General features: G+C 38.7%; 53 protein-coding genes and 2 pseudogenes (1 of these 55 running past the window's edge). 38 read left to right on the top strand and 17 right to left on the bottom strand.

Features of this window, described 5'->3' with window-relative positions:
- The 5 genes and pseudogenes from zmpC to tnpA form a co-directional block, all read left to right on the top strand.
- The coding region (gene zmpC, locus K4Z77_RS03540; protein ID WP_224218460.1) for a zinc metalloprotease C at positions 1-4,686 on the top strand (4,686 nt) is incomplete at its 5' end.
- A gap of 102 nt (positions 4,687-4,788) precedes the next feature.
- A complete protein-coding gene (locus K4Z77_RS03545; protein WP_261049206.1) occupies positions 4,789-4,917 on the top strand; it encodes a hypothetical protein in 129 nt (42 codons plus the stop codon).
- A 66-nt stretch (positions 4,918-4,983) separates the two neighbouring features.
- Positions 4,984-5,838, top strand: coding sequence for a VOC family protein (locus tag K4Z77_RS03550; RefSeq protein WP_224218461.1), 855 nt, complete (start codon positions 4,984-4,986; stop codon positions 5,836-5,838).
- A 149-nt stretch (positions 5,839-5,987) separates the two neighbouring features.
- Positions 5,988-6,245, top strand: coding sequence for a metal-sensitive transcriptional regulator (locus K4Z77_RS03555; protein WP_000185159.1), 258 nt, complete (start codon positions 5,988-5,990; stop codon positions 6,243-6,245).
- A gap of 291 nt (positions 6,246-6,536) precedes the next feature.
- Positions 6,537-6,923: pseudogene (gene tnpA, locus K4Z77_RS03560) on the top strand (IS200/IS605 family transposase); the annotation flags it as partial.
- A gap of 482 nt (positions 6,924-7,405) precedes the next feature.
- Here tnpA and K4Z77_RS03565 read toward each other — a convergent pair.
- The 3 genes from K4Z77_RS03565 to K4Z77_RS03575 are packed head-to-tail and all read right to left on the bottom strand — an operon-like array spanning position 7,406 to position 9,673.
- Positions 7,406-7,702: a rhodanese-like domain-containing protein gene (locus tag K4Z77_RS03565; protein ID WP_173267441.1), complete on the bottom strand. Its 297-nt coding sequence runs from the start codon at positions 7,700-7,702 to the stop codon at positions 7,406-7,408.
- A complete protein-coding gene (locus tag K4Z77_RS03570; protein ID WP_224218462.1) occupies positions 7,692-9,347 on the bottom strand; it encodes an FAD-dependent oxidoreductase in 1,656 nt (551 codons plus the stop codon). The genes K4Z77_RS03565 and K4Z77_RS03570 overlap by 11 nt, the downstream gene beginning before the upstream one ends.
- Before the next feature lie 20 nt (positions 9,348-9,367).
- Entirely contained in the window at positions 9,368-9,673 is a 306-nt protein-coding gene (locus K4Z77_RS03575; protein ID WP_094753874.1) for a rhodanese-like domain-containing protein, read from the bottom strand.
- Positions 9,674-9,858: 185 nt separating this feature from the next.
- Between K4Z77_RS03575 and K4Z77_RS03580 the strand changes: the two genes are divergently transcribed.
- The 9 genes and pseudogenes from K4Z77_RS03580 (at position 9,859) to rpsD (ending at position 19,592) form a co-directional block, all read left to right on the top strand.
- Positions 9,859-10,623, top strand: coding sequence for a nucleoside phosphorylase (locus tag K4Z77_RS03580; protein ID WP_224218463.1), 765 nt, complete (start codon positions 9,859-9,861; stop codon positions 10,621-10,623).
- A 33-nt stretch (positions 10,624-10,656) separates the two neighbouring features.
- Entirely contained in the window at positions 10,657-12,036 is a 1,380-nt protein-coding gene (locus K4Z77_RS03585) for a TrkH family potassium uptake protein (RefSeq protein ID WP_224218464.1), read from the top strand.
- 13 nt (positions 12,037-12,049) lie between these two features.
- Complete coding sequence (locus K4Z77_RS03590; RefSeq protein WP_049492687.1) at positions 12,050-12,715, top strand: potassium channel family protein; 666 nt, start codon at positions 12,050-12,052, stop codon at positions 12,713-12,715.
- Between the two features lie 356 nt (positions 12,716-13,071).
- Positions 13,072-14,088, top strand: coding sequence for a glycosyltransferase family 2 protein (locus K4Z77_RS03595; protein ID WP_224218465.1), 1,017 nt, complete (start codon positions 13,072-13,074; stop codon positions 14,086-14,088).
- Positions 14,089-14,203: 115 nt separating this feature from the next.
- Positions 14,204-14,269, top strand: a pseudogene (locus K4Z77_RS09780) (YSIRK-type signal peptide-containing protein); the annotation flags it as partial.
- 108 nt (positions 14,270-14,377) lie between these two features.
- Entirely contained in the window at positions 14,378-16,915 is a 2,538-nt protein-coding gene (locus K4Z77_RS03600) for an SSURE domain-containing protein (RefSeq protein ID WP_474104198.1), read from the top strand.
- 123 nt (positions 16,916-17,038) lie between these two features.
- A complete protein-coding gene (locus tag K4Z77_RS03605; protein ID WP_049524000.1) occupies positions 17,039-17,734 on the top strand; it encodes a response regulator transcription factor in 696 nt (231 codons plus the stop codon).
- A complete protein-coding gene (locus K4Z77_RS03610) occupies positions 17,734-18,786 on the top strand; it encodes a HAMP domain-containing sensor histidine kinase (RefSeq protein ID WP_224218467.1) in 1,053 nt (350 codons plus the stop codon). Before K4Z77_RS03605 ends, K4Z77_RS03610 begins: the two co-directional genes overlap by 1 nt.
- Positions 18,787-18,980: 194 nt before the next feature.
- Entirely contained in the window at positions 18,981-19,592 is a 612-nt protein-coding gene (gene rpsD / locus K4Z77_RS03615; protein ID WP_000092756.1) for a 30S ribosomal protein S4, read from the top strand.
- A gap of 156 nt (positions 19,593-19,748) precedes the next feature.
- On the opposite strand, the gene K4Z77_RS03620 is transcribed toward rpsD, so the two are convergent.
- The 3 genes from K4Z77_RS03620 to K4Z77_RS03630 all read right to left on the bottom strand — a co-directional run bounded on the left by K4Z77_RS03620 (position 19,749) and on the right by K4Z77_RS03630 (position 23,048).
- Entirely contained in the window at positions 19,749-20,912 is a 1,164-nt protein-coding gene (locus K4Z77_RS03620; protein ID WP_224218468.1) for a tyrosine-type recombinase/integrase, read from the bottom strand.
- Positions 20,913-21,084: 172 nt separating this feature from the next.
- Entirely contained in the window at positions 21,085-22,053 is a 969-nt protein-coding gene (locus tag K4Z77_RS03625; RefSeq protein WP_224218469.1) for an Abi family protein, read from the bottom strand.
- Positions 22,054-22,376: 323 nt separating this feature from the next.
- Positions 22,377-23,048 carry a helix-turn-helix domain-containing protein gene (locus K4Z77_RS03630; protein ID WP_224218470.1) on the bottom strand — a complete coding sequence of 224 codons (672 nt, stop codon included), beginning with the start codon at positions 23,046-23,048 and terminating at the stop codon, positions 22,377-22,379.
- Positions 23,049-23,221: 173 nt separating this feature from the next.
- Here K4Z77_RS03630 and K4Z77_RS03635 point away from each other — a divergent pair, with 173 nt between their 5' ends.
- The 19 genes from K4Z77_RS03635 to K4Z77_RS03725 all read left to right on the top strand — a co-directional run bounded on the left by K4Z77_RS03635 (position 23,222) and on the right by K4Z77_RS03725 (position 39,679).
- Positions 23,222-23,410 (top strand): DNA-binding protein, encoded by a 189-nt coding sequence (locus K4Z77_RS03635; protein WP_084862322.1) that lies wholly within the window; start codon positions 23,222-23,224, stop codon positions 23,408-23,410.
- A gap of 396 nt (positions 23,411-23,806) precedes the next feature.
- The gene (locus K4Z77_RS03640) at positions 23,807-24,007 is read left to right on the top strand and encodes a hypothetical protein (protein ID WP_061408156.1); all 201 of its coding nucleotides are present in this window, start codon (positions 23,807-23,809) and stop codon (positions 24,005-24,007) included.
- 1 nt (position 24,008) lies between these two features.
- On the top strand, positions 24,009-24,212 hold the full coding sequence (locus tag K4Z77_RS03645) for a preprotein translocase subunit YajC (RefSeq protein ID WP_224218471.1): 204 nt from the start codon (positions 24,009-24,011) through the stop codon (positions 24,210-24,212).
- A gap of 13 nt (positions 24,213-24,225) precedes the next feature.
- Positions 24,226-24,492: a DNA-binding protein gene (locus K4Z77_RS03650; protein WP_173249764.1), complete on the top strand. Its 267-nt coding sequence runs from the start codon at positions 24,226-24,228 to the stop codon at positions 24,490-24,492.
- An 8-nt stretch (positions 24,493-24,500) separates the two neighbouring features.
- Positions 24,501-25,016 (top strand): hypothetical protein, encoded by a 516-nt coding sequence (locus tag K4Z77_RS03655; RefSeq protein WP_224218472.1) that lies wholly within the window; start codon positions 24,501-24,503, stop codon positions 25,014-25,016.
- On the top strand, positions 25,009-26,502 hold the full coding sequence (locus K4Z77_RS03660; RefSeq protein WP_224218473.1) for a virulence-associated E family protein: 1,494 nt from the start codon (positions 25,009-25,011) through the stop codon (positions 26,500-26,502). Before K4Z77_RS03655 ends, K4Z77_RS03660 begins: the two co-directional genes overlap by 8 nt.
- Before the next feature lie 363 nt (positions 26,503-26,865).
- The gene (locus tag K4Z77_RS03665; RefSeq protein ID WP_224218474.1) at positions 26,866-27,039 is read left to right on the top strand and encodes a hypothetical protein; all 174 of its coding nucleotides are present in this window, start codon (positions 26,866-26,868) and stop codon (positions 27,037-27,039) included.
- Positions 27,040-27,143: 104 nt separating this feature from the next.
- Positions 27,144-27,314, top strand: coding sequence for a hypothetical protein (locus K4Z77_RS03670; RefSeq protein WP_224218475.1), 171 nt, complete (start codon positions 27,144-27,146; stop codon positions 27,312-27,314).
- 100 nt (positions 27,315-27,414) lie between these two features.
- Positions 27,415-28,041 (top strand): hypothetical protein, encoded by a 627-nt coding sequence (locus K4Z77_RS03675; RefSeq protein WP_224218476.1) that lies wholly within the window; start codon positions 27,415-27,417, stop codon positions 28,039-28,041.
- A 79-nt stretch (positions 28,042-28,120) separates the two neighbouring features.
- A complete protein-coding gene (locus K4Z77_RS03680; protein ID WP_224218477.1) occupies positions 28,121-28,495 on the top strand; it encodes a replication protein in 375 nt (124 codons plus the stop codon).
- Positions 28,488-28,727, top strand: coding sequence for a hypothetical protein (locus tag K4Z77_RS03685; protein ID WP_224218478.1), 240 nt, complete (start codon positions 28,488-28,490; stop codon positions 28,725-28,727). Before K4Z77_RS03680 ends, K4Z77_RS03685 begins: the two co-directional genes overlap by 8 nt.
- Before the next feature lie 46 nt (positions 28,728-28,773).
- The gene (locus tag K4Z77_RS03690; RefSeq protein WP_224218479.1) at positions 28,774-29,193 is read left to right on the top strand and encodes a DUF1492 domain-containing protein; all 420 of its coding nucleotides are present in this window, start codon (positions 28,774-28,776) and stop codon (positions 29,191-29,193) included.
- 146 nt (positions 29,194-29,339) lie between these two features.
- A complete protein-coding gene (locus K4Z77_RS03695) occupies positions 29,340-29,516 on the top strand; it encodes a hypothetical protein (RefSeq protein WP_224218480.1) in 177 nt (58 codons plus the stop codon).
- Entirely contained in the window at positions 29,513-29,794 is a 282-nt protein-coding gene (locus tag K4Z77_RS03700; RefSeq protein WP_224218481.1) for a hypothetical protein, read from the top strand. The genes K4Z77_RS03695 and K4Z77_RS03700 overlap by 4 nt, the downstream gene beginning before the upstream one ends.
- 832 nt (positions 29,795-30,626) lie before the next feature.
- Positions 30,627-31,433 carry a coiled-coil domain-containing protein gene (locus K4Z77_RS03705; RefSeq protein WP_224218482.1) on the top strand — a complete coding sequence of 269 codons (807 nt, stop codon included), beginning with the start codon at positions 30,627-30,629 and terminating at the stop codon, positions 31,431-31,433.
- A gap of 21 nt (positions 31,434-31,454) precedes the next feature.
- The gene (locus K4Z77_RS03710; RefSeq protein WP_224218483.1) at positions 31,455-32,702 is read left to right on the top strand and encodes a toxic anion resistance protein; all 1,248 of its coding nucleotides are present in this window, start codon (positions 31,455-31,457) and stop codon (positions 32,700-32,702) included.
- 322 nt (positions 32,703-33,024) lie between these two features.
- Entirely contained in the window at positions 33,025-36,393 is a 3,369-nt protein-coding gene (locus K4Z77_RS03715) for a type I restriction endonuclease subunit R (protein WP_224218484.1), read from the top strand.
- A 158-nt stretch (positions 36,394-36,551) separates the two neighbouring features.
- Positions 36,552-37,769 carry a restriction endonuclease subunit S gene (locus tag K4Z77_RS03720; protein WP_224218485.1) on the top strand — a complete coding sequence of 406 codons (1,218 nt, stop codon included), beginning with the start codon at positions 36,552-36,554 and terminating at the stop codon, positions 37,767-37,769.
- A gap of 308 nt (positions 37,770-38,077) precedes the next feature.
- Positions 38,078-39,679, top strand: a complete 1,602-nt coding sequence (locus K4Z77_RS03725) for a type I restriction-modification system subunit M (RefSeq protein WP_224218486.1) — start codon at positions 38,078-38,080, stop codon at positions 39,677-39,679.
- A 114-nt stretch (positions 39,680-39,793) separates the two neighbouring features.
- Here K4Z77_RS03725 and K4Z77_RS03730 read toward each other — a convergent pair whose 3' ends face one another.
- The 7 genes from K4Z77_RS03730 to K4Z77_RS03760 all read right to left on the bottom strand — a co-directional run bounded on the left by K4Z77_RS03730 (position 39,794) and on the right by K4Z77_RS03760 (position 46,814).
- Positions 39,794-41,278 carry an RNA-binding domain-containing protein gene (locus K4Z77_RS03730; RefSeq protein ID WP_101782251.1) on the bottom strand — a complete coding sequence of 495 codons (1,485 nt, stop codon included), beginning with the start codon at positions 41,276-41,278 and terminating at the stop codon, positions 39,794-39,796.
- Between the two features lie 553 nt (positions 41,279-41,831).
- On the bottom strand, positions 41,832-43,097 hold the full coding sequence (locus tag K4Z77_RS03735; protein WP_224218487.1) for a tyrosine-type recombinase/integrase: 1,266 nt from the start codon (positions 43,095-43,097) through the stop codon (positions 41,832-41,834).
- A gap of 92 nt (positions 43,098-43,189) precedes the next feature.
- On the bottom strand, positions 43,190-43,438 hold the full coding sequence (locus K4Z77_RS03740) for a MerR family transcriptional regulator (protein WP_001083626.1): 249 nt from the start codon (positions 43,436-43,438) through the stop codon (positions 43,190-43,192).
- 5 nt (positions 43,439-43,443) lie between these two features.
- A complete protein-coding gene (locus tag K4Z77_RS03745; RefSeq protein WP_224218488.1) occupies positions 43,444-44,640 on the bottom strand; it encodes a Rep family protein in 1,197 nt (398 codons plus the stop codon).
- Between the two features lie 189 nt (positions 44,641-44,829).
- On the bottom strand, positions 44,830-45,162 hold the full coding sequence (locus tag K4Z77_RS03750; RefSeq protein ID WP_004236945.1) for a hypothetical protein: 333 nt from the start codon (positions 45,160-45,162) through the stop codon (positions 44,830-44,832).
- 206 nt (positions 45,163-45,368) lie between these two features.
- Positions 45,369-46,478 carry a helicase HerA domain-containing protein gene (locus tag K4Z77_RS03755; protein WP_000154971.1) on the bottom strand — a complete coding sequence of 370 codons (1,110 nt, stop codon included), beginning with the start codon at positions 46,476-46,478 and terminating at the stop codon, positions 45,369-45,371.
- A 12-nt stretch (positions 46,479-46,490) separates the two neighbouring features.
- Positions 46,491-46,814, bottom strand: a complete 324-nt coding sequence (locus tag K4Z77_RS03760) for a hypothetical protein (RefSeq protein ID WP_224218489.1) — start codon at positions 46,812-46,814, stop codon at positions 46,491-46,493.
- Between the two features lie 686 nt (positions 46,815-47,500).
- Between K4Z77_RS03760 and K4Z77_RS03765 the strand changes: the two genes are divergently transcribed.
- The 3 genes from K4Z77_RS03765 to K4Z77_RS03775 are packed head-to-tail and all read left to right on the top strand — an operon-like array spanning position 47,501 to position 51,194.
- Entirely contained in the window at positions 47,501-50,119 is a 2,619-nt protein-coding gene (locus K4Z77_RS03765) for a CAP domain-containing protein (protein ID WP_224218490.1), read from the top strand.
- 55 nt (positions 50,120-50,174) lie between these two features.
- Positions 50,175-50,774 (top strand): hypothetical protein, encoded by a 600-nt coding sequence (locus K4Z77_RS03770; protein ID WP_125420749.1) that lies wholly within the window; start codon positions 50,175-50,177, stop codon positions 50,772-50,774.
- A 33-nt stretch (positions 50,775-50,807) separates the two neighbouring features.
- The gene (locus tag K4Z77_RS03775) at positions 50,808-51,194 is read left to right on the top strand and encodes a hypothetical protein (protein ID WP_224218491.1); all 387 of its coding nucleotides are present in this window, start codon (positions 50,808-50,810) and stop codon (positions 51,192-51,194) included.
- Between the two features lie 385 nt (positions 51,195-51,579).
- On the opposite strand, the gene K4Z77_RS03780 is transcribed toward K4Z77_RS03775, so the two are convergent.
- The 3 genes from K4Z77_RS03780 to K4Z77_RS03790 form a co-directional block, all read right to left on the bottom strand.
- Positions 51,580-52,845 (bottom strand): tyrosine-type recombinase/integrase, encoded by a 1,266-nt coding sequence (locus K4Z77_RS03780; protein WP_224218492.1) that lies wholly within the window; start codon positions 52,843-52,845, stop codon positions 51,580-51,582.
- Positions 52,846-52,930: 85 nt separating this feature from the next.
- Positions 52,931-53,185 carry a MerR family transcriptional regulator gene (locus K4Z77_RS03785; RefSeq protein ID WP_004269920.1) on the bottom strand — a complete coding sequence of 85 codons (255 nt, stop codon included), beginning with the start codon at positions 53,183-53,185 and terminating at the stop codon, positions 52,931-52,933.
- 21 nt (positions 53,186-53,206) lie between these two features.
- Entirely contained in the window at positions 53,207-54,337 is a 1,131-nt protein-coding gene (locus tag K4Z77_RS03790) for a replication initiation factor domain-containing protein (protein WP_224218493.1), read from the bottom strand.
- 74 nt (positions 54,338-54,411) lie between these two features.
- On the opposite strand from K4Z77_RS03790, the gene K4Z77_RS03795 reads away from it, so the two are divergent.
- Positions 54,412-55,488, top strand: a complete 1,077-nt coding sequence (locus K4Z77_RS03795; RefSeq protein WP_224218494.1) for a hypothetical protein — start codon at positions 54,412-54,414, stop codon at positions 55,486-55,488.
- A 72-nt stretch (positions 55,489-55,560) separates the two neighbouring features.
- Here the strand turns inward: K4Z77_RS03795 and K4Z77_RS03800 are convergent, their stop codons facing one another.
- Entirely contained in the window at positions 55,561-55,890 is a 330-nt protein-coding gene (locus K4Z77_RS03800; RefSeq protein WP_224218495.1) for a helix-turn-helix domain-containing protein, read from the bottom strand.
- A 152-nt stretch (positions 55,891-56,042) separates the two neighbouring features.
- Here K4Z77_RS03800 and K4Z77_RS03805 point away from each other — a divergent pair, with 152 nt between their 5' ends.
- Positions 56,043-57,671, top strand: the 5' portion of a protein-coding gene (locus K4Z77_RS03805) for an SEC10/PgrA surface exclusion domain-containing protein (RefSeq protein ID WP_224218496.1). Its footprint extends 1,089 nt past the window's final position; 1,629 of the gene's 2,718 nt are visible here — the first part of the coding sequence; it begins with the start codon at positions 56,043-56,045; its stop codon lies off the right edge, out of view.

The raw sequence follows: 57,671 nt of genomic DNA on the forward strand, positions 1-57,671 counted from the left end.
CATGAGGGCGAAGCTACAGTCCGTGAAGAATCTCCAGCTTACACAGAACCGTTAGCAACGAAAGGCACGCAAGAACCGGGTCATGAGGGCGAAGCGGTAGTGCAACCGGAGTTGCCAGAGAACACTGATCCAGTAGCGACAAAAGGCACGCAAGAACCGGGTCATGAGGGCGAAGCCGCAGTGCAATCGGAGTTGCCCGAGAACACTGATCCAGTAGCGACAAAAGGCACGCAAGAGCCCGGTCACGAAGGTGAAGCCGCAGTCCGCGAAGAAACACCAGAGTATACTAAACCACTAGAAACCAAAGGTACGCAAGAACCCGGACATGAAGGTGAAGCAGCAGTAACAGAAGAACTTCCGGCTTTAGAAGTTACTACAAGAAATAGAACGGAAACAGAAAATATTCCTTATACAACAGAAGAAATTCAAGATCCAACACTTCTGAAAAATCGTCGTGAAACTGAACGACAAGGTCAAGCAGGAACACGTACAATTCAATATGAGGATTATATCGTAGATGGTAATGTCGTAGAAACTAAAGAACTATCACGAACTGAAGTACCTCCGGTAAAACAAATCGTTAAAGTAGGAACACTAGTCAAAGTTAAACCTACAGTAGAAATTGCCAACTTAACAAAAGCTGAGAACAAAAAATCGATAACTGTAAGTTATAACTTAACAGACTCTACATCAGCGTATGTCTCTGCCAAAGCGCAAATTTTCCAAGGTGATCAGCTGATTAAAGAGGTGGATATAGAAAATCCTGCCAAAAAGCAGGTGATATCAGGTTTAAACTACTACACACCTTACACACTAAAAACACGTTTAACTTATAATCTAGGCGAAAACGATGAACAAAGCACAGAAACATCAACTCAAGCTTTCCAATTAGATTATAAGAAAATAGAAATTAAAGATATTGATTCAGTGGAACTATACGGCAAAGAAAATGACCGTTATCGTAGATATTTAAGTCTAAGTGAAGCACCGACTGATACGGCTAAATACTTTGTAAAAGTGAAATCAGATCGCTTCAAAGAAATGTACCTACCTGTAAAATCTATTACAGAAAATACGGATGGAACGTATAAAGTGACGGCAGCTGTTGATCAACTTGTAGAAGAAGGTACAGAAGGTTACAAAGATGACTATACATTCAATGTAGCAAAATCTAAAGCGGAGCAACCAGGAGTTTATACATCGTTCAAACAACTTGTAACAGCGATACAAAGCAACTTAGCAGGTGTATATAAATTAGCTGCGGATATGACAGCCGATGAAGTAGGACTACCAGAAAATCAAACAAGTTACATAAAAGGAGAATTTACAGGAACGTTAGTAGGAACAGAAGGAAGCAAAGCATATGCTATATATGACCTGAAAAAACCACTGTTCGACATATTAAAAAATGCAACTGTAAAAGATTTAGATCTTAAAAATACACAAGTGGATAGCAAAGAGAATGCCGCAGTAGTAGCAAAAACAGCGGATAATGCTACTATCAGCAATGTAGCTGTAGAAGGAAAAGTATCAGGTAGAAAATCAGTTGCAGGATTAGTAGTAGATGCAACAAATACAAGAATAGAAAACAGCTCATTCAGCGGAAAACTAATCGCCAATCACGCGGATAACAATGCGAATTACGCAGGAGGAATCGTCGGTAAATTAACTGGTGGAAATGCCAAAGTTGATAAATCGAAAGTTGATGCAGTCATCTCTACGGCTGCTCGTAACAATAACCAAACAGCAGGAGGAATCGCAGGTAAATTAGAAAATGGAGCGTTAGTAACACGTTCTGTAACAACAGGTAAAATCTTAAATGGTCGAGGATATTCGAGAATCGGAGGAATAGTTGGGTCTACATATCCAAGAGGTCGTGTGGACAATGTAGTAAGTAATATGAATGTCGGTGACGGGTATGCTACTACAGGAGACCAATTCGGTAGTGCAGACGTGAAGAATGCTATTACCTATGTTGAAAATAAAAAACAAGATAACTTCGTTCGAAAAGTAACTAAAGAAGAAGCGGATGCTAAGATTGCTTCTTATGGAATAACAGTAACTCTTGATGATACTGGGCAAGACCTAAAAGCAAACTCAAAAGAAGTTGACTATACAACATTGAGTAAAGCACAAGTTGAAAGAAAAGTAGCTTATAACAACATAGAAAAATTAATGCCATTTTACAATAAAGAGCTAGTTGTTCATTATGGTAACAAAGTAGCAACAACGGATAAACTTTATACTACAGAACTACTAGACGTAGTGCCAATGAACGGAAATGAAGTAGTAACGGATATTAATAATAAGAAAAATTCAATCAATAGAGTTATGTTACACTACAAAGACAACACGGTAGAATACTTAGATGTAACATTCAAAGAAAACTTCACAAACGGTCAAGTAGTCGAATACAATGTCGCAGACAAAGGATACATATTCACACCAGAAGCATTTGTATCAGATTATACAGCGATAACGAATAGTGTACTAAGTGAATTGCAGAATGTAACATTCAGCTCAGAAGCGACTAAGAAAGTACTAGGAGCGGCAGACGATGCAGCATTAGATAACTTATACTTAGATAGAGAATTTGAGGAAGTTAAAACTAATATAGCAGAGCACTTAAGAAAAGTATTAGCGATGGATAAATCCATCAACACTACGGGAGATGGTGTAGTTGAGTATGTAAGTGAGAAAATCAAACATAACAAAGAAGCCTTCATACTGGGACTTACTTACATGAACCGTTGGTACAATATTAATTATGATAGTCTGAATACAAAGGATTTATCAGTGTACAAATTTGACTTTAACGGAAATAATGAAGCTTCAACGCTAGACACTATCATCGCATTAGGAAATAGCGGACTAGAAAACCTACGAGGACCAAATACGACAGGGCTATATGCGAGCACACTTGCACCACTTAAGGGAGAAGATTCAGTCTTTGACTTCGTAGAAGCCTATAGAAAACTATTCTTACCAAACAAAACCAATAATCAGTGGTTGAAAGACAATACAAAAGCCTACATAGTAGAGGCGACATCAGATATAGAAGAAGTTCGTGAAAAACAAGTATCACCAACGGCTGATAAGAAATACTCAATAGGAGTATATGATAGAATATCAGCACCAAGTTGGGGATATAAGAGTATGTTGCTGCCACTATTAACGATGAAAGAAGAAAGTCTGTATGCAATATCTACGCTATCAACATTAGCCTTCGGTAGCTATGAACGTTATCGAGACAGAGGAGCGGACGGAGTTATCCTATCAGGAGAAGCCCTACGACAATATGTTAGAGGAAAAGTAGATCAATCTGCGAAATGGCAAAGAGATCATTATGACATTTGGTATAAAGTTCTAGCACCAGAATTTAAAGAAAGATTATACCGTGCAGTGCCGGTAACAGATGCATTTGAGGTAAAAGATACAAATGGTAGAGGCTACTGGGCAACATTATCAGACAAAAACATAGACTCTATCTATAGTTTCTTCGGGCCAGCAGGTAAATACCATACGCCAAGAAAGAATGCAGGAGCTTACGCAACAGGAGTAGAGGCCTACTTTGTAAGTGATAGATTGTTAGACCAATATGGAACATCGGTTTATAGTCATGAGATGGTGCACAACTCAGACGGAAGAGTCTACTTCGAAGGAAACGAGCGACGTGAAGGACTGGGAGCAGAACTATATGCACTAGGACTACTTCAATCAGCGGACAGTGTAGATAAAGATGCAATAGTATTAAATACAATCTTCAAAGGAGATAAAGACTCAAGAACTCGTCTACACACATACGATCCAACGGCAAGATTCACTTCTGAAGAAGAAATTCAACACTACTTACACGGAATGTATGATGTGCTATACACGCTTGATGCGATGGAAGCCAAGGCAGTATTAATTCAATCTGACACGGTTAAGAAACAATGGTTTAGAAAAATAGAGAACTACTATGTGCGTGATGATAGATATAACAAGGATACACACGCAGGAAATAAAGTTCGTCCATTAACCGATGAAGAAGTAGCAAGATTAACAACGTTAGACTCATTAATCGAAAATGACATCATCAATAGACGTGCTTATCAAAATGAAGCTCAATACGGAAGAAACGGATATTACACAATAAGTATGTTCTCGCCTATCTATGCAGGACTAAGCAATCCAAACGGTGCGCCAGGAGATGTCATGTTTAGAAAAACAGCATTTGAATTATATGCGGAAAAAGGATATCACAAAGGATTCCTGCCGTATGTTTCTAACCAATACGGAGCAGATGCACTTGCAGAAGGAAGTAAAACATACTCAAGTTGGTACAAACGAGATGTTGCTTTAGTTACAGATAGTTTAGTATTGAGAAAAGTATTTGATAATCACTATACAAACTGGGTGGACTTCAAAAAAGATATGTTCAATCAACGTATCAATAAACAGGCGAACTTGAAGCCAATTACTATTCAATATGAACTCGATAAACCGAACAGCACAAAAGAAGTAACCATTTCATCAGCACAAGAAATGCAAGCTTTAATTGATGCGGCAGTAGCGCACGATGTGAAAAATCTTAAACGTGCAACAGAAAATGTTCCGTCAAGTTGGGTTCACTTACTGAAACAGAAAATCTATAATGCCTACCTACGTAGCACAGATGATTTCAGAGAATCTATTTATAAATAAGATTGTAGAGTTTTATTGTTGAATAGTGTTTCTTGCAAGAATGAGGAGTCAGATGACCAATCTACTCCTTTTTCTTATGGAGTGATATTGAGATTTGATTAAATGCAGATTGCAGGAATCATCTTCCGCTTACTAACGACTAATGGCGACAAGATGTATCTCAATCCCACAGAAAATGTTGATTTGATGAATGATTTTGCTAGAGAAGAGGCTTCAAGTTATCTGGCTTGACTTTCTTGATGGAAATTATATAATAGATGTAATGATAAGCATTACAACATGAAAAGAGGACCATTTATGACCTATGAATACAAGAGCCACATTTATTTAGCAGAGGCAGTTTTGAATGTAAAGGATTTGACAAGTCAAACAGCCTTTTATCAGCAGATTATTGGTTTAGAAATCTTATCTCAAACGGAGACAGAGGTCGTTCTAGGTCTTGGAGGAAAAGCCTTGGTACACTTGATTCAAGCACAAGAGAGTGGTGAAGCAAGGGAACATTATGGACTTTACCATCTGGCTATTCTCTTGCCGACACGAAAGGCTTTGGCTGATATCTTGAAACACCTGACAGATTTACAGATTCCTCTTGTGGGCGGTGCAGACCATGGTTATAGTGAGGCCCTTTACTTGGAGGATTTAGAGGGAAATGGCATTGAACTCTATCGAGATAAGCCGGTTTCCACATGGGATATTCGAGAAGATGGACGCATTATCGGTGTGACGGAGGCTTTTGCGGCGCAGGACATTTATGAGTTGGGGGAAAGAGTCGAGCCCTTTATCCTAGCAGATGGTACGAGAATGGGGCATATTCATCTTTCCGTCAAGGATAGTCGAAAGTCCAGCCAGTTTTATCAGAAGGTGTTAGAGCTAGAGGATAAATTCAGTGTGCCTAGCGCTAGTTGGATTGCAGCTGGGGATTACCATCATCATTTGGCAGTCAACGAATGGGGAGGAAAAGGCCTAGTTCCGCGTAAGCAAGGCTTGCCAGGCTTAACCTATTATGTTATTGAAGTCGCACATAAAGAAGAACTGTTAGCGATTGCCCAACGAGCACAAGAAGTTGATGCACCAATCAAGTGGTTGACATCGAGCCAGTTGGAAATCACAGACCCAGATGGAATTGTGACTCGTGTTCGCTTAGATAGATAAAACTAGGAATTTCTATCAAGTTATCAGCATAGCTAGTTTACCTTTTGAAAAGTCTGTGGTAACAGAACTGCGTGAGACGGATGGGCGAGAATTTTGACAAAGGAGCTGATTAGAGATATAATGAAGAAAAATCGAGCAAGGAAAAAGAAATGACAAACTCAAAGTATATTACTCGTTTGAAACGTTCAGAGGGTCAGTTGCGTGGGATTCAAAAGATGATTGAAGAAGATCGTGACTGTGCTGATATTGTTACGCAACTAACAGCCGTGAAATCTAGTGTAGAGCGCGTGATTGAGATGATAATTACCGAAAACCTTACTGAATGTATCAATCAGCCGCTAGATGATCCTGAAGCTCAAAAGGAACGCCTAGAAAAGGCTATCCGATACTTGATTAAACGGAAATAAATGAATGTTTTGAGACGATATTTGCAAAGGTCTATCTACTATTAGAATAGTTTAATGTGAATCAAGAGAGGCTGGAAAAAGTCTTTGAAATCAGAAAAACGCATAGTATCCAGTTTTGAAAGCCTTGATACTATGCGTTTTATTATGTGACTATTGGTCCGTCTCGCTCCGCTAGGTGCGAGACAAAAAAACCACCCGCTATGCGGGTGCGCGTCGAAGGTTATACCAAAAAACTCCGAACGCGATACAATAAAGGTGTTCAAGCCAATTGTAAAGCGAAAGGAGAAAAATATGGCACAAAAGGCTCATAGTTTATCGCATACAAAGTGGCACTGTAAGTATCACATTGTGTTCACCCCTAAGTATAGACGAAAAGTCATCTATAATCAATGTCGAAGTAGTTTAGGCGAGATATTTCATCGCTTGTGTAGTTATAAAGGAGTTGAAATTATCGAGGGTCACTTAATGCCAGACCATGTATATATGTTAGTAAGTATTCCACCAAGGATAAGTGTTTCGAGTTTCATGGGTTATTTAAAAGGAAAAAGTGCACTCATGATGTTTGACAAACACGCCAATCTCAAGTACAAGTTTGGGAATCGGCATTTCTGGGCGGAAGGTTATTATGTAAGTACAGTAGGACTTAATGAAGTCACAATTAAGAAATATATTCAAGATTAAAGAAATTATCCAGTGGATGATTTCTTCACGAGTATGAAAATTTGAGAACGAGTAAATCATGATATAGCACTAGATAAATTGAGTGTAAAAGAATATGAGGATCCCTTTAGGGATAGTGGTAAGTAATACTAAAGCCTCTTTGAGAGGCAAGTGACGAGTCAAGAGCAATAAGGCTTGAACAACGTGAAAGCCAGCGTCTTTAGGCGCTGGCTGGTAATTTGGGCTTATAGCCCTGGGACAAACCACCCGTTTGACGGGTGGTCATGATTGTGGGGAGATTTATACTCTTCGAAAATCTTTTCAAACCACGTCAGCTTCACCTTGCCGTAGAAATATGTTCCTGACTTTGTCAGTCTTATCTACAACCTCAAAACAGTGTTTTGAGCAGTCTGCGACTAGCTTTCTAGTTTGCACTTTGATTTTCATTGAGTATTACTTCACTTTCTCCTGAAATTGAGTTTTTGCCCAGCTCCTCTTGATTATTCTACTTGACCGGGCCAAGCATTCATACCACCTTCTACATTGATAACGGTGAGGCCTTGGGCGCTGAGAAATTGGCAGGCAGAGGCAGAACGCACTCCACCTTGACAGATGACATGGTATTCATGGTCAGGTTTGAGTTCTTTGTATCCTTGTTCCAAGGTACTTAATGGAAGATTTTTGGCACCTGGTGCATGTCCTGCTTGGAATTCATGTGCTTCACGGACATCGATAAGCTCTAGATTTTCATTTTGATATTTTTCATAAAAGTCAGCCATGCTGATATTAGTTTCCATATTCTACTCCTTCTGGCTTAGCCATTTTGTATAGTGAATAAGCGCCGTCAAGGTTTTGGACGGTAAATCCTGCTTGTTTGAGGATACGCTCTGCGATATAGCTGCGTAAACCACTGTGGCAGCTAACGATGTAGGCTTGGTTCTTGTCCAGTTCGTCCAAGCGCTCCCGTAGTTCGTTTAGGGGGATGTGGATGGTATCGACTTTGAGTCTACCACTTTGGAATTCGCCACTTGTCCGTACATCAAGGAATTTCTTACCTTTAGCCAGTTCGTCTTCGAGCTGATACCATTGAATATTGTCGCTGAGACCTTCGATAAGGTTCAAGGCTGCGTAGCCCAGCATATTGACGGGATCCTTGGCAGAGCCAAATGGTGGCGCATAGGTGAACTCCAATTCTGGTAAGTCAAAGACGGTGAGATTTCCCTTGATAGCAGTTGCTAGGATATCGATTCGCTTGTCAACACCTTTCTTCCCAACTCCTTGGGCACCGTAGATTTTTCCAGTGGTTGGGTCAAAGAGGAGCTTCAAGGTCATATCAGTAGCGCCTGGATAATAACCAGCGTGGTCTTTCCCACTGACATGAAGGGCCTTGTAAGGAAGTTGATTCATGCTAAGGATACGCTCGCTGAGACCAGTCGAAGCAGCTGTCATATCAAAGGCACGAACGATAGCAGTGCCGATACTGCCCTTGTTTGTACGTTCTAGTCCTGCGATGACGTCTGCCACTTGGCGTCCCTGACGATTGGCAGGAGAAGCGAGAGAGATGAGAGCGTCTTGGCCCGTAATCTCTTGCTTGACGACGATGGCATCCCCAACTGCAAAAATATCTTTTTGACTGGTTTCGTAATGTTCATCTACAAGAATCCCACCTCTAAGTCCCAGTTCAATCCCCGCAGTTTTGGCCAGTCCGTTTTCAGGTTCAACACCGACAGAAAGGATGGTGAGGTCAGAGATGATCTTTTGACCGTTTTCGAGAACGATGACTTTTCCTTGGTCTTCAAATCGAGTCGCAGACTGAGAAGTGATAACGCGAACGCCGTTTTTAACCAATTCTTCCTGGACAAAGGCTGCCATTTCTTGATCTAATGATGGTAAGACATGGGGTGCTTTCTCAACAATAGTAACTTGCAGGCCGCGTTTCGCCAGATTTTCAGCCATTTCAAGCCCGATAAAGCCTGCACCGATAACGACAGCTTCTTTTGGATAATTGTCCAAGGCTGCCATAATTTCATCGAGATCGGGAACATTGCGGAGCGTGTAGGCATTCTTAGCTTCTGCAAAGCCTTCAATGGTAGGAACAAATGGTTTAGCTCCTGGGGAGAGGATCAGCTTGTCGTAGCTTTCTGTGAATTCTTTCCCATAATGACGTACCGTCACAGTGTGTTCTTCTGGCGAAATGCTGATGACCTCATGGAAAGGACGAACATCCAGATTAAAGCGTGCCTTGAGACTTTCAGGAGTTTGAACCAATAAATTATCACGGTTTGCAATTTCTCCTGAAACATAGTAAGGAAGCCCGCAGTTTGCAAAGGATACAAAGGGACCTTTTTCAAAAATAGTGATTTCAGCGTCTTCCATGAGACGTCTGAGGCGGGTTGCTGCTGACATTCCGCCTGCAACTCCCCCGACAATGATAATTTTCATTGATTTTCTCCTTTATGCTTCTAGATGATTTTTCCTGTCCAAGCGCTCATACCACCTCGGACATTGATGACATCATAGCCTTTTTTCTTTAGCTTTTTAGCAGCCATCTTACTACGCATACCAGAATGACAAATGACATAAAGTGTTTCTTTTGTCGCTGGTGTATAAGATCCGATTTCGGATAGAGGGACATTCTTGGCATTTTTGATATGGCCTCTACGAAATTCCATCGGCGTCCGAACATCCAGTAGCTGAATTGGTTCCTTGAGTTTGGCTTCTAACTCGCTGGTAGAAATACTGTCAATTTTTGTAAATAAGTGAAACATAGACACCTCCAAATATACCCTTATAGGGTATATTAAACCATGAAGTCAAGCTTTTGTCAAACAAGTTGTTTTGACTTGGTGGAGATTGGTTGCGATTGTATTGTTTTTCTCCTCAGTTCCTCAGCTTCCTCCTTGACACTCGGTCAGCTTTTGATACAATAGTACAAAATTAGAGGAGGTAGGTTATGATTCAGAAACATGCGATTCCTATTTTAGAGTTTGATGATAATCCTCAGGCGGTTATTATGCCTGATCACGAGGGGCTGGATTTGCACTTGCCCAAGAAGTGTGTCTATGCTTTTTTAGGTGAGGAGATTGACCGTTATGCGAGGGAAGTAGGGGCGGACTGTGTCGGCGAATTCGTTTCTGCCACCAAGACCTATCCAGTCTATGTCGTGAACTACAAAGGAGAGGAGGTCTGTTTGGCTCAGGCTCCTGTCGGTTCAGCTCCAGCAGCCCAGTTTATGGATTGGTTGATTGGCTATGGTGTGGAGCAGATTATTTCCGCTGGAACCTGTGGTGTGCTGGCTGATATAGAAGAAAATGCCTTTCTAGTCCCTGTTCGCGCTCTGCGAGATGAAGGAGCTAGTTATCACTATGTGGCACCTTCTCGTTATATGGAAATTCAGCCAGAGGCTATTGCTGCTATTGAGGGAGTGTTGGAAGCCAGAGGGATTCCCTATGAAGAAGTCATGACCTGGACGACAGACGGTTTTTACCGAGAAACGGCTGAAAAGGTTGCTTATCGAAAGGAAGAAGGCTGTGCTGTTGTGGAGATGGAGTGTTCTGCGCTTGCGGCAGTAGCCCAACTGCGTGGGGTTCTCTGGGGAGAATTGTTGTTCACAGCTGATTCCTTAGCAGACTTGGACCAGTACGACAGTCGTGACTGGGGTTCAGAAGCTTTCGAAAAGGCCTTGGAACTCTGTCTTGAGATAACTTCTCAGATATAGCTACTCTCCTTCTTTTTATGGTACAATGGATGTATGTTATTCAAATTATTTGTGAAAAAAATTGAAAGGGCCTTGGGTGGACTTTCGCCAGCTCGTCGCATCTTTTTAAGTTTCGCTGGAGTTATTTTGATAGGCTCTCTTCTTTTGAGTTTGCCCTTTGTTCAGGCGAGTGATTCGCAGGCCACTTATTTTGACCATCTTTTTACGACGGTTTCTATGGTCTGTGTGACTGGCCTTTTTACGCAACCAGTGGCTACGACCTATAATGTCTGGGGGCAGTTGATTTGTATGCTCTTGATACAGATTGGTGGTCTGGGGCTCATGACCTTTATCGGGGTCTTTTATATTCAGGGGAAGCAAAAGCTCAGTCTTCGCAGTCGTGAAACCATTCAGGAGAGCTTCAGTTACGGGGAGACTCGGTCGCTGAAGGCCTTTATGCGGTCTATCTTTTTGACGACTTTTCTGGTGGAGGGCTTGGGTGCCTTTCTACTAAGTTTCCGTTTTATTCCTGAGTTCGGCTGGGGACGGGGAATTTTTACCTCTATCTTCTTAGCTATTTCAGCCTTTTGTAATGCTGGTTTTGATAATTTCGGCAGTAGTAGTTTAGTGGCTTTTCAGACGGATCCCTTGATCAATCTGGTCATTGCTGGCTTGATTATCACAGGTGGTCTTGGCTTTATGGTCTGGTTTGACTTGGCAACCCAGTTTGACAAGAAGAAAAAACGCCGTCTGCGTTTCCACACCAAGTTGGTCCTTTTCTTGACTGCAGGGATTTTGTTGTTTGGGACAGTATCCACACTCTTTACGGAGTGGCACAATCCAGGAACCATTGGCAATCTCAGTATCCCAGAGAAAGTGCTGGTTAGCTTTTTCCAAACCGTCAGCATGAGAACAGCTGGTTTTGCTTCTATTGACTACACCCAAGCTCGGCCTGTGACCTTATTTATCTATATCTTACAGATGTTTCTGGGTGGGGCGCCTGGAGGGACGGCTGGGGGACTCAAGATTACGACTTTCTTTGTCTTGTTGGTTTTTGCGCGTAGTGAATTGCTGGGCTTACCTCATACGAATGTTGCGCAGAGAACCATTGAGGCTCGTACAGTCCAAAAATCCTTTAGTGTCTTCATTATCTTTTTGATGACCTTCTTGTTGGGATTGATGTTGCTTGGAATTACAGCAGAAGGAACACCGCGATTTATCTACCTCATGTTTGAGACTATTTCAGCTCTTGCGACAGTTGGGGTAACGGCAAATCTGACACCAGAACTGGGCAAGTTGGCTCTCAGCATTGTTATGGTGCTCATGTTTATTGGCCGTATTGGTCCCTTGACCTTGCTGGTTAGTCTAGCGGATTATCAGCCTGATAAGAAAGATTTGATTCAGTATATGAAAGCAGATATTAGTATTGGATAAGAAAGGAAGAACGATGTCAGATCGTACAATTGGAATTTTAGGTTTGGGGATTTTCGGGAGTAGTGTCCTGATGGCCCTTGCCAAGCAAGATATGAATATTATTGCCATTGACGACCACGCCGAGCGTATCAATCAATTTGAGCCAGTTTTGGCGCGTGGAGTTGTGGGCGATATTACAGATGAGGAACTCCTCAGAACTGCAGGAATTGATACCTGTGATACGGTTGTAGTGGCAACAGGGGAAAATCTAGAGTCGAGTGTGCTTGCAGTTATGCATTGTAAGAGTCTAGGGGTACCAAGGGTTATTGCCAAGGTCAAAAGCCAGACAGCCAAGAAGGTACTGGAAAAAATCGGTGCTGACTCGGTGATTTCGCCTGAGTATGAGATGGGGCAGTCCCTAGCGCAGACCATTCTCTTTCATAACAATGTTGATGTCTTTCAGCTGGATAAAAATGTGTCTATTGTGGAGATGAAGATTCCTAGTGTCTGGGCTGGTCAAAGCCTGAGTCAGCTAGATTTACGTGGCAAATATAACCTCAATGTCCTAGGATTTCGTGAACAAGAAAATTCACCCTTGGATGTCCAGTTTGGACCTAATGACCTCTTGAAGGAAGATGCCTATATCTTGGCGGTCATTAACAACCAGTATCTAGATGACTTGGCAGAATTAAATTCGTAAGGAGGGGAATTCCCTCTTTTTTTGATGTTCAAGATAGCAAATAGAGGTAGAAACCCTTGTATTCCAGTAAAAGTCCTTCAAAAACTGGACTTTATGGTAGAATAGAAAGAAGTGACAAGAGAGAGTAATACTCTTCGAAAATCTCTTCAAACCACGTTAACGTCGCCTTGCCGTAGGTATAGGTAACTGACTTCGTCAGTCTTATCTACAACCTCAAAACTGTGTTTTGAGCTGACTTCGTCAGTTCTATCTGCAACCTCAAAGCAGTGCTTTGAGCAGCCTGAGGCTAGTTTCCTAGTTTGCTCTTTGATTTTCATTGAGTATAAGAAAAAATCAGTCCCCTAAAGGAGTAGATTATGAAGTTATTGTCTATCGCCATCCCTAGCTATAATGCCGCTGCCTATCTTCATTACTGTGTGGAGTCGCTAGTGATTGGTGGTGAGCAAGTTGAGATTTTGATTATCAATGACGGGTCTCAGGACCAGACTCAGGAAATCGCTGAGCGTTTAGCCAGCAAGTATCCTAGCATCGTTAGAGCCATCTATCAGGAAAATAAAGGCCATGGCGGTGCGGTCAATCGTGGCTTAGCGGAGGCTTCTGGGCGCTATTTTAAAGTAGTTGATAGTGATGACTGGGTAGATCCTCGTGCTTACCTAAAAATTCTTGAAACCTTGCAGGAACTAGAGAGTGAGGGGCAGGAGGTTGACGCCTTTGTGACTAATTTTGTCTATGAAAAGGAAGGCCAGTCTCGTAAGAAGAGTATGAGTTACGAGTCCGTCTTGCCTGTCCAGCAGATTTTTGGCTGGGATCAGGTTGGAAATTTCTCAAAAGGCCAGTATATCATGATGCACTCGCTGATTTACCGGACAGATTTGTTGCGAGCGAGCCAGTTCCAATTGCCTGAGCATACTTTTTATGTCGATAATCTCTTTGTCTTTACCCCCCTTCAGCAGGTCGAGACTATGTACTATCTGCCTGTCGATTTCTATCGTTATTTGATTGGGCGTGAGGACCAGTCTGTCAATGAGCAAGTGATGATTAAGCGCATTGACCAGCAACTCAAGGTTAATCGTCTTTTAGTAGACCAGCTTGATTTGTCCCAAGTGAGTCATCCCAAAATGAAAGAATACTTGCTGAATCATATTGAAATCACGACGGTGATTTCCAGTGCTCTACTCAACCGAGCAGTCACAGCAGAGCATCTGGCAAAAAAACGGGAGCTGTGGACTTATATTCAGCAGGAAAATCCAGAGGTCTTTCAGGCTATTCGTAAGACCATGTTGAGCCGTTTGACCAAACATTCGGTCTTGCCAGCTCGCAAACTTTCCAATGTTGTCTATCAAATCACCAAGTCTGTTTATGGATTTAATTAATATAAGTATTTTATAAGAGGGATTTAAGAAAAATTTTAACTTTTTCTTAATCCTTTTTAATTTTAGGAGATTATACTAGAGTCATCAAATAAAGAAAAACTCTAAGGAGAATCCTATGAAATTCAATCCAAATCAAAGATATACACGTTGGTCTATTCGCCGTCTTAGTGTCGGTGTTGTCTCAGTTGTTGTAGCCAGTGGCTTCTTTGTCCTAGTTGGGCAACCAAGTTCTGTACGTGCCGATGTGGTCAATCCAACCCCTGCCCAAGTCGTGCCAGACGCAGATTCGGTGAGTGCAAAGAGCGACTTACCAGTAGAGGTTCTCAAGAAAGCAGTTGATGTAGCTCTTCCTTCAGAGAAGGCAGACTCAGCACCTAAAGCAAGCTTGGATACTGCAAGCTCTACAGAAAAAGCAGATGCAGGTGCTAAAGAGCCAGTAGTAGCACCAAAAGAAGAAGTGGAAGCAAAACCAGAATCTAAGAAAGAAACAGAAGATGCGGTTAAACCTGTGGAAAGTCCTGCAGCTACAGTTTCTGGACAAGACCGTGAAGCAAGTGAAGCTCAACCAGCAACCACCCCAGCTGAAGTACAAAAAGGCGTGGCCGACAATACCAAAGACACAGTAGACGTTCCAGCTACTTACCTAGACAAAGCCAACTTCCCAGGTCCATTCACAGCTGGTGTTAACCAAGTTATTCCATATGAATTCTTCGCTGGTGATGGTATGTTAACTCGCTTGATCTTGAAGTCTTCAGACAAGGCTCCATGGTCAGACAATGGTTCGGCTAAAAACCCCGCTCTTCCACCAGTAGAAAACTTGGGCAAAGGCCTCTACTTCTACGAAGTAGATTTGGCAGGAACTCAAGGTAAATCAGACAAAGAGCTTCTTGATTTGTTGAAACAAAATGGTACTCAAAGCTATAAAGCAACTATCAAGGTTTATGGTGCCAAAGATGGCAAGGCCGATTTGAGCAATCTTGTAGCGACTAAAGATTTGGATGTCAACTTAAACGGCTTGACTACTCCAGCTGAAGTGCAAAAAGGCGTGGTCGACAACACTAAAGACACAGTAGACGTCCCAGCCACTTACTTGGATAAAGCTAACTTCCCAGGCCCATTCACAGCCGGAGTCAACCAAGTCATTCCATACGAATTCTTCGCCGGTGACGGTATGTTGACTCGTCTTATCTTGAAGGCTTCAGACAAGGCTCCATGGTCAGACAACGGTTCAGCTAAAAATCCAGCTCTTCCACCAGTAGAAAAATTGGGCAAAGGCCTTTACTTCTATGAAGTGGACTTGGCAGGTACCCAAGGCAAATCTGACAAAGAGCTTCTAGACCTCTTGAAACAAAACGGCACTCAAAGCTACAAGGCAACCATCAAAGTGTACGGTGCTAAAGATGGCAAGGCCGATTTAACCAACCTTGTAGCGACTAAAGATTTGGATGTCAACTTGAATGGCTTGACTACACCAGCTGAAGTGCAAAAAGGTGTGGTCGACAACACCAAAGATACAGTAGATGTTCCAGCTACTTACCTAGACAAAGCCAACTTCCCTGGCCCATTCACAGCTGGTGTCAATCAAGTCATTCCATACGAATTCTTCGCCGGTGACGGTATGTTGACTCGCCTTATCTTGAAAGCTTCCGACAAGGCTCCATGGTCAGACAATGGTTCAGCTAAAAATCCCGCCCTTCCACCAGTAGAGAAATTAGGCAAAGGCCTCTACTTCTACGAAGTGGACTTGGCAGGTACCCAAGGTAAATCAGATAAAGAGCTGCTTGACCTCTTGAAACAAAACGGCACACAAAGCTATAAAGCTACCATCAAAGTGTACGGTGCCAAAGACGGCAAGGCCGATTTGACTAACCTCGTAGCGACTAAAGAATTGGATGTCAACTTGAATGGCTTAACCACTCCAGCTGAAGTGCAAAAAGGTGTGGCTGACAATACCAAAGACACAGTGGATGTTCCGGCTAGTTACCTTGATAAGGCCAACTTCCCAGGCCCATTCACAGCCGGCGTCAACCAAGTTATTCCATATGAATTCTTCGCAGGTGACGGTATGTTGACTCGTCTTATCTTGAAAGCATCAGACAAGGCTCCGTGGTCAGACAACGGCTCAGCTAAAAATCCTGCCCTTCCACCAGTAGAAAAATTGGGCAAAGGCCTCTACTTCTATGAAGTAGATTTGGCAGGAACTCAAGGTAAATCAGACAAAGATTTGCTTGACCTCTTGAAACAAAACGGCACTCAAAGTTACAAGGCAACTATTAAGGTGTACGGTGCGAAAGACGGCAAGGCTGATTTGAGCAACCTCGTAGCGACTAAGGATTTGACAGTGAACTTGCATGGACATCAGTCTCTTATTCCGATGCAGTCAGGCTTCGTCCCATCTTCTAATGGTTCAGCTATGCCGGCTCCAATGATGAATGGTCATCAAGATGCATCTAATATGAAAGCTCAAATGCCTAGTGCCAAGCAAGATGAGATGAAATCTAAAATGCCAGCTGCTAGTCAGGATAAGATGATGCCTAACAAAGAGCAGGACAAAACCATGAATGCTAGCCAGCCTATGGCAACACCAAGCATGAAACAAGATCAAGTTCCAGTAGCCTCAAGCAAAGCGTCTGAAGAAGGTAAGATGGCATCCAATGACAAGGTATCAAGTCCAATGATGGCTGCTCAAATGAAAGACCAAAAAGACATGCTTCCATATACTGGTGAAGCTCAAACATCAATGGCTACTCTTGGATTCTTTGGATTAGCTTTGGCCGGCCTGCTAGGTGGACTCGGTTTGAAAGCTAAAAAAGAGGAAAATGACTAGTCTAGTTACAGACTTTCTATCTAGGATTTGAAAAATCCAGATATCGTTTAGAATGTTCGTAAAGAGATAAAAATAGTGTTATACTATTGTGGTATAGCACTGTTTTTTTCAAAGGAGAGACAGATGGGAAAGACAATTTTACTCGTTGACGACGAGGTAGAAATCACAGATATTCATCAACGTTATCTGGTTCAGGCAGGATATCAGGTTTTGGTGGCCCATGATGGAGTAGAGGCTTTAGAAATCTTCAAGCGAAAACCAATTGATTTGATTATTACAGATATCATGATGCCTCGGATGGATGGTTATGATTTGATTAGTGAGGTTCAGTATCAATCTCCGGATCAGCCTTTTCTCTTTATCACGGCTAAAACTAGCGAGCAGGACAAGATTTATGGACTGAGCTTAGGGGCAGATGACTTTATTGCCAAGCCCTTTAGCCCTCGTGAGCTGGTTTTGCGTGTCCACAATATCTTGCGTCGCCTTCATCGTGGAGGTGAGACAGAAGTCGTCAGTCTCGGGGATTTACGGATGAATCACGGTAGCCATGAGGTTCAAGTCGGAGATGTAGCGCTTGATTTGACAGTCAAATCCTTCGAACTTCTATGGCTTCTAGTCAGCAATCCAGAACGAGTTTTTTCTAAGACAGACCTCTATGAAAAGGTCTGGCAAGAAGACTATGTGGATGATACTAATACCTTGAATGTTCATATTCATGCTCTTCGACAGGAGTTGGCTAAACATGCCAGTGCAGAAACACCGACCATCAAAACCGTCTGGGGTTTGGGCTACAAAATTGAGAAAGCGCGAGGTAGTTAATGAAATTAAAAAGTTATATTTTAGTGGGGTATGTCATTTCAACACTCCTAACGATTATCGTGGTTTTTTGGGCTGTTCAAAAAATGCTGATTGCGAAAAGTGAGATTTACTTTTTGCTTGGAATGACCATCGTTGCCAGCCTTGTCGGTGCGGGGATTAGTCTCTTTCTCCTATCGCCAGTCTTTACTTCATTGGGCAAACTCAAGGAACATGCCAAGCGGGTAGCGGACAAGGATTTTCCTTCAAATCTGGAGGTTCAAGGCCCTGTAGAATTTCAGCAATTAGGCCAAGCTTTCAATGAAATGTCCCATGATTTGCAGGCCACCTTTGATTCCTTGGAAGAAAGCGAACGAGAAAAGGGCTTGATGATTGCTCAACTTTCGCATGATATCAAGACCCCCATCACTTCGATCCAAGCGACGGTAGAAGGGATTTTGGATGGGGTTATTAAGGAAGGAGAACAGGAGCATTATCTAGCAACCATTGGACGCCAGACTGAAAGACTCAATAAACTGGTTGAGGAGTTGAATTTTTTGACCCTAAACACAGCTAGAAATCAGGTCGAAACGACCAGCAAGGACAGCATTTTTCTGGACCAGCTTTTGATTGAGTGCATGAGTGAATTTCAGTTCTTGATTGAGCAGGAGGAGCGAGATGTTCATTTACAGGTAATCCCAGAGTCTGCCCGGATTGAAGGAGATTATGCCAAGCTTTCTCGTATCTTGGTGAATCTGGTCAATAACGCTTTTAAATACTCAGCTCCAGGAACCAAGCTGGAAGTGGTGGCTAAGCTGGAAAATAACCAGCTTTCAATCAGTGTGACCGATGAGGGACAGGGGATTGCCCCAGAGGATTTGGAGAATATTTTCAAACGCCTTTATCGTGTAGAGACTTCGCGTAACATGAAAACAGGTGGTTATGGCTTAGGGCTTGCTATTGCGCGTGAATTGGCCCATCAATTGGGTGGAGAAATCACAGTTACCAGCCAGTACGGTCTAGGAAGCACCTTTACCCTCGTTCTCAATCTCTCTGGCAGTGAAAATAAAGCTTAAACCCCCTTTACAAATCTATCAATTCATGGTAAAATGGATTTTGTGTGAAATATCAGCAGGAAAGCATGAAGCTCGTCAACAGGTGTCTTATGATAAGTAACCTTGGCTGTTTAGGCGAAGGGCATCTGCACGAATCAGGGCTTTCTAAGTGACTATTTCCACCGAAATATTATTTATATCAGGAGGACATTTACATGTCACGTTATACAGGACCATCTTGGAAACAAGCTCGTCGCCTTGGCCTTTCACTTACAGGTACAGGTAAAGAATTGGCACGTCGTAACTACGTACCAGGACAACACGGACCAAACAACCGTTCTAAATTGTCAGAATACGGTTTGCAATTGGCTGAAAAACAAAAACTTCGTTTCACTTACGGTGTAGGTGAAAAACAATTCCGTAACTTGTTCGTACAAGCTACAAAAATCAAAGGCGGAATCCTAGGTTTCAACTTCATGCTTCTTTTGGAACGTCGTTTGGATAACGTTGTTTACCGTCTTGGTCTTGCGACTACTCGTCGTCAAGCTCGTCAATTCGTAAACCACGGTCACATCCTTGTTGACGGAAAACGTGTTGATATCCCATCATACCGCGTAACTCCAGGTCAAGTGATCTCAGTTCGTGAAAAATCATTGAAAGTTCCAGCTATCCTTGAAGCAGTAGAAGCTACTCTTGGACGTCCAGCATTCGTATCATTCGACGCTGAAAAATTGGAAGGTTCATTGACTCGCTTGCCAGAACGCGACGAAATCAACCCAGAAATCAACGAAGCACTTGTCGTTGAATTCTACAACAAAATGTTGTAATATTTTATTGAATCAGATAGGCTTTAGAGCCTTGATATTAAGCACTTTGGGACGCTTTCCCATAGTGCTTTTTTTGTTTTTACTACCCTTTTAGTTACCCTTAACCAATTTTAGGTATAGTAAGAGGGTAGCCCCAAAATGGGACACCCTTATTATTTATAGATTGCTAATAGCCGATTCAAAGATTGAGACGGCTTTTTTTGCTCCCTCTTTGGTAGCATGGACATAAGTGTTTAAAGTCATAGAGATATTAGAGTGACCTAATCTGTATTGCAAGTCTTTGGCCTCTATACCAGCGTATAGCATGATTGTAGCGTGAGTGTGTCTAAAACCGTGGAAACTAATATCAGGAACGCCAGCGCTTTTAAAGTGGCCTTGTAGCCTCTTTCTTAATAAGCAAGCGTAGGCGTATTTTGTGGTAAAAGGAGTGAAAACAATCCCCTCAGACCGCCCTAGTTGCCATGACTGGACTTGTTGACGTTTTTTATATTGTTTGAGCAGTGAGACTGTAGCTTTATCAATATCAATTTCTCTTAGACCTGCTTTAGACTTAGGCGTATTTGTTTCTTGGTATCTATTCAGAGTCTTAGAAATGCTGATAATGCCTTTTTTAAGGTCAATATCAGACCACTCAAGAGCCAAAGCCTCACCGATACGGCACCCACTAGCCAGCAATGTTTTATAAAGTACGTAGTCAAAGAGATTTTCATAACTAGATAAGTCTAGGTTATCCAGGTAGTCTAGAAACTGTTTAAGTTCTTGATTGCTGAAAAACTTTACCTTATGCTCCTTGTTTTGTTGCTTACGTGGGATAATGACATCCCTAGCTGGGTTATGCTGGATCGCTTGCATTGTAACTCCATACTGGAGAATACGGCGGTTTATATTGTTTAGGAAGCTATAGTTTGCATATGCCCCTTTTTCGCCTTTATTGGCCTTGTCAGCCCACTTATTGACTTGTTGCTGGATAATCGGAGTAGTAAGCTTGTCTAGCTTGTAATCGCCGAATACAGGCAAAATATGAAGTCTCACAATCCCCTCCATGGATTGCTGGGAGTTTGGTTTGATTGTATTCTTGTAACTGTCCCACCATAAAGCGACCAGCTCCCTATAGGTTGTAATGGTTGGTTTTTCCTTTACACTATATCCATTGTTTGCAAAAGCGTTAATGGCCTCTCTTGCCTTGATTTTAACGCCTGTTTTTGTTTTGGCAGTTACCGTAGTTCTAGCCTTTTTCCCTGTAAGTTTATCAACTCCAAGATACACGCTTGCTCGGTATACGATTGTTCCGTTTTTCTTTTTGTATTCTGTAATCTTCATGGTTTTACTCCTTTTCCATCAGCAGGCAAGCAATTAGAAAAGATTTTGAGTTTATACCATGTGAGGGGCTACGAGAACCCCCTTATTTTCGATTTTAAGCAGTCAGACGGTAAATTGTACCAGAACAAGAAATAAGGCGGATATGGGGCTGATATCTACTTAGTAGATGGTTCTATTCAGAATACTTAGCTATTTTGTCCTTTATATACTCTAATGGCATACCTGATTCTATCGTAAACATAACATCGTCATCAGGGAACTTTTTAAGATGTTCCTTGAGAGAATAGAATAAAGCAAATTCGGCATGAAATGTTGCATCCTCATTCTTAAACCATGTAAGAGAGTTGAAAAGGGTGTATAAATCGTTTTTTCCAGCCCCTTTTCTATAACCGGCTTCAGATATATTCATACGTTTGTGGAAAAATTCTCTGTAGCTGATTGAATATTTCTCAGAATGATAATTAAACAGTCTACCGCTATGGGCAGCACGGTTTCTAAATGCCAAAACTAGGTATAAAATTTCTGAAAAGGTTGCTTTTACCTCCTCGGTTATAAATTCTTTAGGAATTGTTAGGCAGGTTGCAATGACTTGCTCTTTTTGAGCAGGTTTTAGTAGCTTACACATTGTTACCAAGTTTCCTAGAGTAGTACCTTTTAAAAGAATCCATGGCGGGATGTGTCCGTGAGTTTCTCTGTAGTGTTTATAAGGTTCAGATTTATCATCGTAAATTTTATTTAATTTATGAATAAGCTGATCAATCTCATAACCTCTTTTATTCTTCTTCCCTTGATTATAATTTTTTCTATCCAGATAATTCTCTTTTTCAACTCCGATATCTTTTGCGACAACGTAACCGATTGCTGTCCGTAGTGACAATTCAATTTCCATAGTCGCCTCTAAAATTCCTTTTCGGATATCTTTATCAAGTTCATAGAGGGCGAGCATATGTTCAAACGTTTCACCATCTTTATAGATTTCCTTTTCCGAGTCTAATTCAATAGTGAAATACTTATACCCGTTGACTATTTCATAGTATCCATAATTAGTTAGAGCTTGTCTTGCTAAGCTTTCATTAAGAAATGTTAGATTTCTTGATTTTAGTAGTTCAATTTGTTCATTGATATCTGTAAAAGGTTTCATTGATTGTACCTCAAAATAATGCACAAAAGGAGCCTCGTTAGAAGCTCCTTTCGGTAGGTCGCTACTGCAACCATTCATTAAGATTAAATAAATTATAATCCATTTGGAGCCATATGTCAACAAATTAGCGAATTGATTCGCCTTTTTTCGTCCTAAAACTGTTCCTTCCGTATTGTTCCATAGTCCATGGTTGCACCTTTCTATTTGTCAATTTCGCTCATTTTTGCGCTTTAGTCTGTATAATCGGATTTCTATTCTTCAATTTCCCCTGTTTTTGCACAATAGAGAGTGGGAGAAGAGGTGCTATTGGCGAATATGGGAAGTTATTTAATATTATTCTTCTCATTGTATTCCATTGTGGAATAGTTCTCTTTCCATATTTTACTGTATTTAAACAATTCCTTGAACTCATTTTCTTTCTCAGACTTCATTTGTTCAAAGTATCCACCAGCCATTGTTACCATTAAATATTTGTTATTGATACTTGACATTGATTTCATTGAATCTTTAATTTGTTCTATCTGATCGTCAGAAAGATAAATAGAATATTTTTCTATAAACTTTATAAAATCTTTATCAAATTCTTTATCCCGTTGTTGCAACTGCGCTAATTGTTCATCACGCATTCTCCAACCCACTAAGTCTAGATAGTAATTTTTTGCTTCTGGACGTGCTTTTAATTCCTCTTTTTCTTCATCTGTTAAGTAGTGATCTGCTTGTTCCTCTAACTCCTTAAGAAAAATCTTTGATGGGCTATTATCGTAACCAAGAAGATACCCAACCGATACTCCAAAGTGTTTAGCTAAAGAATCCCATATTTTTTGATTTCTTGGTTTTCTAGTGCCATTTTCATAGTACATTAATTGGCTATCAGAAACAGAAATATCATAAGTTTCTTTTAAAATTTTCTTTAGTTTATTTAGAGATAAATTTTCTTTTTCCCTTAATTCTTTTAATCTATTTTTAACTTCTAACTCATTTACTTTATTTTTCAATTTTTCTTACCTAATTTTGATTACTTGTAGTTAGATTATATCACAGTGAATAGAAAATGGCTATAAAAATATTCTCAAAAAAAGAACGTTTAGCACTTGATATTCTCAGAATAAGATTATATAATCAATTTGTTCTTGAATTGAGAATAAATTTTGAGAAAGGAGAAAGAAAAATGATTATTACACAAGAACAAGCAAAGGCTTTGCGTAGAAAAAAAGCTGATTTACAATTAAAAAATTATGAATTTGCTTTTGAAATTGGGGTTGCCCCTAGAACTGTTCCTAAAATTCTTAATGGAGATTATAAAGCACCAAATAGAATTTACGCAAGTGTAATGGAATGGTTAGCAAAGGATTATTAGAAAGGAGCGACCCAATCGCAATACTTCAATACATTTACAGATTTCTCATGTGGTGCTTTACTACTGGGGATTGACAACAAAAAAGTCACTTACTCAAATTTTGGTCGAGGAGAGCAAGCGACTGGATCAAGAATATAGATATTTTTCTATATCTCAATTATAACAAAAATCAACCATTCAATCAATAACAACTAATGGCAGGCAAGCAATTAGAAAAGGTTTTGAAAAGCAAGTGCTTACACGGCGACTCTAGGCACTTGTTTAGCGAAAATGTGGGTGATTACCCACGAAACATCACTACATACGTCCGCCAACTTGGGGCAATCGCCCAGCGTTTGGAGTGGTGTCAATCCTGTATAGTAAACGACAATTAAAAGGCCAACGGAGGAAAAATATATGACAGTAAATACTAATGATGTTTTAGTAGATTATGAGGGCTTTTGTGCTCAATTAAGTGATATTCAACTAGTCTTAGAAATGGCTACCATGGAAGATAGTAAACAATCATCAGCTTTGCTCAATACTGCAAACCAAGCCATAAGCAAACTCATTTTAGAACATACTCAACAAGCTAATGACTATAGAAAGAGACTATGACATGAATGAACTAGATTTGACCAATACACAAGCGGTAATCTTTATGGTGGTGTTGATTGGCTTACTGCTTTATCTAAACCACCGAGACCGCAAAAAAAGCGCCCAATTTGAGCGAGAAAACCAACAGACGATAGAAACACCAAGAGAGGATTTAAACCCTTTCTACGGGCGTTATATCCAGCTTGCAGGTAAGATTTATAATTAGAAAGGAGTGTAATATGCAACTATTATCAAGAGAGGCAGAGCTTGAGCTACTGGAGAAAGTGGGAAATCACTTAGAGAAAAGGCTTGAGCTTGAAAAACAGCATAATGACGGCTGGGACTTAATTTCTAGGCCTGATTTACTAGACAAGTTAGGGATCAGTGGAACTACGTTAAACAACTGGGAAAAGCACGGTTTAAGACCGTATCAGTCGCCTTTTGAGAACAGTAAGAAGATTTATTACCGCAAGACCGATATATACAATTTTCTTGCAGTAGATTAGGAGGTGCAATGAGAATAATAGAGTTGACTATATCCGTTGAGAAAATGCCCCTATTTGGCTTTCTCAAGTCAAATCCTACTCAAGTATGGAAGAATGGGGAACACTACAAATTTACCTATTATGAGCCTGTAGACGAGGCTTTGACGAGTTTTCAATATAAAGGCTTATATGTGTCTATTAAAGACGAAAATGAGGCAGTAGAGGGCTGGGAATTGGTCAGAGATTTAGATATTGCTTTGGCCAGTCCTGACTTGCTGACAATCTTGAAAGAGTTAGAGGTAAACAAATTGACCGAACAACGGCAGGGGCTTGGAGTGGAGTTAAAAGGTTGGATTTTTGACCTGATTTGTAATGGCATTTATACCAGATATGAGACTTCGCTTTTTGTCCGCTTGCTATTTGTAAATGGCTACAGTTTTAGTCAGCTGGTGGATTTGTTTTCAGCAATCGTTAAACGCAAAGACCTAGCAAGCTATTTTTTAGAAGTAGCAAGAATATTTTATAAGGAGGTAGCTTTTGAATAGTGATGAAATTGTAAATAAAATCATTGAAGAAGATAAGCAGAAAGTACCGCCTGAAGTGGTGGACTTGACCCAAGCAAGGGAAACAAACGAGAATAACAATAGCCTAGACCTAGCGAAAAAAACAAGAGGGGACGGTTTTGCAGTCACCTTGGACAATCTCAAGAAGATTTTAAATGGAGATAGCAAGCTAAAAGGGGCGATACAGTACAACACTTTTACATATGAAATTGACGTGACTAGACCAATGAAGCTAAACGGTAGAACCTTGAGCGGTGCAATCGATGACCTGATTATCAGAGAGATTAGGGCTTATATTGCTACCAAGTACAAGCTGGACTATAAAAAGTCTGATATAGCAGATATTCTGGAGGTGGTGGCTGGAGAGCATAGCTACAACCCCTTAAAAGACTATCTGGAATCATGCGAAAACGAGTATAAAAAGTTAGTGAATCAGCGTGATCCCTTTGATATTTTAAGGCATTATCTCAATATCAAGGATGATGAATATAACCGTATTATCGTGGACTTGTTTTTCCGTGGAGCAGTTGCCAAGGTATTTGACCCCTCTATCAAGTTTGACTTTGTGCTGGACTTGACTGGAAGGCAGGGAGTGGGGAAGACCCAATTTTTTGAGGGGCTATTCACTCATAAGTATTTTACAACCGTTGAGACCTTCACAGACAAAGACGACAAGGCTAGAATGGTGAGAAACTGGTGTGTATTTGATGATGAGATGGTGGCCAGTAAAAAGGCTAGTTTTTCAGAATTGAAGAAATTTATCACAGAAACCAAGCTAGAGTTTAGACCGCCTTACGCTTCAAGTGACAGACGATTGCCTAAGAGTTTTATTATCGTGAGGGCAACCAATGACCATGATTATTTAAATGACTTGACAGGAGAAAGGCGCTTTCTGGTTGCTGAGGTACACAAAGATACCGCCTATAAGGGCAGGAAGTGGACAGAGAAAGACCGTAGACACTTTTGGGGGGCTATGGTGATGGCTTGGAGAGCTAACCAAGTCTTGAACCTGACAGACGAGCAGGAAAAGCTAGTAAACGAGGTTAGAAGCCGTTACAAGTTTGTAGATGAAATCCTTGAGGATATTGAGCGTTATTTAGAAACTCCCTACCCTAAAAATATGTATCAATTCCCAGTAACAGACAGTACAAGACACTACTATATTCATGACATGATGAACCACGGCTATCATATGGGCGCTAATGGCGTAGAAATTCATCTAGATACTGGAAAGTATGGGGAACTGGTGAAAAGGGACAAGTTGACAGTAAATATATTCTTTTCCGAGGTTTATTTGAACAATTCCCCCAACCCTAAAGATAAAAACAAGGTTAAGAAATTCATGCAAAACAAAGAGGGTTGGGAATCGAGGGACTCCCTTAGATTTGGTAAAAGCGTCAAGCGTGGATTTGCTAAAATAAAAAAGTGTAGACAGTGTAGCCAAAAGATAAAAAAACGGCTACACTGAAAACCCTTGATACTGTAAGAGTTTCAAAGAGGTGTAGACAAGACGAAAAAAACGGCTACACCCCTAAACCCTTGCTATTACTGACTTTTTAATATAAATGTAGCCAAAATATATATTTTATAAAAGTATATATAATTAAATACCTAATACGTTATTTATATATTTTTTTTTGAGATGAAACGGCTACACGGCTACACAAGGCGAAAACCCTTGGGGCTGTAAGGCGGAACGCGTAGCCAATAGATATTCAAAAACGGCTACACTTTGCCCAAAACCTAAAACAAAATGGGGTAGATAGTACCGACCCCCTTGTAATGGTGTAACTACTAGTGACACCCTGAAAACAGAAAGAGAAAAAACAACATGAAAATTAAACTATTTTATCAGAAATACAAGCAAAGCCTAGAGGATTTTGAAAGCCAGGTAAATGGTTTTATGGCAGGCGTTGAAGTTATTGACGTGAAATATACAGAGGCAACTAGTGGCGACTATGAAAATTTAGATACAATCACAGCGTTACTGGTCCTATACAAATAACAGAACAGAATACTTTTCGACATTTTTGTCGCTCAAAGATAGCCCTAAAATGGGTCAGCTTACAACCGTACCCGTTTGGACACTTGAAATAAAGGAGATTTAATATGGAGTTGAATGTAGAACGACTTAAAAATATGTTAGATAAAGGCTATGTTTTATACTCAAAAAATGGTATAATAAAGTCAGCCAAGTTACCAGAGTTTGGTAGTCTAATCATCACAACGCAGGATGGTAAACCCATTCAAAAGGAAACAAGGCAAAAAGAAAAAATTTAGCTGCTGACTAGAAAACTAGAGGCATGATATTAGAGTTTAACTACTCTTTGTCATGTCTCTTTTTGTTTTAGTAAGAGAAAAAAGAAAGAGGTAGATCGCTATGACACTACAACAAATAAAGGCACAAATTTACAACCTAGGCGCTTATAAGCAACAAAAGATTGAGGCTTATGGAACACTGAAAAAAGAACTTTGGGAAAAAGTTCGAAATCAGGTTTTATATCAGTCTGAAGCTGAGCTACGCCTGGAAAACTTTAAAAAAGAGGCTGATCAGTACTCAGATACTGAGTTTGCCAATATTCTAGCTAAGCTAGAGAATTTTGAACAGACAGAACTAGAGAAAATTAAATCCGAGTACGAAACAGTAACGGCTGATAATGTTGCTGAGTTGAACTTGCTGAGCACTATGAAAGTATCGGAACAGGAGCTACTAAGTTACTTAGAGAAATACAAGCGCAACCCGCTGGCCGTTAAGAAATTACATGAAATCGGATCAGCTAACAACATTGCTTTACCTAGCTATATCCTGAAAGAAGATAGGCTAGTTGAACTGTTAAAGGTATTCAAGCAACATGCTAAGAGCTATCATGATACTCCAATCATTGATAGTAACGGTTCAGCAAGTGATCTAGCTTTCATGTTAGTTTTAGCTAGTGATGAATTGAATACAGCTTTAGAAGCATACTCTAATCATTTTGATACGGCTCTAGGGCTATCTGAGGGCTAAGATAATAGTTATAAGCCTACTCAAGTAAAGAGTAGGCTTACATTATCTGACAAAAGTTTACAATTCCAGGAGGTAAAGAATGGGGGAGAAAGTCACACCCAGGCAAGAAAAGTTCGCTCTAGCTTTGATGACTTCCAATACAATCGAAGAGGCTAGGGAAACTGTTGGTATATCTAGAACAACTGTAAATAAGTGGCAAAAGGATATAACATTCAAGAGGTACTATAGAGAGCTTAGACTTAATGCAATGCAGCAAACCACGGCAAGGCTACAAGCTGTTAGCATGGAGGCGGTAGAGGTCTTACATAACCTTATGACAGATGAAACAGTATCCCCGTTTGTAAGGCAGCAATCAGCTAAGACTATCTTAGAAGTGGCTTATAAAGCTCATGAGACTGGAGATATTCTTGAAGTTGTAGAGGAAATAAAAGCGGAGCTAATCGAAGATGAATAAGCAGAAAATCATAGCAGACCTGAAAAAGATACACTCAAGGCTCAGGGCAAAGGGAACTGATGAATTTGTAAGAGCATACTTTGATAGAAAGCGTAATCTATGGGCAATCCTTAAACCAGGGAATAACTTTGGTGAGGAGGTGGCAGAATACCTCACTGATGAACAATTGGAAAAGCGTTTTGAAGTTTTTGAGGGAACACTGTTTTATCATGACCGTAGGGAGTTTGAGTAGTGCTCATTTTTGGACACAACACTAATAGAGCAAGGAGGTACTAATAGTGATCGCTGACGAGGTAAAAACTAAGCTAGAGGGCGTTAAGTGGATAAACAAGGAGATCAAAGGCTTATATTTGGAATTGGAAGCCCTGGAAGGTGGTATTATCCAAAAGCAAACACTAAGCCATAGCAGGGTGCAGACGAGCAGAGAAAACAAGACAGAGAACAATCTTATAAGTGTTCTGAAGCTAAAAGAGGATACGCTCCAGAGGATTGAGCGTCTTACAGAGGAAAGAATGGAAATATCTGAGCTAATCGATAAATTGGACAATCCACTTGAGCGAACAGTTTTAAGGCTTTTTTACTTGAATGAGCTCGTTGCTTTGGAGGTAGCTGAAGAAATAAATAGATCAAATACTACAGTATACATTATAAGGCAAAAAGCTATAGAACACTTAACAGGTATTGTAAACGGGGATTGATTTAACCTTACCACGGAATTAGGAGAGTATGGGGAACCCTAAGCCCCATATTCGCCCGTATTTCGCTTTGTTTATGATATAATTAGCGTGAAAGAAAACAAGGGTAGCATAGTTTTAGAAATGAATCTAAGAGAGGAGTAAAGTCTATGAATTTGGAAGAAGCGTTAAAACAAGTAAGCAGCTGGAATCTTAAAAAGCCTGCTCCCTTAATCCCTTCTGAAATGACTGACGAAGAGCTATCACATTTGAGGTTTACCACGTTTTCAAAAGAAGATGAAGAGGCTATCATGGCTGAACTCAAGAAAAGAGGTCTAGTGTTATGAAATACAGTCAACAAGTATTAGACATGCTAAAAAGAGGTGTAAATGGTGATGTTGATGATTACTATGACTTTTTTCTTGAACTCACTTCCAAATTAGGCGAAGACGAGGCTTTTGCTGATGGTTTGATAGCAGAGAATGAGCCTCTTTTTGATCTCATCAATGATGAACCAATGTATTATTTCTATGTTGAAGAAGATACAGAGGATAGAGAATTGTGTAGGAGATTTCTTGAACCATACTACAACAAAGCAAAACAGTTAGTAAAACTTAGCGCTTAGTTTAATCTAGGCCTTAGACAGAAAAGTAAAATAAAAAGCACGTTTGATCGTGCTAGTTTCTTGCCTGCTGAACTCATCATTTTAAGTTCCTTTTTGTTACCTTTTATGTTTTCTCAACTTATTTGAATTTAATAGTTTTTGAGAAAATCAAGTTAGATTTAGAGCAGGCTTATGCCTGTTTTTCTGTACCTAATCACTGCAAGATAACAAAATGCTTTAATTTTAAGAAATATCTTACAGAAAGCCTACAACAGTGGGCTTTTTGCTTTGTCTTAAAAGCTTGATTTCTGGGTTTGTTTAGAGATTTGCTAGTAAGGTTATTGGTGTATCTGAGTCTATCTATGCCAAGGATTAAGCGATGCTGATGATATAAATCTGGCATGCTATAATATTTTAGCCCCCTCGCTTTAAGGAAGGGAGGTGTTATGTATGCTAGAGTTACTTTCCCTTTTTCTAGCTCCGTTACTTGTTAACGTACTATCTGAGCTTTTCAAGCTATGGATAAAGAGATGTAGCAAGTAGCATTTAACCCTTTTAGAAGGTAGCAAAAAAAACCATCGGTGGCACGGTGGGGCTTTTTAGTTATATATGCTAGAAGCATTATTTTCCCTTAATGCTCTCATTCTAACACACCCCCTTCGATTTTTCAAGCTTTTGTTTTGATATTTCCTCAGAGTGTGTTTGTGGTTTGAGTCCGCTCCACTGAAATTAGCACACACGCTTCTAGCCTCCATTCTACAGCAAAGAAATCAACTCTTTTCTAGGGGATTTCCGCCCTCATTTTTGTCTTTTGTGCTAAAATAGACTTATAAATTGAAAATAAGGAATGTTTATGAAATCGGGTAATGGTTTTTGGAAAGGATGTCTCTATTTTTGGGGCTTCTTGTTCTTACTGGGCCTTTTGGTCCAATATGCTCTTCCGCTTGCGGCTTGTGTCCTACTGGGTTATGGCGGTTATCGTCTCTATAAACGTTGGCGCTATCCTCTTTTGCAGGATCGTTCTCTCGACGATCAGATTGAGCTTTTAAAAGCTCGGATTCGCCAGGCGGACAAAGATATTCAGCAGTTAGAGGGAGTCTTGGTAGAGAAAGGTTCAGAGTCCTATAAGAGTCTGGCCAATCAAGTATTAATCGAACTGCGGGAAATCCATCAGGAGGCGGATCGTCTCAAGTCCTATATCGATGCTGCTGTCTATAATCGTATTGATAAAAAGGTTCGTACAGTAAGGGCAACTATCGATGTTCAGCTAGAACGTTTGGATAGAGAAAGTCAGGTAGATCTTGAAAATGCGGAGCCAGAGGAATTAGCTCCAGAATTGTCCCAGACCTTGGCCAATATTGCTATTGATCATCAGGCTATTTTAGACAAGATTGCTACCTCTGCCGAGGGGGATAAGGAAGAATTGACGGCCATTCATAGTTTGAAGATGGAGAAATTCCAAACGATTCTAGAAGGTTATTTAAAGATTAAGGCCAATCCTAAAAACTATAATCGAGCAGAAGAACGCTTAGAGCAAGCTAAAGCAGCAATCGAACAATTTGACCTTGAGTTGGACCAGGTGTTGAGAGAACTCAATGAAACAGATATGCGTGATTTTGATATCAGTCTGCGTATCCTAGAAAAAGATCGTAAAGAATAGGTTAGAAATAAAGGAGTAACCATGACAGAATTTAATTTCGATATTGACCAGATTGCCAATAATACGGTAGCTAAGGTGGATAAAACAACCCAAATCATCGAGACAAATACTGGCTCAGACAAGACCTTGACCTTCCTTGAAAAGTTGAGCCCTGAGCAACAAGAAGGGATTAAGGCACACGTGCCTCAGTTGGTAGACCAGTTTGTCACCAATCAAAACGCTCTTTTAGACTTTGGCCAATCTGCTGTAGAAGGTGTGAACAATACGGTCAATCGTATCTTGTCAGAACAAAAGAAACTACAAATTCCCCAAGTGGATGATCTTCTCAAAAATACCAACCGTGAGTTGCAAGGCTTTGTCGTCAAATACAAGAACGCTGAAATTGCTGAGTTAGAAGAGAAGCCAAACTTTTTGCAACGTTTGTTTAACAAGAGCAAAAATACGCTACAGGAATTTTACTTTGATTCAAAAACAGTGGAGCAAAAGCTCGATGGTATGGCTGCCGCAGTGGTCAAGCAAGAAGATGTGCTAGCTCGAAATATCGTCTCAGCTGAGATGTTGATTGAGGATAATACCAAATCCATTGAAAATCTAGTGGGAGTGATTTCCTTTATCGAAGCCAGCCAGACAGAAGCTGGCAAGCGCGCTGCCGAACTGAAAGCTCAAGCTGACCAACTCGATACAAGTACGGTGGAATACCAGACCAAGTCACAAGAATTGGCCCGCATGGCTGAAGTGGTCAATACTCTCGAACAACAGCACACTGAGTATGTCAGCCGTCTCTATGTTGCCTGGGCAACAACACCTCAGATGCGCAATCTTGTGAAGGTGTCATCTGATATGCGCCAAAAATTGGGCATGCTTCGTCGCAATACCATTCCAACAATGAAACTTTCCATTGCCCAACTTGGTATTTTGCAACAATCTATGAAATCAGGTGTCGTGGCAGATGCCATTGTTAATGCTAACAATGCTGCCCTTCAGATGCTAGCTGAAACCAGCAAGGAAGTGATTCCGCAGATGGAACGAATTGCCCAAAACCCGACAGTCGCTGTCGAATCGGTTACTAAGCTGGCTGAAAGTCTGGTCGCTCAAAACCAAGGTATAGTCGCTGCCATTGAATTGGGACGCCAGAAACGTGCCCAACTAGAAACAACCATCGTCAAGTCCGCAGAAATGATCAACGATTCTGTCAAGCTACGCGATGAGAAAATCGTCCAAGCCCTTCTAGACCAAGGCAAGGCCGCCCAGAAAGAAGTACAAGAATAATACACAAGTTCCCTGTAATGTAGATTTGCAGGGGATTTTGCTTGTTTTAGTAGAAGTTTGAAGGTTAGGGAATTATTGCTAGATTTAGAGAGAATACCCTAGAAAACCTTTTCACTACTAGTCTTTTATGATACAATGGAAGGAAGTAAAGGCGCTGTTTTTTCGATGTCGCAACGCCTTGGATAAATGAAAAGGAAGAGTCCCTATGGTTTTCAGATTTAAGCAAATAACTAGCTTGCATATATATAAACTCGCGTTTTCATACCCATTTTCAAAACCTGCCAATCTTTTTGGTAGGCTTTTTGCGTTGTAGAAATGGGGTATGAACATGATGTACACGTTATCAAAAGAATTAGAACAAGAACTCATCGTTTCAGCACCTGAGTTACAGGCTAGTTATGCTGCCATCGTAGAGTACCTAGAAGCTATAAACCAGAAAGAAGCATCTGGAAGCAATTCTCAGGAACTCCAGAACCAGCTTGCTATTCAGCTGGGACGTTTAGAAGATTTGGTGCAGGGCTATATCCAAATAAAGAAGAACCCGCATCACTACCTAGATGCAGATAAAGACCTGACGGCAGGCTATCAAGCCATAAAAGGGACGGAGCAAGCTCTTCTTGAAAAATTACAACATCTTAATCAATCAGCCTTGCAGGATTTCCATATCAGTCAGAGACTCTCTCCTAAAGACGAGACTGCTATTCCTATAGCAGATAAAGCTAAAACTAAACAGGAATTGGCTATCGAGCGGGATTTGATTAACCAGCTGACAAAGGGAGAAAGTCAATGGGTGTATCGACCTGAGTTAAATACAGAAGACCTCCTATGGGGAAACTTTTTTGCCAAGCTGGAAGCCAATAATGTCCGCATTTTGCAAGACCATCCCCTTACAAATTCAGAGAAAAATCAAATCAAAAACCAGCTCAATTTTGTCAACTTCTATGAAGCAGCTAAGTGGATAGCTGGGGAAAATGGCATTGCTAAGGTGCAGGTTCAACGTGAAGATGCTAGTCTAGGAACGATTCGCTTGGAAGTCTTGTGGAGAAACAATGTCGCTGGTGGCAAATCCAGCTATGAGGTTGTCAACCAAGTCATCACAGGCGGAGAAGGGATTCGCCAGCGTCGTGGGGATGTGACTTTGCTAATCAATGGTCTGCCTATGATTCAGATTGAACTGAAAAGCCGTTCTCATCCTTACATGGATGCCTTCCGTCAGATTAAAAAATACGACCAAGAAGGACAGTTCAGAGGCATTTTTTCAAGTCTTCAGATGTTTGTCGTCTCTAATGTCACAGACACTCGCTACATCGCAGCTGCCAAAGCCAACAAGCTAAATGAGCGCTTCTTGACCAAGTGGGTGGATAGTGAAAATAGACCTCAACCTCAACTATTTGACTTTGCAGAGTCTGTCTTGTCAATACCGAGAGCTCACGAGATGGTCATGCAGTATTCTGTCATTGATGATGACAAGAAAGCCTTGATTTTATTGCGCCCCTATCAGGTACATGCCATTGAGGCTATCCGTGAAGCCAGTCGCAAGCGCCAGTCAGGCTATATTTGGCATACGACCGGTTCAGGAAAAACCCTGACCTCTTATAAGGTTTCGCGCAATCTGCTTCAGATACCCTCCATTGAGAAGACAATCTTTGTGATTGATAGGACAGACCTTGACCAGCAGACGACCAGTTCTTTTCAGTCTTACGCAGAGAACGATATGATCGATATCGACGAGACTGATGATACACAGGAATTGGTTAAAAATCTGGCTTCTGATGATCGCCGTGTCGTTGTGACGACCATCCAGAAAATCAATGCCATGATTCGTCAGTTTGATGAAGGACGTCACCAAAAGGTCTACAATCGTATCAAACAACTCAAACTAGCCTTTGTCGTTGATGAATGCCATCGCGCAGTGACTCCTGAACGCCAACGCCACCTAGAGCACTTCTTTACAAATTCTCTCTGGTATGGATTTACAGGAACGCCTATCTTTACAGAAAATAAGCGTGAACAAAAAGGAGACCTTGCTCAGACGACCGAAGAGCAGTACGGTGACTGCCTCCACCAATATACCGTCAAAGAAGCCATTCATGACAAGGCGGTTCTTGGCTTTAATGTGGAGTATCAGACAACCATGCCTGGTTGGGCAGAAGATGAGATTGACGAGGAGCGTTATGATGACGAAGGCCATATGCTTGCCGTTTTAGATGCCATTCTCAATCGCTCAAGACGCAAACTCGGTTTCCAAAATGGGGTAGGAAAAACCTACGAAGCCATTTTGACCGTCAAAAGCATTGCCCGTGCGCAGGCTTATTATAACCTGATTAAGCAAGTCAAAAATGGAGAAAAGTCTTTAAGCATTTCGGAAAATGTTAAAAAAGTCTTGCCAGACTTTCCTAAAGTTGCCATTACTTACTCTGTGACAGAAAATGAAGCAGACTCCTATGTCAACCAAGCCTACATGGAGGAGAGTTTAGAAGACTACAATGCCATGTTTGGTACCCACTTTAGCTTAGCAACCATTGCTTCCTACAATAGTGACCTCAACGACCGTCTGGCCCGTAAGAAAGAACGCTTTGCCTTCCGTGAAGAGCAGTTGGACCTGGTTATCGTGGTGGACCGCTTGTTGACAGGCTTTGATGCCCCTTGCCTATCGACCTTGTTCATGGATCGCCAGCCCATGAAACCCCAGCATATCATTCAGGCCTTTTCACGAACCAATCGCCTCTTTGATGAAGGCAAGAAATTCGGTCAAATCGTTACTTTCCAAACGCCTGACCGCTTTAAAGAAAAAGTGGATGAAGCTCTGAGCCTTTACTCAAATGGTGGCGAAACTAGTGTCTTAGCCCCAGAATGGCAGGAGGAGAAGGCCAAGTTTCTTGAGAAGGTTCATCAACTACTAGCCATCGCTCCAAGTCCAGAGCAGGTGCCTGATTTGGATACAGCGACAGATGCAGAATTAAAACGCTTTGCCAAGGCCTTTCAAGAATTTGACAAGCTCCTATCCTCTATACAAGTCTATTCGGACTACGATGAGAAAGTCATCCTCAGAGAGATTGGTCTCAGCCTAGAAGACATCGAGAACTTTGCCGGCCAATATCAAAATGTCATTGAAGAGCTCCGCAGACGCAGAAAAGAAGACCAAGAAGATGAAGGTGTGTTACTGGATATCGAGTATGAGCTTGAATCCATCCGCACCGACGAGATAAATTATCACTATATCCTCTCTCTCATCCAAGCCCTGATTGAAAATCGGGGAAACCTCATTGGTAAAAAGGAAAAGAGTCTGGTAGATAACTATATCGAAGATTTGAACAAATCCAATCCCAAGTTATCCAACCTCATCTCCAAACTCTGGCAGAATGTCCAAGCAGATTCCAAGAGCTATCAGGGTCAGTCTATCATCCATAAGTTGGATGAGATGATTGAGCTAACAACCCAGAAAAAGATTCGTGAAACGGCAGATTATTGGCAGATAGGAGAGGATGAACTCCAGTTCGTAGTGGACAACTACCGCATAGGACGAGACAAGCAAAATGGCGAAAAAGCCATCACCGAGTCTCAGGACTATCTGGCCTATAAGGAAGCCCACGGAGACAAGGCACTACCAAAACTCAAATACAAAAAAGCCCTCAAAGAGGACTATATGCGCATGATTTCAGAGGATATCTTACCGCTAAGGGGGAGATAAAATACCGATTTGCTTCTTCTTATTTGCTAGATTTTTAACTTTATCTTGTCAAATCAGACCTTCTATTGTTTCAAGATAGGCAAAATTGAAGAATAGAAATCAAAAAAGAAAATCTAAAGTGTAGAAATAAGAGAATGGAGTAATAGAAGGGGAGTAATATGACAAAGAAACCAAGTTATCGCTTTGCGGGCTATACTGAACCTTGGGAACGGAGAAAGTTAGGAGAGATATCATCGAGAGTAAAAGGAAATGATGGTAGAATGGATCTACCAACTCTTACAATATCTGCTGGACAAGGGTGGTTAGATCAAAGAGAACGCTTTTCAGGTAATATTGCAGGAAAAGAGCAAAAGAATTACACACTGCTAAGGATAGGAGAACTTTCGTATAATCATGGTAATTCTAAACTTGCAAAATATGGGGTGGTTTTCCAATTGAACAATTATACTGAAGCCTTAGTGCCTAAAGTATACCATAGTTTTAAGATGATAGATGGGAGGTCTGGTACATTTTTTGAATACTTGTTTGCAACCAAGATACCTGATAGAGAGCTGGGTAAATTAGTTTCTTCTGGAGCCAGGATGGATGGGCTATTAAATATTACTTATGACGATTTTATGTCCATAAAGTTAACGTTCCCCAAAAATAATGAAGAGCAAACCGCCATTGGTTCTTTCTTCCAAGATATTGACCAGCTTATTAGTCTTCAACAGCGTAAGTTAGAGGTGCTCAAAGAGCAGAAGAAAACCTACCTCAAACTCCTCTTTCCAACCAAAGGACAAACCAAACCAGCCCTTCGCTTCGCAGGATTTGAAGATGACTGGAAGGAAGTGAAGTTGGGGGAGATATTAGTTGAAAGAAATGAGCAGATTTCTGAAAGTGAAGAGTATCAGTTAATGTCATTTGTACAAGGAAAAGGAGTAGTACCAAAATCTGATAGATATGACAGAAGTTTTCTTGTTAAAGATGATAAGAAGAATTATAAAAAGACAGAATATGGCGATTTCATTTATAGTTCTAATAATTTAGATACAGGGTCAATCGGCTTCAATAAAACCGGTAAAGCATTAATTTCTCCTGTTTATAGTATATTTTATTCAAAAACAAAAAAGGAAAGTCAATTTATTGCTATACTGTCTCAAAGAAAAGAATTTATCAATGAGATGATTAAATATAGACAAGGTGTAGTATATGGTCAGTTTAGAATTCATGAGAGTGATTTTCTTAATATAAAGATACTAGCTCCAGAAAGCAATGAACAGGAATTTCTGATAACATTCTTCCAAGATCTAGACAAGGCCATTGCCAAGCAAGAGGAAAAAGTCAACCAGCTCAAAGAAAGCAAACAAACCCTACTCAGAAAAATGTTTATCTAAGATACAAAGACCGTCAAAAGCCCAGTGATTCGTTTTTAAAAGAGTTTATCGTAAAATGAGCGCGAACGAAGTGAGCTTTTAGAGGATATTTTCCGCCATGGTGGTATCCTATACAATAACAAAGTTATTGTATAGGACGGGATTTTTGAGACTCTGGGCTCAAAAATTAGGGATGAAATTCCTTGGATTTCTAAAATCATCCACTGGATGATTTTACCTCCCGTCCGCACTATTTAAGGAAGATATAAAAAAGAAAAATATTTTAAAACATGGAATACTACTAACAACATAAATTGATAGGAGACCCTATGTCACAAACAGATTTATCAAGAGAACTCTACCAATCCCTCTGGAATGCGGCAGATATCCTGCGTGGCCAGATGGAAGCCAATGAATACAAGTCCTACCTCTTGGGCTTGATTTTCTACAAATACCTATCCGACAACATCCTCCAAGCCGTCTGTGATAACTTGGACGAGACCTTTGAGTCCTTCCAGCAAGCACAGCTTCTCTATGAGGAAAACTTTGCGGATACAGATGTCAGTGAAGACCTCATCGAGGTCTTAAATGACGATCTGGGCTATGTGATTGAGCCTTCTCTGACCTTTACCAAGCTGGTTCAGTCTATCTATGAAGGAACCTTCCAGCTAGAGTCCCTAGCCCAAAGTTTCCGTGATATCGAGCAGGCCAATGAAAAATTTGAAAATCTTTTCGAAGATATCGACCTCTATGCGAAAAAGCTAGGTAACACTCCACAAAAGCAAAACAAGACCATCTCTGAAGTCATGAAACAGCTCAACGACCTCAATGTATCTGGTCATGCTGGTGATATCTTGGGTGATGCTTATGAGTACTTGATTGGCCAGTTTGCCAGTGATTCTGGGAAAAAGGCTGGAGAGTTCTATACACCTCAAGCAGTTTCTCACCTCATGACTCAGATTGTCTTTGCAGGGCGCGAGCATCAAAAGGGCATGTCGGTTTACGACCCGACCATGGGTTCTGGTTCTCTCTTGCTCAATGCCAAGCGCTATAGTAAGGAAGCTTCGACGATTTCTTACTACGGTCAGGAGTTGATTACTTCGACCTTCAACCTTGCTCGTATGAATATGATGCTTCATGGAGTTGCCATTGAGAACTATCACCTCAGCAATCACGATACCCTAGACGAAGATTGGCCGACTACCGAGCCGACAGATTTTGATGGGGTTTTGATGAACCCACCCTATTCACTGAAGTGGTCAGCAGATAGTGGCTTCCTGCAAGATCCTCGCTTTTCAAGTTATGGAGTTCTGGCACCTAAGTCCAAAGCAGATTTTGCCTTCCTTCTTCACGGTTTTTATCACCTCAAGCATAATGGAGTTATGGCCATTGTCCTTCCTCACGGAGTTCTCTTTCGAGGAGCAGCCGAGCAAAAGATTCGCCAGCACCTACTAGAAGAAGGGGCTATTGATACGGTTATCGGCTTGCCAGCAAATATCTTCTACAACACCTCTATCCCGACAACCATTATTATCCTTAAAAAGAATCGTACCAATAAGGATGTCTTCTTTATCGATGCCTCAAAAGAGTTTGAAAAAGGGAAAAATCAAAACAATATGACCGAAGACCATATTGCCAAGATTTTGGAGACCTATCAAAAACGCGAGAATGTCGAAAAGTTTGCCCATCTAGCCAGCTTTGAAGAGATTGTCGAAAATGACTACAACCTCAACATTCCACGCTATGTTGATACTTTTGAGGAAGAACCCGTAGTTCCCCTCGCCGACCTCGCCGACCAGCTCGCAGAGATTGATAAAGAGATTGGACAAGTAGAAGCCAGACTCGCACACATGCGCAACCAGCTAGTAGGCACAACACCAGAAGCCCAAGCAGAATTAACCGCCTATCTCGAAAAGTTGAATGAGATTTAGAGAGTAGGGGAAGAATGAAAAAACGCAGGTTCACTTGAGCCTGCGCTTTGGTTTCCGCAAATTTGGGAAAAGACCATATTATTTCAAAAATTTTTAGGAATGAAAATAAAATATTTAATATTTAGTCATGAAATCTCCAAGATTTTTGATTTGTTGTTTAATGATGTGGTATTGTTCGGTTGAGCTTTTAGGGAGAACATATCTTGTAGATCGTCCCTTACCTTCTATCTCAATATACTTTTTATTTTGTAGAGATTTCAAATTTTCTCTAAATTTATACTCAGTCATGAGAGAATTTTCGAGGACGTCATTTTTAGTAATGCTACCATTTTTAATGATATATTCAAGTATTATCTTTTCATTATCTGATGTATTTGTATAAGAAGACAATAAGTCTACTTTCCAGATTGTAACAACAGTACTATCAAAGGTAGTGCTCACCTCAGGAATTTTTAGTTTATATTTTTCGGAAATATCAAAAATTTTTGGTCCACCTGATCCGGCTTTTTCGGACATCCCAATTCTACGGAATAATGAAGAGATTGTACTATTTCGCGTTTTGGAAGTTCCACCATGTATAAATTCGGGAATAGAAATTTTCATCTTACCTGGATTTTTAAATTCATAGAAGTCTTGATAAGCTGTAATAACTATAGGAGAATCAAAGTCATAGTAAGCATGCATTAAGCAGTTCACTAAAGCTTCACGTATAGATTCAGATAGGTCTTTCTTGAATGGTAAACGGTGGGCAGATTCGTTATTAAACTCAAATCTATCATTTGTTGTAGTAGTTAATTTCTTATATGCTAAATTGAAAAAATCGAACATGTTTAAATCAGGGTACATCATATCCCCTGTTGAAATTCTATCGTTCCACCTAGTTGAAAGAGAGGTATCTTTTTCAAAATAGTCTAATTGAAATTTGGGATAACGAGAAATAATAGAGTTGTACTTTCCAAAAAATATTAGTCCTCCTGCGGTTAATTTATATGTATTATCAATCCTGTCTTTTTTAAATACACCAATTTCGATTAGAAAATCTCTCAACGAAATGCTATTATATTTTGTATTACCAGTAAGTTCAATTAATAGTTGCTTGTAATGTTCTATTGTATCTAAATTTAAATCATTTTCGTCAAAATTATTAAGTAACTCACTATCAATATCATCATGAGAACTAGTCATCAGATATTTAAGTTCTTCTTTATCAAGTCGAACATCGCCTTCACCTAATCTTTTATATGACTCACGATAATCATTTTTTAGATGGACGGGTTTTTGGTGAGGATTCGCTTCTCTTACAGTGACTACAATGAGTTGTTTATTTTTGTCTGGAATGTCAATGTATTCAATATCATTATCGGTAAGTAGGTTACAACTAACTTTTTGTTTGTTTGCGACTAAAGCGAATAAATTGTCTCGTATTTTTTGAGGATTATTGACTCCTTGGTAGGGGTCAATATTTTTTTCGTCTATCCCGAGAATTATTTTCCCGCCATTTGTATTTGCAAATGCTGAGTAGGTTTCCCAGAAAGACTCTGGAAGATTGTTTTTAGCTTTTTTGTACTCTAAATCAACCCCTTCAAATTTTAAGTCCATATTTTTCCTTTCTAAAATATAATGTTACTGAAATTTATTTTTTAAAATGATTGTCACGCGAAAAAGTAAATTTGATAGATAATTAAAATCGTTGATTTCATCGTATTTATAAGATATATTTTAAAATATTCACGCGAAAATCACGCGAAAATCACGCGAATATTTGTAATCAAAATTTAATTGAAAAATGTCGAATTTTCAATAATAAAATAGATGGATTTAAAATCTATTTTATTATAACACAGAGATAAGAAAAAATAGATAGTGAGACAAGTTTAAATAGAATTACTCGCTATGAAATGTTAATTACTTTTGATTGCTTAACAAATATAGTCAAAAATGTAGTAATTCGAATGATTTTTCTTTCAATGTACTGAATTAAACAAAAAGAAAAAACGCTTGAATCAGCGTTTTTCTTCTGTATTGATTCGTATTGAATGCTTACTTAACTTCTGTAAGGAGTAGACAGAGTTCTATATAACCCCTCAAAACCTTTATTTTAAAGGCTTTGTAATTTATTGAAGAAAAAATGTAGAGACAAATGTAGAGACGATTAAGTAGATAGTTCAGCTATTTTATCTAAATAAATATTTACTGCCTCTAATTTCTTCTTCGGTGCTAACTCGGCGTATGTATCCATAGTTGTGTTGATAGATTTATGTCCCATACGAACTTGTAGTTCTTTCCAGTTTGCCCCAGCATTTAACATCATTGAAGCATGAGTATGTCTGAAAATATGGAAACCGTAATCAGGTAAACCAAGAGAAGTTAGTCGTTTTTTTAAAGTAGCACGTTCGTTTCTATCGCACATATAATTTCCATAAATCGTTGGAAAGATTAACTTGGATTGAGGTAGACCTTGCTTTTTGAAATAGTTATTCATTTCTGTGTAGAAATCCCTAAGGTCAGTGAGAGTAGAGTTTGGAACGGGAACCTGACGATTACCAGAATCGGTTTTTGCGGTTGGTTTACAAATCATACATCCTTTAGTACCAAGTTTCTTATTGGCACTTTTCCACATCAATGTTTTATTTACAATAATTTCATTGTTTGTGAAATCCAAGTCATTTATTTCTAATGCTAGAAGTTCATTGATTCGCAATGCAGAAGCGAGTAAGGAATTGCAGATGGTAATAAATCGTCGATTAGCTCTGTTATTAGGTAAAGTTTTTAAGAATGCTAACCATGTTTTTAATTCTTCATCATGTAAGACCATAGTTCTACGAGAAGCTAATTTAGGCTTTGGAGGGATTTTAATAGTTTTCACTGGGTTTTTAGTTAATCCAAAATGTGTGATGCCAAAATCGAAAATATCACTAAGTTTGTGAGTGACTGCTCCAAAGTCTTTTGCACTACCTTTTTCAGCACGTTTTTTCCCTGATTCAATCGATGTTCTAGCTTTTTGGGCGAGATTGTTAACCCATCTTTGAATATCGGCAGATGTGATTTTTTCAGGAATGTAATCCCCGAATGCAGGGATGATGTAATTATATACGTATCCCTTCACTCTATTGATTGTATTATGAGAAGTAACCCAAACTTGATAATTATTGAACCATTCTTCTGCAAGTTCAGAAAAAGTGGATAATTGTTTATCTTCTTTCCTCGTTCCACCTGCTTTTTCAAAATTAACTCTAGCCGTTAGGATTTTACGGTCAAGTTGCCGTAGTGTTTTAGCTGTTATAGACGTTGTTACTTGTTTGCCTGTTTTTTCATCGATACCTAAGTAAAGGCCTCGTAAAATATAACTAACCTCTCCGTTTGAATTTGTTTTTTTAATAACTTTTTTGTTATTGTAAGTTATAGTTTCAGATGTCATAATGCCCTTTCATTATACGGATATAAAATAAAAAGGCTAAAATAGAACATTTTCTATACATAACAGACAGTTCTATTTTAGCATAATTCATGTTATTTCTCTAAGAATTGGAGAACATTTTCAAGTTTATAGTAAACAGTTCTGGTTCCTTCTATAGGTGGTTCCAGTCGTTTTAGTCCTTTCTCTTCCCAAGATTTCAATGTATTCGGAGAAATTTGAAGGAGATTCAACAGGTCTTTTTGGGTATATAGACCACAATAATTGAAGATGTGGGTTTCCTGTTGTAGGATTTGTAAGAGATTTAGTAGTAGGTTTTTAATTTCAAATAGTTCTGAGTTCATTATTGTTATTCCTTTCTTTGAATAGTTGTTTCAAACTGTGTGAAGAAGCTATTAGCACGACGTATTGGCTGAGATTCAAAGGGGTTCGTGAAAAAGTTGCTGTCATCTTTTTCGTATTCCCGACTCTCATTGTTATAGTGTGTATAAAAGATATTATCCTTTTCAACTAGTATGGCTGTTTGTATTCGTCGTTCTAGCTGGTCGAAACGGTCAATTCGTTTACTGGTTTGAAAATTATCATACAACTCCTTTGGTGAGTAAGGGCTAGTTATGAAGATTAGTTCAGCGGTTAATGCTTTATCTATATATCTAGAAGGTAAGAAAACATCGAAATTATAGGGGTCTAGAATTTTCAAAAGGTCATCATATCGAAAGCTATCTGGTCGCAGTTCGTCAATAATGATAGTTTCCTGGTTTTGATAACTCTGAAAAGGATCGCGACTTGAGCCTGTTACAAAATAAGAGGTATTTTTATTTTCTGCATAAGTCTTAGCCAGTCTTGTCTTACCAAGTCCAGACTCACCATAGATATAGACTACTTGTTTTGTCTTTTGTTCATACTTCATACGATTCAGGAATTCTCTTCCTAATCTTTCTTGCCTTTTTTCGGCAACAGCTTTAAGTCGCGTACTTGCTTTTGCATATTGACTTCCCGTTAGCTCAGATTCAATCTCTTCTAGAGTTAATAAACCGTCATAAAGCATATCTAGATATTCTCGTATTAGTTCCCCTTCTTTTTTACTTTGGTTTCGCTCTACTTGTTTTCGAATGTTTTCTAATTTTTTAGCAAAATCAAAGTTACTTATTACTTCCGAAATAGGGTACTGATATTTATTTTGAGCATCTTTAGTTTGGTGAACAAGATAACTAAAACCATTATTAGGATGCTTGAAGAATTCTAATCGTTCGATTTGAGAATCTTCACGCTTACCATTTCGTTCATTAATTTCCCAAGCTATGCTATGTGGGCTACGAGCATGTTTGAAATACATCATGAGATGAATATGGGGTTCTACAGTTTCTCCATCTTCATTAACATCTTTATCATGTAAAATGCCTGCCCAGAGTAATGGCTCTAATAGCTTAACGATTCTATCAATTTCTTCTTTCCAATCAGATAAAATAGCTAGTCGCATTTGTTGTGTATACATGATTGCACGCTGTTTAGGGATTTTTTTATTTGTTTTTTTCTCTGAAGACATTTCAAGAATTTCCTTTCGTTTTGTTTTTGGCACATTGGCACAGTTTGAATGCGAGACAATGCCAAGACCAGTCTCGCAGGATTGTTAGTATTAAGGATATTTAGAGTAAGTAGTATCATTGGCACAGTTTTGTAATATAAAAAAATGGTGGAAGGACTTTTTGTCTTTGACAAAGTCCTTCCACCGATTTTAATTGTAAGAGCCTGTTGCTTGATACCAACGACCGTCACTAGGCGCTATGTTGGTAAAGAACAATTCGGGTTCTATAGTGTGTAATTTTGCTTTAATAGCAGGGAATATTTCTTGTACTTTCAAGAAACTTTCGTGATTATTTGGAACTTTCCACCGTAATATAGCCCCATCTTCTGTATAAATCATCGATAAGGTTAACAAAGAACGATTGGCCTTGTTGACGATTGATTTTTGAGTAGAAATCTGTTTATTTTGAGTATCGAGAATAGAATCGGACTCAAAATGGGCAAACTTTCTCAGTTCGTAGGTTGCTCGTAATCCTTTGAGCATGTATTTTATATCACTTTTAAACCAGTGATAAAGGAAAAAAGAGAAAAGTAGTATTGAAAAAATTATCAAAGGATAGAAAAGAAAAACAACATTTTGATAATTAATTTCAATGTTCAGATTCTGTTGAATCAAGATAAGTATAAATATAGGGAAAAAGCTTACTACAGTTCCTATACATAAGATTTTGAATAGATTATACTTGTTTATCATAAGCACCTCTTGTTATAGTATGGGGTGAGGAGTGGCATGATGTTGCTGTCATGTTTTCCATCACTAAATTTGACAATTCCTGTCCCTATTCCGCTAGGAACAACAATATTTTCAATATGAGCGTTTGGCAATAAAAACTGAGTGGTGTTAGTATTTATCTCTCCCAAAATAATAGAACAGTTAATTTGTTCTCTAACTGCTAGATTTCCTCCAAATGCGGTAGCATCAAAACGTTGGGAAACTAGGATAAGTGAAACTTTGGTAGCTCTACCTAGAAGAGCCACAGTTCCTAATAGTTGTGCAAACGTATCTCGTGCTTGTTTTGAAGAACCCTGAACAAGAGCAAGTAGCTCATCTATGATAATATATTTGCGTTTTAATGTAGCTTTTGGGTTTTCTAAAAGTATTTCTTGACGTTCGTAAATCTTATTGATAGCATCCCCCAGAATTTCATTTACTTCTGTGATAAAACTATTTAAGTTAGCCCCTCTTTTCGGAGACAGGACAGACAGATTTAATTCACGACCTAGAGAATAAATATCGGCACGTTTAGGGTCTACTGCTACAATATCGTCAGTTATTTTCCGAATACACCGAATAAGGTATTCTAGGAAATAACTTTTTCCTGAACCAGATGAACCACTGATAGCTAAATGAACAACATCATTTAGATTGATACTAACTTGGTTTGACATGAGCGGAACCCTAATCTCACTAACTTCTTGATTTATAAAATGTTGGATATCAGGAATAGTTAGTCGAGTTGGAATACCATTTACCCAAGGGAAGAAAAAACCTCTAGCAAGATTAGGGTCACCTGTCTTGTAGGGGATAAAAATTGCATTACTTTGTAACATAAGCGTTTTATAAGGGTAAAGGATGCCAGAACAGATATCTGCTATCTTAAAATACAGGTTTTTATCTAAAACATAGGAAACAGGAAGATTGGGAATGAAAAACATTCCCTTATCTTCTGCCTCTAAAGAAATGGAGAAAGAGTTTGTAAAGCTCGTTTCTCCGTTGATATCTAGTGTATTGTTGAGATTGCTTGTAATGAATTTAGCTAATTCATTTTCAGACATAGGCATTTTAATAGGGATAGTCATAAACTACCCCCCCTAAGCTTTGTGAATGCCTGTGGCACGGAAATACGCATTTGATTTAATCTGAATTGCTTCTAATTTATCAAATGCTATTTTCTCACCAATGTTAAATTCAGATAAATCTGGTTTGTTATCTGGAAGGAACTTCACTTTAAAAGGATTATGAGTATCCGTAGCAATCCAAACTTGATAACCGATAACTTTATCTGTCCGCTTATCGTCTTTATATTCATACTGTGTTTCTATTTGCAGTCCTACAATATAAGTTGATTCATTTCCAAGAAGTTTCTCAGCATTTTCTGAGCTATAATAGCTTGATGATTTGACTGTGAATGTCATATTTTTGACCTTTCTTATTAAGGAGGAGAATAATTTTTATTCTACAGGAGTAATAGTTGTATTTAACAACTATATGTTGATTTATCTCATAGTGCCCATCTCTTATATATATATATATTTTTTTTTTTTTTTTTTTTTTTTTTTTTTTTTTTTTTTTTTTTTTTTGAAATGCCACGCGTGGCTAAAGGGAGTTAAGGTCAAGTGATTTTATGTCATCAAAAATTAACAAAAATGTAACATAAAAACACTTGACAGAGTGTTAATTTTTAGGTTATACTTCCTTTAGGGAAATAAGATAAGAGATGGGCAAGAGATAAGAAAAAAATTTTTTTCATAAAGAAAAAGGGGAGTCGGGGCGTAGCCCCGTTGAGATAAGTTAGTTTCGGGTACCCGAAACTAACTAGAATGGGGCAGTGCATAAAAATTTATGCATTATTAAAAATGTAAACAGTTGAGCTTTTCTTGGCTGTTTTTTTGTTTTCTAAAAGAAAAAATGAGAGTTTCTTCAACTTATAATTTATAGTAAAGTTCGGGAAAAATAAATTATAAAATCCTCGGAAATGGCTTGACAAAAGCATTTCGGGGGGGGGGTATAATATAGTAGGAATATTTTAAATGAGTCTATAAATCGAATGAGGAAGCGCTTGCTTCTTGGTTTTGTTAACGACTTTTATAAAGGAGACAATATGAATAAAAAAGATATTTTATTAAGCGCTGGCTTAACAACTATTCTTGTTGGGACTGGTGTTGCAAATACAACTGTCCAAGCAGAAGAGGTTGATTCTGGTCAACCCAAGCCTACGGTGAAGACGACTCCTGTTCATGTTACAGAACAAGACGTGAACACGGCAAAAGCTAATGTGAACAGCGCCCAAGCTGATGTCGACGCAAAACAAGGCACAGTCGACCAAGCAAAAGCTGATAAAGTAAAAGCTGATAGCCAAATTGACTCAATCAATAAAGACATCGACACTGCTAATAACGCAAACAAAATTATCAATGCTCAAAACGATATTATCACTAGCAAAACAGCGGACAAGACAAACGCAACAAACGATTTGAATACCGCTAAAGATGCCGAACGTGATGCGCATACAGCACTAGACAATGCTAACACCGCAAAAACAGAGGCTGATAATGCCCGTGACACTAAGAAAGCTGATGTTGATACGAAACAAGCAGACCTTGACGCAATCACAGACGCTAATGTACGTAAAAACATCACAAACACAACTAGCAAAATTTCAAACGTTGATAATGATTTGAACGCTAAAGGTGCACAAATCACAGCTACTGACACTAAAATCGCCGCGAAACAAGGGGAAATCGATAGCTACAAAGTTAAAGTTATTTCAACAGATTTAAACCCTGATGAACGTAATCACACAGCTCATGATAATCTTAATGATTATGAGTATAACCATGGGTTCTTCCGTAACAACCAAATGGAACCGGTTAACTTCCAAGGTGTTGACATCAAAGAAATTGACGCAACTAAAGATATGGTTGATTTCGCAGAAGCTTTAGCAGCCTATAAGAAAGCGCCATATGATTGGACAACTCGTAAATACAAAGAACGCCCAACATACCGTTACAAGGTAGATAACAAAGGTATTTCAGACGCCTTTGTCAAATTGCTTAATCAACTACGTGTTAATAACAATTTGAAGGGTGATATGGTGGTTGACGATGAGTACCTAGCATACGCGCAAAAACGTGCTGATGAAATGCAGAAAACAGGCGTATTGTCACACCGTACCAGTTTAACAGACAAACCGGGCTATATCAAAGGGGTGCAACCAGACCAGAACGTTGAAAACATCCTTGGCGGGCTATCAGGCCAAATTATCGGTCGCGACAGTGAATATTTGACATTTGACCATATCGTAACTAATGAAACGTTGGCTTATGATATGTTGTTGACATACTACTCGGACTATGCAAATGTACGAGGTTTGAAATACGGACACCGCAAAAACTTATTGACACCAACAGGTGGTAAAATGGGCGTTGCCATTTCAACCGTCGATGGAAAAGATAAAACAACTTATTTCGGTTCATTCAATGCTAGTGCGCACAAAGGTTCAACCTATGAATGGGATGAAAATGACCAAATGTTCTATTCCCTAAACCAAAGCCAAGATGAAAAGGATTATTGGAACCATAGCAACAACTTTAATCAAGATGACCCAATGAACCCAACATTCTATGGTAAAAAGATGAAGTTTATCGCAGACACTCATTATGTGTTTGTTAAACGTCAAATCATCGATGACAGACCAAAAATGCAAGAAGAGTTAGATGCATTGAAAGCTCAAAAAGCGACACAAGAGCGCGAACGTGACGTATTAGTTTCGAAGAAAGCTGATTTGACTCAAGAGTTGGATGCGTTAAACAACCAATTGAATGATATTGCTACAGCACGTACAAATGCGACAACAGCTCTAAATCAAGCAAAATCTGATTTAGCTACACTTACAGCGACCGCTCAAGACAAAGCAGACGCTGTAGTTCAAAAACAAAAAGAGTTGGATAAGGCAACAGCTCGCGTAAACGATGTAACTTCACGTATCAACACAATTCAAAGTGAAATTGATGCGGCAACAAGCAAACGTGATAATGCTATGCGTGTCCACGCGCAATTACCACAATTGCGTGCGAGTTTAACACAAGCAGAAGCTGATAGAACAAACGTGGAACAACGCATCACAGTTGCAGAGCAAGACTTAGCGGATGCCAAAGCTCGTTTGACACAAGCTCAAGCTGACCACAAATACAAATCAGATATCTTTTCAATCGATAAGATGCTAAATGTATATACGGATGGTAACCGTGTTATTTCAGCAACACCGAAAGTTGCCCCAACAGTAGATGAATTACCAGAATTGGATATCACAGCTGACATCCCTAGTGATTTGAATACAAAACAAAATCCTGACGGTATCGGAGCAACACCAAAAGTAGCTCCAACAGTAGATGAATTGCCAGAATTGGATATCACAGCTGACATCCCAAGTGATTTGAATACAAAACAAAATCCTGATGGTATTGGTGCAACACCAAAAGTAGCTCCAACAGTAGATGAATTGCCAGAGTTGGATCCAAGTGCTATCATTGACAAGCCGGCAGATAAACCAGCAGATAAACCAGCGGACAAGCCGGCAGATAAATCAGCAGAACAATATGCGTTACCAAGTACAGGAGAAAATCCTAGGGTAGCAAATTCAATTGTTACAGTTGGCTACGGATTGTTAGCAATGATTGGCTTGGCAGGGTTCTTTACTAAGCGGAAAGAGACTAAGTAATTATATAGAACTATCTAGTGTCATGCTGGATAGTTTATTTTAAAAAGGAGAAGTAATGGCAGTAGAAGATAAGATTAAAAATCTATTAGATATGTTAGACGGTTATGGTTACCAGTATAAGTTATTTGACGATAAAGTTGTTGTTGAGAATCATTCATCGGATATAATACGAGCAGTAGAGATATTGGAAGAATTTTCTAAATATAATTTGATTCCAATGTACCGAACCACTTCGTTTAAAAACGTACCGAAATTAGTTTATTATTCCTTTATGACAAAACTAGAAGAGATTTATAAAGAAGAAGCAAATAGAATAGGGATAGAATTTAAAGATTTCTATTTAAAGGAAAGATACAAATTAAAGGAATATCCTGAGTATATGCATGCTAGTTTTTCTGATTATGGAACATTTATAATAGATTACTATGATACAGAAAGCTTAGTTATTAAAGGTTGGCCAAAGAATTCTGCGGTGAGTTTGGCTAGTAATGATAGAATAAAACAATATATAAATAAAGACACTTTTACCATAGATTTTAATCGTGTGAAAAATGTGGATAATCAAGCTAATCTGATGTATGGTTATTTAGAGATGATTGATGAAGAGCCTGAATTTTTAGAAGAACTAATTAGAAATCATAGCTCTAGTTTTTAAGTAGGTTTGTTGAGTACACACACGAGGTATTAAATGAGAAATATAAATTATTCAGCATTTTTAAGTGCTAAAGATGCTCTAACTTTTGAAGAATGTCAAAACATTCATCAGACAATTCTAAACAATATTGGTAACGATGAGGAAATTTTAAAAGTATGGTCTGAGTTTTTGCAAGCTAGTATAAGCTATGCTCATATTCGTAGCCAGTGGTTGCTATGGGAACGTGAAGAGCGTCAACAAAAAGATGAAGGTAGAACAGCAAAGCATGAGCGAGTAATATATTGTCTAAAGCTTCCTAGTCGTTATCTAGGGCAAGAAGGTGTGGACGTTTCATGGTTTGATTCTATAGAGGATAACAGAAAGCAAATAGGAGATTTTGCTTGTTATATAGCTTATATCTACTCTATAAATGCTAGATAGAAAATGCAGGCTGATTAATGCCTGCATTTTGAACTTCAATTATTCATTCAAAAGATTTTACTATTTTCATGAATAAACTTGAAGTGAAAGAATAAAAAATGAAGAGCTACTCATCTGTGAAGTAGCTCTTCTCTTATATCCGTAATCTCTTTTTATTTATCTGAAAATGTAGAGAAAAATGTAGAGATTCGGCTGATTTGTATTGCAATACATTGAAATTTGAAATTTCAAGAATCGCTTAAAATCAGGTTTTCTCACGCCTACTGACGTGTAGTGAATCTCTATTTAACCTCTGTAAGGGTTAAATAATTGACCTATATCCCCTATATTATCAAGGATTGTAGAGCTTTAAAGTTTAAAGGTAGTGATAAAGGTAGTGATGGAATCAACTTGCCAGCTCTTCCATTTTATTTAGGAAAATATCCACTGCTTCAAACTTCTTTTTAGGAGCTAATTCAGCATAGGTATCCATAGTTGTTGATATGGACTTGTGTCCCATTCTATGTTGTAGCTCTTTCCAGTTCATACCAGCATTTAACATCATAGAAGCGTGTGTATGGCGGAAAAGATGGAAACCATAGTCAGGCAAACCAAGAGCCACTAATCGCTTTTTAAGGGTTGCCCGTTCATTTCTATCACACATATAGTTGCCATAGATAGTTGGGAAGATAAGTGAAGATTTTGGTAGACTATGCTTTTCAAAATAGTCAGTCATTTCCTCGTGAAACTTTTTGAGACTTTCCATGATTGAAAGTGGAACTGCAACCCTACGATTCCCAGAATCCGTTTTAGGAGTTTTCTTACAAACCATTTCCCCTTTGATACCTAGTTTTTTATTTGCACTTTTCCACATTAATGTTTTACTGACAAGAATTTCATTAGTTTCAAAATCAAGGTCAGTAATTTCTAACGCTAGCAACTCATTGATTCGTAATGCAGACGCTAATAGCGTGTTACAAATGACCTTAAAGCGTCTATTTGCTCTGGTATTGGGCAAGGTCTCAAGGTAAAATAACCAATGTTTCAGATTATCATCATGGAGTACCATGATACGCTCTTTGTTTGCTTTTGGTTTAGGTGGAATCTTGATTGATTTAGCTGGATTAGTGGTCAGCCCACAGTTTGTAATGCCAAAATCAAAAATATCACTGACTTTGTGAGCCATTGCACCAAAATCTTTTGCACTACCTTTCGGGGCACGTTTTACACCGGAATCAACAGATTTCTTTGCTTTTCTAGCTAGCTTATTTACCCAAAGTTGAACATCAGCAGGTTCAATTTGACAAGGTTTATAATCCCCAAAGTGAGGAATAATATAGGTATCAAGATACCCCCTCACTCGGTTGATAGTGTTTTGTGAAGACACCCAAGTTTTGAAGTTGCTAAACCATACCTCAGCTAGACTTTCAAAGTTATCAATTTTGATAGTTTCTTTAAGGGTAGAGCCAGTTTTTTCAAATTCAATTTTAGCTTCAACAATTTTTCTATCCAAAGATTTCAATGTCTTAGCAGTGATAGTTTTTGTGATGCGTTTACCAGTCTTTACATCAGTTCCAATGTAAACACCTTTAAGTGAATAACTGATTACACCATTTTGTTTTGTTATTTTTGTTATTTTTTTATTGTTGTGTTGAATGATTTCTTTACTCATATAGCCTCTTTTTTCGGACAATTAAAAGGCTAGAATAGGACCCTCACATTCTTTATTTGATAATTCTATTCTAACATACTTAAAGTTAAATAGTCAAAAATCCAATGACATCTTCCAATTTATAATAAATTGTACGCGTGCCTTCGATTGGAGGCTCAAGTCGTTTTAAACCTTTATTTTCCCATGATTTCAACGTGTTAGGAGAAATCTGTAAAATTTTCAATAGTTCTTTCTGTGTGACTATTCCATGAGAACTATTACTTTTTAATTCTTGTTGAATGATAACAATGAGCATATTTAGTAGCTCTTCAATTTGATTTAATTTCGTCATATCCGTCATATTAGTTTTCCTTTCGTTCTCTTACTTGAATACACGCCACGGCTCTTTTTCTTTCTTTAATTCATCTTTTTTATTATTTAAAAAGATGATAGTATCAGGAGAGGGTTTATACTTTGTTTTGAAATGAATCAAAACATGCTTGAAAAATTCCTGAATTGCTTCTTTACCGTAAATTTTATCAATCTTGTATAGAAAAGATTCTAAACCACTATTTTTTAACAAATAAATGTAAGTAGATAGTAAGTCATTCTTCCGCCTTGGTTTTGACCTTAATAAATCAAAATCAGTCGAAACGTATTCCAGCATAACCTTTGAAATATCCCATAATTCATCATTTTTGAAAAATAAATATTTGTCAGTAAATCGTTGAAAAATTAGGCTCGACAACTCTTTATCATTCCGACATTTTAAAATATCTAAACCAGTTTGGTTAGCGTAAGCCTGTCTGATTGACATTTCAAATCGCACCCAATCTTGACATTTTAGGGCTTCGTCATAATAGATACCTTTCTTTTTCTCCTGTTCCAGTTTTTTATCATAGATGCGCAGAAGTAGAGAATTTCCCTTGTTTGCTTTGCTGCCGACATAAATCGTTTCTACTCTGTTATTTGTATTGATAGTGCCGATATTTGACTGATTTTTTCTCAATTTGATTTTATTTGTAAAACTGTCAACGTATTTTGATTTTATTGTTGACTTATTTAACTCCTGATGAATCTGATTCACTTTCAAACCTTCATCTATAAAATCAATCGCAAAATCAATTTTTGAAACTCTACAACTACCGCTAAAATAATTTTCTAATTCAAAAAATTTTTGAACTAATTGACGATACGAAATTTTTTGATTATCTTCGTCCCTTCGTTTCATGTAATGTTTTAAACCTTGACCCGAGAATTTGAGAAAAATTCCCATCCTTGGGCTATCCGTGTTAAAACATAATAGAATTTCAAATTCATCAAAGTTGATAATATAATTGTAGCCTGCAAATCCTTTTTCATTTAACTTGAAATTGACTGTGTACTTTTCTAATTCCAATAATTCATCAATTTTTGAACAAATATCCAAAGCAAATGTTTCATAATTAGACATCATCTCATTAAATTCAGACAAAAATACAAATGAAATTTCATCAACATCACATTGAATCATATAACATAACTCCTTTTTATTGTTTTGTAGTTGACCCCGTTAGGGGTGGGGACTGGGAAGGGGGTCATTACTAAATGTATAGACATACTATAGAATTTTTAAAACGTGCAACAATTGATACAGTACCTGAGAAGATTAAAAATTTTAAAGCTGAACAGTTAGAGAAAGGGAAAAAATATTATTGGTATATGTTTTTACATGATGAAAGATTTGGCGAATTAAGTAATAGTGGTGCTTACTATAGCGGAAACAAGGACACGGCTAAAGAAAAAATGAGTCGATTAATGAAAGATAGTCGAACTCATTTGTCTGAATATGTTTTAGAGTTGCTTGCTAAGAATATGAATTTAACTGTTTCAGAATTGCTTTGGGGGCATGAAGAAAACTGGAAGAAATTGCTTCCAAGTCTTTTCTATTTAATAGTTTTTGAATCTATTAGCTCATCTGATTTTAAAACAATTAGAGAGCAACAATTGAAATCGAATATGCTTGAAGCTTTGAAAGAGTCTGTCTTGTTTTCAAGTGAATTAGCTAAAAAAGAAATCGAAGCAGACCTATCTGATGGTATTGTTGCATTTGATATTTTTGATAAGAATTTATTTAAAGTTATTTCAAGACTTTATCAAAATGAAGTAGAAGAAAAATTTTACAGACTATTTAAAGAATTCTTTATTGAAAAAAAATATTATTTGAAAAAATTAGATAATAGAATAATTGATTTTGCGGAACGAGTGTATGAAGATGTTATTTTTGATAACAAAAAAACAGAAGATTCGCTAGGGCTTCAGGTTTATCAGACTTCAAATTTATTTTTGAATGCTGATTATAGAGAATATAGAACAAGTATTATACAAAAGAAATCCTTGAATGAAGTAGTACTAGAAAAGGGGCAAATCTTAGAACATTATTTGGATGAAGAACAAAGAATGATAGTTGAACAAGTTTCAAAATTTGTTAATGGTTTAGATAAGATTCAAAGAAAACAAGATGAACGCTCAGGATATCGAAAGAACAACAAAAATTTATTCAAATATGGATTTGATTTTGTAAAATTTGATGAAGAATATTTTAGAGAATCAGAAGAGAAAGTAGAAGAAACTAGGATATCTACTGAACAAATGACCGCAGATTTGAAAAAATTAGATATGTAAAAAAACAACCGCTGAAATTTTTAGCGGTTGTTTATGTTGTTCAATAGAGTTGTTTTGTTATTAATTAAAAAATTATTTAACTTGATTTAGAATTATATGGAATGCAGAAAGTATTTCTTTTTGTTTACTATCAGGTAAACTTTTTATATTCGTAATTAATTCAACAATTTCAGGATTTTCATCTTTTTTTGTAATATCAAAGAAAGATGAAATATCACATTCAAGAGCCTTCATAACTTTTTCAAGGGTATTAATTGTTATATTTGTTTCGAGATGTTCAAGTTTATATACATAATTTGTTCCAAGGTCAGCTCTTTCTTCAATTTGTTCTTGTGTAAGTCCTTTTTTCAACCTTAAAAGGCGAATTCGTTTTCCTATATATTTTCTTAATGATTGTTTCATGCAATACCTCTTAAACTAAATACTACAGTATTTTTTCTACATATTTTAGTTCTTAAAAGATTGCTTATGACTTTAAAAGGTTGGTTAAATGTGCTATAATTAAATAAAAAAACAACTATATAAAGTTGTTAATGTGAATTTTTGGAGATTTTATGTCAAAAAATACTATTAAAACCCTCACAACATCAACAGCTATTGCGCTTGCATCAGTTGGTGGAACTGCATTTGCACAAGAAGCTCAAGCGACTCTAGTACATTCTAACACTGCTGTCAATGAACCTGCTCTTGTTGCTAAGTCACAAGTGAAACCAGTTGAAAAGACTGAAGTTCCTGCACCATCTAGCGTGAAACCTGCACTTGACGCTCAAAAAGATGTTGTTAAAAACGTTGAAACTAAAGTTGATACAGCTAAAGCTGATATTAAAGCAAAAGAAACTACTGTTGCTTCAACTGAAAAAGAAGTTGCTACAACAACTCAAGCTGTCAAAGATGCTGAAGAAACTACTGCTAAAGCAACACCTGAAAAAGTTGAACAAGTCAAAGAAGCTCAAGCTAAGAATGTTGAAGCTCAGACTGCTAACCAAAAAGCAACCGAAGCTACAAATGAACAAATCAAAGCTGAAAGCAAAGCTCTTGCAGAAGAACAATCAGACGTGGCAAGTGCTCAAGCTAATCTTGACCAAGCTAACAAAGATGTCCAAACAGCTAAACAAGCCGTTGCAAGCGCACAATCTGCCCTTGACGGTACTGGACTTGCAAATGCTCAAAAAGATTTGACACAAGCTCAAACTGACGTCAAAGACGCAACCAAAGCAGTCGAAGACGCAAAAACTGCAAAAGAAAACGCATCTAAAGCAGATGCGAACCGCGCCCAAGCTATCAAATCAGCTGAAACTGATATTAATACTAAAAATGATGCTGTCAAATTGGCTAAAGAAAAATTGGCTTCAGCTACAGAACATGCTGACTCAGTTGAAAGCAAATTGCAATCAGCTCAAGCTGAACTAAAATCAGCTCAAGATAAATTGGCAAATACTGGTGTTGATACTGTAAATGTTCAAAATAATACTTTCCATATTTCTGACAAACTTCGTAATAAAATTGGTGCATCAACAAATGATATCACATTCAAAGAAGCTTATGACCTATGGAAAGTAAATCCAAATTCTGATACAGAACGTGTTCTAATCGGAATGGGAGTTAAAGTTATTGAACAATCTTCAACAAAAATCAGCGAAGCTGATAAAAACAAAATTGTTGAACTCGACAATTTGACTGATGAGCAACAAAAAGAAATCAGCTTATACGCTTCAAAAGTATTGACTGAAATCCATAAACAATTTGGATTGAACGAAGTCACTGTAACAGACTCTGACCTTCGTATCGCTCGTGAACAAGCTAGAAAATATGTTGAACGTGGAATTGCAGTAAACAAAGCTGGACACATCAACGGTGCTTACCATGGTGAAAACGTGTCACTTGCAAATGAAACAAAATCTATGACCATGTACGAACTTAAACAAAAAGTATATGAAGCAATCATGGGACAAACATTTGCTGATGCACCATCTAAATGGGGACACTCACGTAACAACTTTGTTAATAACACTGTCGGAATCGCAACAGCTAACGTAGACGGACGTTTACATATCATCTCAACTCTTGACTTAGCTGGCGGAAACGTTATTAAAGACCAAAACGACACAGCATCTCTTGAAAAAGCTGTCGACACAGCTAAATCAAACCTTGCTCAAGCTGAAACTGCATCAGAAAATGCTAAA

It is taken from the genome of Streptococcus mitis subsp. hohhotensis (assembly GCF_020089495.2).
Lineage (GTDB): Bacteria > Bacillota > Bacilli > Lactobacillales > Streptococcaceae > Streptococcus > Streptococcus hohhotensis.

Coding starts and splice junctions, on each gene's coding strand:
- K4Z77_RS03545 (WP_261049206.1), top strand. CDS start 4,789: ATGCAGATTGCAGGAATCATCTTCCGCTTACTAACGACTAATGGCGAC.
- K4Z77_RS03550 (WP_224218461.1), top strand. CDS start 4,984: ATGACCTATGAATACAAGAGCCACATTTATTTAGCAGAGGCAGTTTTG.
- K4Z77_RS03555 (WP_000185159.1), top strand. CDS start 5,988: ATGACAAACTCAAAGTATATTACTCGTTTGAAACGTTCAGAGGGTCAG.
- K4Z77_RS03565 (WP_173267441.1), bottom strand. CDS start 7,702: ATGGAAACTAATATCAGCATGGCTGACTTTTATGAAAAATATCAAAAT.
- K4Z77_RS03570 (WP_224218462.1), bottom strand. CDS start 9,347: ATGAAAATTATCATTGTCGGGGGAGTTGCAGGCGGAATGTCAGCAGCA.
- K4Z77_RS03575 (WP_094753874.1), bottom strand. CDS start 9,673: ATGTTTCACTTATTTACAAAAATTGACAGTATTTCTACCAGCGAGTTA.
- K4Z77_RS03580 (WP_224218463.1), top strand. CDS start 9,859: ATGATTCAGAAACATGCGATTCCTATTTTAGAGTTTGATGATAATCCT.
- K4Z77_RS03585 (WP_224218464.1), top strand. CDS start 10,657: ATGTTATTCAAATTATTTGTGAAAAAAATTGAAAGGGCCTTGGGTGGA.
- K4Z77_RS03590 (WP_049492687.1), top strand. CDS start 12,050: ATGTCAGATCGTACAATTGGAATTTTAGGTTTGGGGATTTTCGGGAGT.
- K4Z77_RS03595 (WP_224218465.1), top strand. CDS start 13,072: ATGAAGTTATTGTCTATCGCCATCCCTAGCTATAATGCCGCTGCCTAT.
- K4Z77_RS03605 (WP_049524000.1), top strand. CDS start 17,039: ATGGGAAAGACAATTTTACTCGTTGACGACGAGGTAGAAATCACAGAT.
- K4Z77_RS03610 (WP_224218467.1), top strand. CDS start 17,734: ATGAAATTAAAAAGTTATATTTTAGTGGGGTATGTCATTTCAACACTC.
- rpsD (WP_000092756.1), top strand. CDS start 18,981: ATGTCACGTTATACAGGACCATCTTGGAAACAAGCTCGTCGCCTTGGC.
- K4Z77_RS03620 (WP_224218468.1), bottom strand. CDS start 20,912: ATGAAGATTACAGAATACAAAAAGAAAAACGGAACAATCGTATACCGA.
- K4Z77_RS03625 (WP_224218469.1), bottom strand. CDS start 22,053: ATGAAACCTTTTACAGATATCAATGAACAAATTGAACTACTAAAATCA.
- K4Z77_RS03635 (WP_084862322.1), top strand. CDS start 23,222: ATGATTATTACACAAGAACAAGCAAAGGCTTTGCGTAGAAAAAAAGCT.
- K4Z77_RS03640 (WP_061408156.1), top strand. CDS start 23,807: ATGACAGTAAATACTAATGATGTTTTAGTAGATTATGAGGGCTTTTGT.
- K4Z77_RS03645 (WP_224218471.1), top strand. CDS start 24,009: ATGAATGAACTAGATTTGACCAATACACAAGCGGTAATCTTTATGGTG.
- K4Z77_RS03650 (WP_173249764.1), top strand. CDS start 24,226: ATGCAACTATTATCAAGAGAGGCAGAGCTTGAGCTACTGGAGAAAGTG.
- K4Z77_RS03655 (WP_224218472.1), top strand. CDS start 24,501: ATGAGAATAATAGAGTTGACTATATCCGTTGAGAAAATGCCCCTATTT.
- K4Z77_RS03665 (WP_224218474.1), top strand. CDS start 26,866: ATGAAAATTAAACTATTTTATCAGAAATACAAGCAAAGCCTAGAGGAT.
- K4Z77_RS03670 (WP_224218475.1), top strand. CDS start 27,144: ATGGAGTTGAATGTAGAACGACTTAAAAATATGTTAGATAAAGGCTAT.
- K4Z77_RS03675 (WP_224218476.1), top strand. CDS start 27,415: ATGACACTACAACAAATAAAGGCACAAATTTACAACCTAGGCGCTTAT.
- K4Z77_RS03680 (WP_224218477.1), top strand. CDS start 28,121: ATGGGGGAGAAAGTCACACCCAGGCAAGAAAAGTTCGCTCTAGCTTTG.
- K4Z77_RS03685 (WP_224218478.1), top strand. CDS start 28,488: ATGAATAAGCAGAAAATCATAGCAGACCTGAAAAAGATACACTCAAGG.
- K4Z77_RS03695 (WP_224218480.1), top strand. CDS start 29,340: ATGAATTTGGAAGAAGCGTTAAAACAAGTAAGCAGCTGGAATCTTAAA.
- K4Z77_RS03700 (WP_224218481.1), top strand. CDS start 29,513: ATGAAATACAGTCAACAAGTATTAGACATGCTAAAAAGAGGTGTAAAT.
- K4Z77_RS03705 (WP_224218482.1), top strand. CDS start 30,627: ATGAAATCGGGTAATGGTTTTTGGAAAGGATGTCTCTATTTTTGGGGC.
- K4Z77_RS03710 (WP_224218483.1), top strand. CDS start 31,455: ATGACAGAATTTAATTTCGATATTGACCAGATTGCCAATAATACGGTA.
- K4Z77_RS03715 (WP_224218484.1), top strand. CDS start 33,025: ATGAACATGATGTACACGTTATCAAAAGAATTAGAACAAGAACTCATC.
- K4Z77_RS03720 (WP_224218485.1), top strand. CDS start 36,552: ATGACAAAGAAACCAAGTTATCGCTTTGCGGGCTATACTGAACCTTGG.
- K4Z77_RS03725 (WP_224218486.1), top strand. CDS start 38,078: ATGTCACAAACAGATTTATCAAGAGAACTCTACCAATCCCTCTGGAAT.
- K4Z77_RS03730 (WP_101782251.1), bottom strand. CDS start 41,278: ATGGACTTAAAATTTGAAGGGGTTGATTTAGAGTACAAAAAAGCTAAA.
- K4Z77_RS03735 (WP_224218487.1), bottom strand. CDS start 43,097: ATGACATCTGAAACTATAACTTACAATAACAAAAAAGTTATTAAAAAA.
- K4Z77_RS03740 (WP_001083626.1), bottom strand. CDS start 43,438: ATGAACTCAGAACTATTTGAAATTAAAAACCTACTACTAAATCTCTTA.
- K4Z77_RS03745 (WP_224218488.1), bottom strand. CDS start 44,640: ATGTCTTCAGAGAAAAAAACAAATAAAAAAATCCCTAAACAGCGTGCA.
- K4Z77_RS03750 (WP_004236945.1), bottom strand. CDS start 45,162: ATGCTCAAAGGATTACGAGCAACCTACGAACTGAGAAAGTTTGCCCAT.
- K4Z77_RS03755 (WP_000154971.1), bottom strand. CDS start 46,478: ATGACTATCCCTATTAAAATGCCTATGTCTGAAAATGAATTAGCTAAA.
- K4Z77_RS03760 (WP_224218489.1), bottom strand. CDS start 46,814: ATGACATTCACAGTCAAATCATCAAGCTATTATAGCTCAGAAAATGCT.
- K4Z77_RS03765 (WP_224218490.1), top strand. CDS start 47,501: ATGAATAAAAAAGATATTTTATTAAGCGCTGGCTTAACAACTATTCTT.
- K4Z77_RS03770 (WP_125420749.1), top strand. CDS start 50,175: ATGGCAGTAGAAGATAAGATTAAAAATCTATTAGATATGTTAGACGGT.
- K4Z77_RS03775 (WP_224218491.1), top strand. CDS start 50,808: ATGAGAAATATAAATTATTCAGCATTTTTAAGTGCTAAAGATGCTCTA.
- K4Z77_RS03780 (WP_224218492.1), bottom strand. CDS start 52,845: ATGAGTAAAGAAATCATTCAACACAACAATAAAAAAATAACAAAAATA.
- K4Z77_RS03785 (WP_004269920.1), bottom strand. CDS start 53,185: ATGACGGATATGACGAAATTAAATCAAATTGAAGAGCTACTAAATATG.
- K4Z77_RS03790 (WP_224218493.1), bottom strand. CDS start 54,337: ATGATTCAATGTGATGTTGATGAAATTTCATTTGTATTTTTGTCTGAA.
- K4Z77_RS03795 (WP_224218494.1), top strand. CDS start 54,412: ATGTATAGACATACTATAGAATTTTTAAAACGTGCAACAATTGATACA.
- K4Z77_RS03800 (WP_224218495.1), bottom strand. CDS start 55,890: ATGAAACAATCATTAAGAAAATATATAGGAAAACGAATTCGCCTTTTA.